The 57,671-nt window shown below is 70.0% G+C and carries 50 protein-coding genes and 1 pseudogene (1 of these 51 running past the window's edge); 43 read left to right on the forward strand and 8 right to left on the reverse strand.

Annotated elements, in window-relative coordinates:
- From GCU67_RS13665 to GCU67_RS13715, 11 genes are all read left to right on the forward strand, one after another.
- The coding region (locus GCU67_RS13665) for an alpha/beta fold hydrolase (protein ID WP_163611775.1) at window positions 1-485 on the forward strand (485 nt) is incomplete at its 5' end.
- A complete protein-coding gene (locus GCU67_RS13670) occupies window positions 485-1,381 on the forward strand; it encodes a DODA-type extradiol aromatic ring-opening family dioxygenase (RefSeq protein WP_163611776.1) in 897 nt (298 codons plus the stop codon). The genes GCU67_RS13665 and GCU67_RS13670, both read left to right, overlap by 1 nt.
- Window positions 1,378-1,647, forward strand: coding sequence for a hypothetical protein (locus GCU67_RS13675; protein WP_163611777.1), 270 nt, complete (start codon window positions 1,378-1,380; stop codon window positions 1,645-1,647). Before GCU67_RS13670 ends, GCU67_RS13675 begins: the two co-directional genes overlap by 4 nt.
- A complete protein-coding gene (locus GCU67_RS13680) occupies window positions 1,647-2,681 on the forward strand; it encodes a fumarylacetoacetate hydrolase family protein (RefSeq protein ID WP_163611778.1) in 1,035 nt (344 codons plus the stop codon). The genes GCU67_RS13675 and GCU67_RS13680 overlap by 1 nt, the downstream gene beginning before the upstream one ends.
- 154 nt (window positions 2,682-2,835) lie before the next feature.
- The gene (locus GCU67_RS13685) at window positions 2,836-3,672 is read left to right on the forward strand and encodes a mycofactocin-coupled SDR family oxidoreductase (protein WP_163611779.1); all 837 of its coding nucleotides are present in this window, start codon (window positions 2,836-2,838) and stop codon (window positions 3,670-3,672) included.
- Window positions 3,673-3,737: 65 nt separating this feature from the next.
- Window positions 3,738-4,700 carry an acetaldehyde dehydrogenase (acetylating) gene (locus tag GCU67_RS13690; RefSeq protein ID WP_338105006.1) on the forward strand — a complete coding sequence of 321 codons (963 nt, stop codon included), beginning with the start codon at window positions 3,738-3,740 and terminating at the stop codon, window positions 4,698-4,700.
- Window positions 4,697-5,749 (forward strand): 4-hydroxy-2-oxovalerate aldolase, encoded by a 1,053-nt coding sequence (gene dmpG, locus GCU67_RS13695; protein WP_163611780.1) that lies wholly within the window; start codon window positions 4,697-4,699, stop codon window positions 5,747-5,749. Before GCU67_RS13690 ends, dmpG begins: the two co-directional genes overlap by 4 nt.
- 508 nt (window positions 5,750-6,257) lie before the next feature.
- Window positions 6,258-7,307, forward strand: a complete 1,050-nt coding sequence (locus GCU67_RS13700; protein ID WP_211661381.1) for a zinc-dependent alcohol dehydrogenase — start codon at window positions 6,258-6,260, stop codon at window positions 7,305-7,307.
- Complete coding sequence (locus GCU67_RS13705) at window positions 7,304-8,008, forward strand: 4-carboxy-4-hydroxy-2-oxoadipate aldolase/oxaloacetate decarboxylase (RefSeq protein WP_163611782.1); 705 nt, start codon at window positions 7,304-7,306, stop codon at window positions 8,006-8,008. Before GCU67_RS13700 ends, GCU67_RS13705 begins: the two co-directional genes overlap by 4 nt.
- Window positions 8,005-9,015 (forward strand): amidohydrolase family protein, encoded by a 1,011-nt coding sequence (locus GCU67_RS13710; RefSeq protein WP_163611783.1) that lies wholly within the window; start codon window positions 8,005-8,007, stop codon window positions 9,013-9,015. The genes GCU67_RS13705 and GCU67_RS13710 overlap by 4 nt, the downstream gene beginning before the upstream one ends.
- A gap of 4 nt (window positions 9,016-9,019) precedes the next feature.
- The gene (locus GCU67_RS13715) at window positions 9,020-10,009 is read left to right on the forward strand and encodes a type 2 periplasmic-binding domain-containing protein (RefSeq protein ID WP_163611784.1); all 990 of its coding nucleotides are present in this window, start codon (window positions 9,020-9,022) and stop codon (window positions 10,007-10,009) included.
- A gap of 338 nt (window positions 10,010-10,347) precedes the next feature.
- On the opposite strand, the gene GCU67_RS13720 is transcribed toward GCU67_RS13715, so the two are convergent.
- Both GCU67_RS13720 and GCU67_RS13725 read right to left on the reverse strand, forming a co-directional pair.
- Window positions 10,348-11,610, reverse strand: a complete 1,263-nt coding sequence (locus GCU67_RS13720; protein WP_163611785.1) for an NAD(P)/FAD-dependent oxidoreductase — start codon at window positions 11,608-11,610, stop codon at window positions 10,348-10,350.
- 191 nt (window positions 11,611-11,801) lie between these two features.
- Window positions 11,802-12,932, reverse strand: coding sequence for an MFS transporter (locus GCU67_RS13725; protein WP_163611786.1), 1,131 nt, complete (start codon window positions 12,930-12,932; stop codon window positions 11,802-11,804).
- Between the two features lie 302 nt (window positions 12,933-13,234).
- Here GCU67_RS13725 and GCU67_RS13730 point away from each other — a divergent pair, with 302 nt between their 5' ends.
- From GCU67_RS13730 to GCU67_RS13740, 3 genes are read left to right on the forward strand one after another with little or no spacing between them, the layout of a single operon-like run.
- Window positions 13,235-14,482 (forward strand): cytochrome P450, encoded by a 1,248-nt coding sequence (locus GCU67_RS13730; RefSeq protein WP_163611787.1) that lies wholly within the window; start codon window positions 13,235-13,237, stop codon window positions 14,480-14,482.
- A 38-nt stretch (window positions 14,483-14,520) separates the two neighbouring features.
- Window positions 14,521-16,032 (forward strand): aldehyde dehydrogenase family protein, encoded by a 1,512-nt coding sequence (locus GCU67_RS13735; protein WP_163611788.1) that lies wholly within the window; start codon window positions 14,521-14,523, stop codon window positions 16,030-16,032.
- A gap of 29 nt (window positions 16,033-16,061) precedes the next feature.
- Complete coding sequence (locus GCU67_RS13740) at window positions 16,062-16,829, forward strand: glucose 1-dehydrogenase (RefSeq protein WP_163611789.1); 768 nt, start codon at window positions 16,062-16,064, stop codon at window positions 16,827-16,829.
- 118 nt (window positions 16,830-16,947) lie between these two features.
- Here the strand turns inward: GCU67_RS13740 and GCU67_RS13745 are convergent, their stop codons facing one another.
- Complete coding sequence (locus GCU67_RS13745; RefSeq protein ID WP_163611790.1) at window positions 16,948-18,852, reverse strand: FAD-binding monooxygenase; 1,905 nt, start codon at window positions 18,850-18,852, stop codon at window positions 16,948-16,950.
- Window positions 18,853-19,465: 613 nt separating this feature from the next.
- Between GCU67_RS13745 and GCU67_RS21400 the strand changes: the two genes are divergently transcribed.
- The 23 genes from GCU67_RS21400 to GCU67_RS21415 all read left to right on the forward strand — a co-directional run bounded on the left by GCU67_RS21400 (window position 19,466) and on the right by GCU67_RS21415 (window position 42,909).
- Entirely contained in the window at window positions 19,466-19,708 is a 243-nt protein-coding gene (locus tag GCU67_RS21400; RefSeq protein ID WP_211661382.1) for a putative antibiotic biosynthesis monooxygenase, read from the forward strand.
- Between the two features lie 212 nt (window positions 19,709-19,920).
- Window positions 19,921-20,976, forward strand: a complete 1,056-nt coding sequence (locus tag GCU67_RS13755) for a tripartite tricarboxylate transporter substrate-binding protein (RefSeq protein WP_211661383.1) — start codon at window positions 19,921-19,923, stop codon at window positions 20,974-20,976.
- A 117-nt stretch (window positions 20,977-21,093) separates the two neighbouring features.
- A complete protein-coding gene (locus GCU67_RS13760; RefSeq protein ID WP_163611793.1) occupies window positions 21,094-21,747 on the forward strand; it encodes a GNAT family N-acetyltransferase in 654 nt (217 codons plus the stop codon).
- Entirely contained in the window at window positions 21,744-23,225 is a 1,482-nt protein-coding gene (locus tag GCU67_RS13765) for a Rieske 2Fe-2S domain-containing protein (RefSeq protein WP_163611794.1), read from the forward strand. Before GCU67_RS13760 ends, GCU67_RS13765 begins: the two co-directional genes overlap by 4 nt.
- 104 nt (window positions 23,226-23,329) lie before the next feature.
- Window positions 23,330-23,854: a 3-phenylpropionate/cinnamic acid dioxygenase subunit beta gene (locus GCU67_RS13770; protein WP_338105007.1), complete on the forward strand. Its 525-nt coding sequence runs from the start codon at window positions 23,330-23,332 to the stop codon at window positions 23,852-23,854.
- Entirely contained in the window at window positions 23,851-24,234 is a 384-nt protein-coding gene (locus tag GCU67_RS13775) for a hypothetical protein (protein WP_211661384.1), read from the forward strand. The genes GCU67_RS13770 and GCU67_RS13775 overlap by 4 nt, the downstream gene beginning before the upstream one ends.
- Window positions 24,231-25,046 (forward strand): 3-(cis-5,6-dihydroxycyclohexa-1,3-dien-1-yl)propanoate dehydrogenase, encoded by an 816-nt coding sequence (hcaB, locus tag GCU67_RS13780; protein ID WP_163611795.1) that lies wholly within the window; start codon window positions 24,231-24,233, stop codon window positions 25,044-25,046. The genes GCU67_RS13775 and hcaB overlap by 4 nt, the downstream gene beginning before the upstream one ends.
- A 19-nt stretch (window positions 25,047-25,065) precedes the next feature.
- On the forward strand, window positions 25,066-25,263 hold the full coding sequence (locus GCU67_RS13785) for a ferredoxin (RefSeq protein WP_163611796.1): 198 nt from the start codon (window positions 25,066-25,068) through the stop codon (window positions 25,261-25,263).
- Window positions 25,260-26,519: an NAD(P)/FAD-dependent oxidoreductase gene (locus GCU67_RS13790; RefSeq protein WP_163611797.1), complete on the forward strand. Its 1,260-nt coding sequence runs from the start codon at window positions 25,260-25,262 to the stop codon at window positions 26,517-26,519. The genes GCU67_RS13785 and GCU67_RS13790 overlap by 4 nt, the downstream gene beginning before the upstream one ends.
- 110 nt (window positions 26,520-26,629) lie before the next feature.
- Window positions 26,630-27,424, forward strand: coding sequence for an IclR family transcriptional regulator (locus GCU67_RS13795; protein ID WP_211661386.1), 795 nt, complete (start codon window positions 26,630-26,632; stop codon window positions 27,422-27,424).
- Window positions 27,425-27,443: 19 nt separating this feature from the next.
- Complete coding sequence (locus GCU67_RS13800) at window positions 27,444-28,343, forward strand: DMT family transporter (protein ID WP_163611798.1); 900 nt, start codon at window positions 27,444-27,446, stop codon at window positions 28,341-28,343.
- 127 nt (window positions 28,344-28,470) lie between these two features.
- Window positions 28,471-29,373: a polysaccharide deacetylase family protein gene (locus tag GCU67_RS13805; protein ID WP_163611799.1), complete on the forward strand. Its 903-nt coding sequence runs from the start codon at window positions 28,471-28,473 to the stop codon at window positions 29,371-29,373.
- Window positions 29,370-30,023: an N-carbamoylsarcosine amidohydrolase gene (locus GCU67_RS13810; RefSeq protein WP_163611800.1), complete on the forward strand. Its 654-nt coding sequence runs from the start codon at window positions 29,370-29,372 to the stop codon at window positions 30,021-30,023. The genes GCU67_RS13805 and GCU67_RS13810 overlap by 4 nt, the downstream gene beginning before the upstream one ends.
- Window positions 30,024-31,364: 1,341 nt before the next feature.
- Window positions 31,365-33,464: a hydantoinase/oxoprolinase family protein gene (locus GCU67_RS13815; protein ID WP_163611801.1), complete on the forward strand. Its 2,100-nt coding sequence runs from the start codon at window positions 31,365-31,367 to the stop codon at window positions 33,462-33,464.
- 28 nt (window positions 33,465-33,492) lie between these two features.
- Complete coding sequence (locus tag GCU67_RS13820) at window positions 33,493-35,466, forward strand: hydantoinase B/oxoprolinase family protein (protein ID WP_211661387.1); 1,974 nt, start codon at window positions 33,493-33,495, stop codon at window positions 35,464-35,466.
- Window positions 35,463-35,759 (forward strand): hypothetical protein, encoded by a 297-nt coding sequence (locus GCU67_RS21405; RefSeq protein ID WP_211661388.1) that lies wholly within the window; start codon window positions 35,463-35,465, stop codon window positions 35,757-35,759. Before GCU67_RS13820 ends, GCU67_RS21405 begins: the two co-directional genes overlap by 4 nt.
- Entirely contained in the window at window positions 35,756-36,514 is a 759-nt protein-coding gene (locus GCU67_RS13825; protein WP_163611802.1) for a glucose 1-dehydrogenase, read from the forward strand. Before GCU67_RS21405 ends, GCU67_RS13825 begins: the two co-directional genes overlap by 4 nt.
- Window positions 36,515-36,599: 85 nt before the next feature.
- Window positions 36,600-38,066, forward strand: coding sequence for an aldehyde dehydrogenase family protein (locus tag GCU67_RS13830; RefSeq protein ID WP_163611803.1), 1,467 nt, complete (start codon window positions 36,600-36,602; stop codon window positions 38,064-38,066).
- Between the two features lie 323 nt (window positions 38,067-38,389).
- Window positions 38,390-39,451 (forward strand): ABC transporter substrate-binding protein, encoded by a 1,062-nt coding sequence (locus tag GCU67_RS13835; RefSeq protein WP_163611804.1) that lies wholly within the window; start codon window positions 38,390-38,392, stop codon window positions 39,449-39,451.
- Between the two features lie 74 nt (window positions 39,452-39,525).
- Window positions 39,526-40,413: an ABC transporter permease subunit gene (locus tag GCU67_RS13840; protein WP_163611805.1), complete on the forward strand. Its 888-nt coding sequence runs from the start codon at window positions 39,526-39,528 to the stop codon at window positions 40,411-40,413.
- On the forward strand, window positions 40,410-41,435 hold the full coding sequence (locus GCU67_RS13845; protein ID WP_163611806.1) for a branched-chain amino acid ABC transporter permease: 1,026 nt from the start codon (window positions 40,410-40,412) through the stop codon (window positions 41,433-41,435). The genes GCU67_RS13840 and GCU67_RS13845 overlap by 4 nt, the downstream gene beginning before the upstream one ends.
- On the forward strand, window positions 41,432-42,211 hold the full coding sequence (locus tag GCU67_RS21410; protein WP_163611807.1) for an ABC transporter ATP-binding protein: 780 nt from the start codon (window positions 41,432-41,434) through the stop codon (window positions 42,209-42,211). Before GCU67_RS13845 ends, GCU67_RS21410 begins: the two co-directional genes overlap by 4 nt.
- Before the next feature lie 62 nt (window positions 42,212-42,273).
- On the forward strand, window positions 42,274-42,909 hold the full coding sequence (locus tag GCU67_RS21415; RefSeq protein ID WP_211661389.1) for an ABC transporter ATP-binding protein: 636 nt from the start codon (window positions 42,274-42,276) through the stop codon (window positions 42,907-42,909).
- A 152-nt stretch (window positions 42,910-43,061) separates the two neighbouring features.
- Here GCU67_RS21415 and GCU67_RS13860 read toward each other — a convergent pair whose 3' ends face one another.
- Both GCU67_RS13860 and GCU67_RS13865 read right to left on the reverse strand, forming a co-directional pair.
- Complete coding sequence (locus GCU67_RS13860) at window positions 43,062-44,180, reverse strand: YeiH family protein (RefSeq protein WP_338105016.1); 1,119 nt, start codon at window positions 44,178-44,180, stop codon at window positions 43,062-43,064.
- Between the two features lie 137 nt (window positions 44,181-44,317).
- Entirely contained in the window at window positions 44,318-44,500 is a 183-nt protein-coding gene (locus GCU67_RS13865; protein ID WP_163611809.1) for a hypothetical protein, read from the reverse strand.
- A gap of 1,189 nt (window positions 44,501-45,689) precedes the next feature.
- Here GCU67_RS13865 and GCU67_RS13870 point away from each other — a divergent pair.
- From GCU67_RS13870 to GCU67_RS13885, 4 genes are all read left to right on the forward strand, one after another.
- Window positions 45,690-47,207 (forward strand): tripartite tricarboxylate transporter permease, encoded by a 1,518-nt coding sequence (locus GCU67_RS13870; RefSeq protein ID WP_163611810.1) that lies wholly within the window; start codon window positions 45,690-45,692, stop codon window positions 47,205-47,207.
- On the forward strand, window positions 47,204-47,953 hold the full coding sequence (locus GCU67_RS13875) for a tripartite tricarboxylate transporter TctB family protein (protein WP_163611811.1): 750 nt from the start codon (window positions 47,204-47,206) through the stop codon (window positions 47,951-47,953). The genes GCU67_RS13870 and GCU67_RS13875 overlap by 4 nt, the downstream gene beginning before the upstream one ends.
- Window positions 47,954-48,320: 367 nt before the next feature.
- Complete coding sequence (locus GCU67_RS13880; protein WP_211661391.1) at window positions 48,321-49,007, forward strand: class II aldolase/adducin family protein; 687 nt, start codon at window positions 48,321-48,323, stop codon at window positions 49,005-49,007.
- Between the two features lie 520 nt (window positions 49,008-49,527).
- Window positions 49,528-50,625, forward strand: coding sequence for a cupin domain-containing protein (locus tag GCU67_RS13885; protein WP_163611813.1), 1,098 nt, complete (start codon window positions 49,528-49,530; stop codon window positions 50,623-50,625).
- A 60-nt stretch (window positions 50,626-50,685) separates the two neighbouring features.
- Here GCU67_RS13885 and GCU67_RS13890 read toward each other — a convergent pair whose 3' ends face one another.
- A complete protein-coding gene (locus GCU67_RS13890; RefSeq protein WP_163611814.1) occupies window positions 50,686-52,764 on the reverse strand; it encodes an AAA family ATPase in 2,079 nt (692 codons plus the stop codon).
- A gap of 701 nt (window positions 52,765-53,465) precedes the next feature.
- Here GCU67_RS13890 and GCU67_RS23065 point away from each other — a divergent pair.
- Window positions 53,466-53,645: pseudogene (locus GCU67_RS23065) on the forward strand (IS3 family transposase); the annotation flags it as partial.
- A 126-nt stretch (window positions 53,646-53,771) separates the two neighbouring features.
- Here the strand turns inward: GCU67_RS23065 and GCU67_RS13900 are convergent.
- Window positions 53,772-54,698 carry a LysR family transcriptional regulator gene (locus GCU67_RS13900; protein WP_163611815.1) on the reverse strand — a complete coding sequence of 309 codons (927 nt, stop codon included), beginning with the start codon at window positions 54,696-54,698 and terminating at the stop codon, window positions 53,772-53,774.
- 566 nt (window positions 54,699-55,264) lie between these two features.
- Window positions 55,265-56,587, reverse strand: a complete 1,323-nt coding sequence (locus tag GCU67_RS13905) for an MFS transporter (RefSeq protein WP_246215120.1) — start codon at window positions 56,585-56,587, stop codon at window positions 55,265-55,267.
- A gap of 576 nt (window positions 56,588-57,163) precedes the next feature.
- Here GCU67_RS13905 and GCU67_RS13910 point away from each other — a divergent pair.
- On the forward strand, window positions 57,164-57,671 hold the 5' portion of the coding sequence (locus tag GCU67_RS13910) for an ATP-binding protein (RefSeq protein WP_338105008.1). 5 nt of this gene lie beyond the right edge of the window; 508 of the gene's 513 nt are visible here — the first part of the coding sequence; the start codon lies at window positions 57,164-57,166; the stop codon falls past the right edge of the window.

The following is a 57,671-nucleotide window of genomic DNA, read 5'->3' on the forward strand; positions in this document are numbered from 1 at the left end:
CCACTATCAAGGCTCTGGACGCCCCGACTCGGGAGAAGGTCCGAACCCGGCTGGAGTGGCTGATGCACGACCCTTCCGTGGTCACCGAAGAGCTGGTGGAAACCCGGTACCGGATCTACACCAGACCTGAGTTCGCCGCCATCGCCGGTGACCTGGTCGCCGGGCTGACTTCCCGAGTCCGGCCGGAGGAGTCGCTGACCGCGGAGCGGTTGGCGACGATCAGCTGCCCGACTCTGGTGCTGTGGACGCGGCAGAACCCGACCATGCCGTGGCAGGTCGGAGAGGCAGCTAGCCGGATCGTCCCGGGTGCAACGTTCTACCTCATGGAGGACGCCGGGCACTGGCCGCAGTTCGAAAAGCCTGCGGAGTTCCATGCAATCGTCGGCGAGTTCTTGCGCTCGGTGACCGCGAGGCACGGGGACGCCCGTCGCGCGGGGGACGGCAACCTTCCGGGCAAGGCCCCCGACGTCGTGCGGGCCGGCTGATGGGCAGCTTGGTGGGCGCGTACGCGACGTCCCACACGGCGATGATCATCCGCAAGTTCCAGCCGGACAACGACGTGCACGTCGCGGTGCATCAGGCGTTCGCCCAGGTGCGTGCGGAGGTGGACCGGCTGTCCCCCGACGTGCTCGTCGTCGTCGGCAGCGAGCACCTCAACTCCTTCGGCTACGACAGCTTTCCGCAGATCTGCGTGGGAATCGGGGAGACGGCCACGGGTTGGGGAGACGGAGGAGTCGCCAGCGCCGAGGTCCCGCTGGCCGGTGCGTTCGCCGCCCAACTCCTCGCCGACGGCGTGGCCGCCGGCTTCGACCTCGCCTTCTCCGCCAACCCCAAGATCGACCATGCGTTCATGGCGCCAATGACCCTCATCCGACCGGAGATGGACATCCCGGTGGTCCCGGTGTTCCAGAACGCCAATACCGAGCCTCTTCCACCGCTGTGGCGCTGCGCGCAGTTGGGGGAACTTCTGCGCGATGTCGTCACGCGGCGGCCCGCCGCCGAACGCGTGGTCATCCTGGGGACCGGCGGGCTCTCCCACTGGGTCGGCACGCCAGAGATGGGCCGGATCAACACTGAATTCGACGAGCGGTTCCTGCGGCATGTGCGCGCAGGCGACCTCGGCGCGATCCTCGCCATGACTACGGCCGACGTCCTCGCCGAGGCCGGCAACGGTGCCCCGGAAATCCGGAACTGGGTCACCGCGATCGCAGCCGCGTCGACTCGTGAGGGAGGCGCAGCGTCGGAGCCGGCGTGGGCGCCCGGACGGGGGGACGAGCGTAGGGCCCGTGTGCCGAAAGGGGCCGTCCTGGCGTACGAATCCGTGCCGGAATGGGCGACCGGGATTGCGCTGGCTCGTCTGTTGCCCGAGCAAGAACCGTGAACCTGGCTCTGGACCAGGTCATCCGCCAGGTCGTCCGGGACCCGGAGTTTCGTTCCTTCGCGGAAGAGGCGGGCCAGCAGGCGGCGGCCCGCGCAGGCGTATCACCGGCCGAACTGGCGGCGGTTCTAGAAGGCGACCTGGTCACCCTCCATCGAGGGGGAGCGCACCCCCTTCTGATCATGCAGCTGGCCGGTGCGCTCGGGATTGATCCGATGCGGCGCTTCGACGCCGAGCCGCGTGCCCATGACGTGACCGAGGAGAGATGATGAAGATCACGGTCGATCACGAGCGGTGCGAGGGCTTCGCCTCGTGCGTCGTGTCCGCCCCCGACCTCTTTGACCTCGACGACGAGCGCAACGTCGCCGTCGTCCTGGAGCCTGTCGCCGCTGACGCCCGCGCCTTGGCACTCGAGGCGGCCGCGAGTTGCCCGGTGCGCGCCATCACCGTCCTCGATCCGCCGGTGGTCGAGGCATCGCTGCCGACGGCGCGGCCGGTGCCCGAGGCAGCATCCCCGGACGCCGTCGCGATCGCCGTCGAGCGAATCCGCCAGGCGGCGGTCACCGGTACACCCTGTGCCCCGGTTCGTGACGTGCTGCCACCGACGCTGGCGGCCGGCTACGCCGTTCAGCAGGTGCTCTCCGCCCGCGCCGTCGCCGACGGTCGGCGGGTCGTCGGACGGAAGGTGGGCCTGACGAACCCCGTGGTGCAACGTCAGCTAGGCGTCGACCAGCCCGACCTGGGCGTGCTGTTCGAGGACATGGCAGTGGCCGACGGCGGGACGGTCGGCGCCGGTCGGCTGATCCAACCGCGGATCGAGGCCGAGGTAGCCCTGATCCTCGGCGCCGACCTGACTGGGCCCGACCTCACCAGCGGACACCTCCGCGCGGCCGTGGCCGAGGTAGTGGCCGCCCTGGAGATCGTGGACAGCCGCATTGCGGGCTGGGACATCAGTCTCGTGGACACGGTTGCCGACAACGCCTCCAGCGGACTGTTCGTGCTTGGCTCGCAGCGCCGGCCGTTGGACGACCTCGACCTCCGCACGGTGCGGATGACGCTGCGCGAGGACGACGACGAGGTGTCCACCGGGACCGGCGCCGACTGCCTGGGGGACCCGATCGCGGCCTTGGCCTGGCTTGCTGCGGCCGCCCGCGACCTCGGCCAGCCGCTACGGGCAGGCGACATCGTCCTCTCCGGAGCGCTCGGACCCATGGTGCCGGTCCGAGGGGGTGCAACGTATACCGCCGAATTGAGCGGACTCGGGCCCGTCGCCGTCACGTTCGGCGCAGGGGAACCGGCGTGACGGAGGGAACAGCCACTCGACGACGACGGCCGTGAGCCGGCCGGCGACCGGGCAAGTAGCACCGATTGTTCGCGGGCCCCAGCGCCCTTGATGGGCTGCCGCGGGCACCCATGACCGCTACCGGCCGAGAGCGCCGGCACACGAAGGAGGAGACATGGCAGGCAGAGTCGAGGGCAAGGTGGCGTTCATCTCGGGGGCGGCGCGAGGTCAGGGTCGCGCGCACGCCGTTCGGCTGGCCGAAGAGGGCGCGGACATCATCGCATTCGACGTTGCGGGCCCGGTGCCCGCTCAGGGTGCGCCGGCGGCAACGCCCGAGGACCTCGCCGAAACGATCCGGCTCGTCGAGAAGCTCGACCGGAGGATCATCGCCACACGGGCCGACGCCCGTGAGCCCGAAGCTGTCACCGCGTTGCTGGCCGACGGTGTGGCCCAGCTCGGCCGACTCGACATCGTCGTCGCCAACGCCGGGATCCAGGGCATTCCGGGCTCGGTCGCCGAAACGTCGGCGTCGGACTGGCAGGCGGTGCTGGACACCAACCTCAGTGGTGTCTACAACACGGTCAAGCCGGCGATCCCGCACCTCATCGCCGGTGGCGGCGGGGGTTCCATCACGATCATCAGTTCGTCGATCGCACTGAAGCTGGTACCAGGCCTGGCGCCGTACGGGGCCGCCAAGAGCGGCCTCATCGGATTGATGAAGACACTCGCTCTCGAGTTGGCCGCGCACTCCATCCGGGTCAACTCGATCCACCCGACGACGGTGCAGACGCCGATGCTGATCAACGACGTCAACTTCCGGTTGTTCCGGCCCGACCTGGACGACCCCACGCTCGAAGACGTCGAGCCGGTCTACCGCTCGCTCAACGCCCTTCCCGTGCCCTGGGTGGAACCGTCCGATATCGCCAACGCCCTACTGTTCCTGGCCTCCGACGAGGCGCGGTACATCACCGGTATCACGCTGCCGGTGGACGCTGGGTACGCGCTGAAATAGCACCGTCTCGGCCGATGTGACCTGCCTGGGTTCGGCTTCCGCCCATTCACCGAAAGGAGCGCGCAGTGACCACGAAGGTGGCCATCATCGGTTCGGGCAACATCGGCACCGACCTGATGATCAAGATCCAGCGGTTTTCGGAGGTACTCGAGGTCGCGGCGATGGTCGGGATCGACCCGGACTCCGACGGTCTGGCCCGCGCGCGGCGGATGGGCGTGCCGACGACCGCCGACGGTGTGGCCGGGCTGATCGCGATGCTGGCCTTCGACGCTATCGAGATCGTCCTGGATGCCACGTCGGCCGGCGCGCACAGGGCCAACGCCAGCGCGCTGGCCCCGTACGGGAAGCGGTTGATCGACCTGACACCGGCCGCGATCGGGCCCTACGTCGTGCCGACAGTCAACCTCGACCAGCACCTGGCCACCGGCAACGTGAACATGGTGACGTGCGGCGGGCAGGCCACCATCCCGATCGTCGCTGCGGTCGCCGCGGTCGCCCCGGTGCACTGGGCGGAGATCGTCGCCTCCATCTCCTCGCGCTCGGCCGGTCCCGGCACCCGGGCGAACATCGACGAGTTCACGGAGACCACCGCGCGGGCGATCGAGGCCGTCGGTGGGGCGACCAGGGGCAAGGCGATCATCGTGCTGAACCCCGCCGATCCGCCGCTGATCATGCGCGACACGGTGCTGTGCATCGTCGACGACTGCGACCGCGACGCGGTCACCGCGTCGGTGGAGCAGATGGTGGCGCGAGTACAGGAATACGTGCCCGGCTACCGGCTCAAGCAGCAGGTCCAGTTCACCCCGCTGCCGGCGTCGGAATCGTTGCGCGTGCTGCTCGGCGACGACGCGGCCGGCATCGACCGGGTGCAGGTGACGGTGTTCCTCGAGGTCGAGGGTGCCGCGCACTACCTCCCCGCCTACGCGGGCAACCTCGACATCATGACCTCGGCGGCCGTGCGGGTGGCCGAGCGGATCGCCGATCGGACGGCCTCCCGTTCCGCCGAGCTCGTGGAGACCCCCCGATGACCGCCGTCTACATCCAAGACGTCACCCTCCGGGACGGCATGCACGCCGTCCGGCATCGCCTGTCCGTTGACCAGGTGCGGGCGATCGCCGCCGCGCTGGATGCCGCCGGCGTCGACGCCATCGAGGTCGCGCATGGTGACGGTCTCGCCGGCGCCAGCCTCACCTACGGACCGGGCAGCAACACCGACGACGAGTGGATCTCCGCCGCCGCCGACGTGGTGAAGAACGCCCGGCTGACCACGCTGCTTCTTCCCGGCATCGGCACGATCGAGAACCTCGAGCGCGCGCACGGCTTGGGCGTCACGTCCGTGCGGGTGGCCACCCACGCGACCGAGGGCGACGTCGCTGCCCAGCACATCGGCAAGGCCCGCGACCTAGGCATGGACGTGTCAGGGTTCCTGATGATGAGCCACATGACGCCGGCGGCGGAGCTGGCCCGGCAGGCGAAGCTGATGGAGTCCTACGGAGCGCACTGCGTCTACGTCACCGACTCCGGCGGCCGGCTCACGATGGACGGGGTCCGCGAGCGCGTACGCGCCTACCGGGATGCCCTCGACGAAGGCACGCAGATCGGCATCCATGCGCACCAGAACCTGTCGCTGGCCGTGGCCAACTCCGTCGTGGCCGTCGAGGAGGGGGCCTACCGGGTCGATGCCTCGCTCGCCGGCATGGGCGCCGGGGCGGGGAACTGTCCCATCGAGCCGTTGATCGCCGTCGCCAACATCCACGGCTGGCAGCACGGCTGCGACCTGTTCCAGCTGCAGGACGCCGCCGACGACCTCGTGCGGCCGCTGCAGGACCGGCCCGTCCAAGTCGACCGGGAGACCCTGACGCTCGGCTATGCCGGGGTCTACTCGAGCTTTCTGCGTCACGCGGAAAAGGCCGCGGAGCAGTACGGGCTGGATACCCGGGACATTCTCGTGGAGGTAGGCCGCCGTCGATTCGTCGGGGGCCAAGAAGACATGATCGTCGACGTGGCCCTCGACCTCCTCACTGCTCGGGCTGTCAACGGTGCCAACCGAGACAGGACTGCCGCCGGAGCCGGCTGATTCCGCACCGCCGCGCTCTTCCTACCTTCGTCGCATGTCCGGGCCGTCTGGGCACTGTCACGTGGGTCGAGAAGTGGGCGTGCCGCCCTACCTATCGGACGGCCTGGGCGATCACCCGTCCGGCTCGGGGCGCCAGGTTCCACAGCGGCCTGCTCCGGCCGGGGCGAGGAGGGCGATCGAGCCGTCGGGCGGGACTCACCCGGTGTCGGTTTCCGTAGGCGGCTGTCACGTTCTGATGGGTCGGAGCCCCGGGCGACCGCCGGCACGTTCGGGTGATCTCCCGGGCGCCAGGAGCCGGGCCCGCCATCAGTGCCCCGCTCGGTGCGCTGGTCCGAGTGGCCGTCCCACACCCCCCGGCCTGTGGCGAGCGCACAGACCATGGTCAGACCAATAGACCTGGGATTAGGGTGGTGGCCGACACATACTGCGGGAGGAATCAGCGATGGCAGAGCAGGTGCTTGCGGCGGTCCGGACGCGGCCGGGGACAACCGAGCTCCGGGAGTTCCCGATGCCGGACATCGGCGACGACGAGGCGTTGCTGAAGATCGAGGTCGCAGGGATCTGCGGCACGGACGTGAAGCTGTACCGCAAGCCCACCATCGACGCCCCGGTGATCATGGGCCACGAGAACGTCGGCATCGTGGCGAAGGCCGGCGCGAAGTGGCAGAAGATCCACGGCCTGGCCGAGGGCGACCGGATCTTCGTCGAGCACTACGTCGGCTGCATGCACTGCGAGTGGTGCCGGGCCGGGGAGTACCGGCACTGCGAGCTCACCGACTGGCGCACCAATCCCGACGGCCGCCGCTACGGCTACACGTCCTCGGACAACCCCGGCCGGCTGTGGGGCGGGTTTAGCCAGTACATGTACCTGCCGTGGAACGCCGTCACCCACAGGGTGCCCGACGGCGTCAGCGCCGAGCTCGCCGGCCTGGTGACGCCGCTGTCGAACGGCATCGAGTGGGCGCTGAACGCAGGTGGAGTCGGCTACGCGAAGACCGTCCTCATCCAGGGGCCGGGCCAGCAGGGTCTGTCACAGGTGGTGGCCTCCAGGCAGGCCGGCGCGTCCCTGATCGTGGTCACCGGCACCACCCGTGACGCCACCCGCCTGCAGCTGGCGAAGGACCTCGGGGCGGACGCCGTCGTCGACGTCCTCCAGGAGGACCCGCTCGCGAAGGTCATGGAGCTCACCGGAGGAAAGGGCGTCGACGTCGTCCTCGACTGCACCTCCGGTGCCGGCACCGCTCCGGTGCTCCTCGGCATCGATGCGCTGAAGCGGCGCGAGGGCACCATGGTCACCCAGGGCGAGGAGGGCGCGTTCCCGGACTTCCCGCTGAAGAAGATGACCGAGAAGTGCATCACGCTCGCCAGTGCCCGGGGGCACAGCTACCGCTCGGTCGAGCTCGCGCTCGAGCAGCTGGCGTCTCACCGGTTCCCGCTGGAGCGGCTGGCCACGCACAGCTTCGGCCTGGCCGACGTCGACCATGCGATCCGCGCGCTGGCCGGCGAGACGGGCGAGGACGCCCTCCACATCTCCCTCAAGCCGTGGGGGGATGCATGAGCGCGGTGCGCGGCAACGTCGTCGTCACGGGGATCGCCCGGGCCGACCGCGCGGTCGTGGACGGGCTCGGTTCCTGCGGCGTCGCGACCGTCCACGAGGCCGAGGGCCGGACGCACCTGCTCGACCCGGCCCTCCGCCCGGTCTACCCGGGGGCGCGGATCGCGGGCACCGCCGTCACGGTGAGCCTGCCGCCGGGGGACAACTGGATGGTCCACGTCGCCGTCGAGCAGTGCGTCGAGGGTGACGTGCTGGTCATCGCGCCGACGTCGCCGTCCCAGGCCGCCTACATCGGCGATCTGCTCGCCACCACGCTGGCCACCCGCGGGGTGCGGGGAGTGGTCGTGGACGCAGGTGTCCGGGACGTCGCCGAGCTGACCGCGATGCCGTTCCCCGCCTGGTCCCGGCACATCTCCGCCTTCGGCTGCATCAAGGCGACCATCGGCAGCGTCAACGTCGGGGTCGTTTGCGCCGGCCAGTGGATCGAGCCGGGGGACGTGGTCGTCGCCGATGACGACGGCGTGGTCGTCGTCCCGCGAGGGCGCGCGGCCGACGTGCTGGCAGCGGCCCGTGCCCGCGAAGAGCGCGAAGCCGGCATCCGCGAGCGGTACCAGGCCGGGCAGCTGGGCCTGGACATGAACGGTATGCGCGAGCCGCTGGCTGCCAGGGGACTGAGCTACGTCGAGCAGGAGCCCCCGCGTTGATCATCGACATCCATGGTCACTACACGACCGAGCCGGCGCAGCTGAAGCGCTTCCGCGAGGCGCAGCTGGCCGCCCTCGACAACGGCGGCGCCGCGCCGCAGCTCGGCGCCATCAGCGACGACGAGGTGCGGGAGAGCGTCGAGGCCAATCAGCTGCGCGTGCTCCGCGAGCGCGGCGGTGACTACATGGTCTTCTCGCCGCGTGCCTCGGGCATGGGGCATCACGTGCCGGACCCGGCCACCGCGGTGGCCTGGGCACGGGTCAGCAACGACCTGGTGGCCCGGGTCGCCGACCTCTACCCGCAGCACTTCGCGCCGGTCTGCCAGCTCCCGCAGACCCCCGGCGGCTCGCTGGACGACGTCGTCGCCGAGCTGCGCCGTTGCGTCGAGGAGCGTGGCTTCGTCGGCGCCAACCTCAACCCGGACCCCTCCGGCGGCAACTGGACCTCCCCGCCGCTCACCGACCCGTACTGGTACCCGGTGTACGAGGCGCTCGTGGAGCTCGATGTGCCCGCGATGGTGCACGTGTCGAGCTCCTGCAACCCGAACTTCCACGCCCTCGGCGCCCACTACCTCAACGCCGACACCTCCGCCTTCATGCAGTTCCTCGAGGGCGACCTGTTCGAGCGCTTCCCGACGCTCCGGCTGGTCATCCCGCACGGCGGCGGCGCCGTTCCGTACCACTGGGGCCGCTACCGCGGGCTGGCCATGCGCATGGGCTGGAAGGACCCGGCGGAACTGCTGCGCAACGTCTACTTTGACACCTGCGTCTACCACCAGCCGGGGATCGACCTCCTGACCCGGGTGATCCCGGCGGAGAACATCCTGTTCGCCTCCGAGATGCTCGGTGCGGTCCGCGGTGCCGACCCGGAGACCGGTGTCGAGTGGGACGACACCAAGCGCTACCTGGACTCGGCAGGGCTGGGCGAGGCCCAGCGGAAGGTGATCTTCGAGGACAACGCCCGCCGGGTCTACCCCCGGCTCGACGCCCGCCTGAGAGGAAGCTGATCGCGTGTCCCGGCTCAACCTGACGTTCGCCTGCGGCGACTACGACCGCACCCGTGCCCTCGAGGAGGGCACCGTGCGCCCCGAGGGCATCGACCTGACCTACCTGCGCCTACCGGTCGAGGAGACGTTCTTCCGGATGATGCGGTACCGGGAGTTCGAGGTCGCCGAGATGTCGCTGTCCTCCTACGTGAAGTCGCTCGACCTCGACGAGCCGCCGTTCGTCGCGCTGCCGGTCTACACCTCGCGGCAGTTCCGCCACGCCGGCATCTTCGTCAACACCGAGTCCGGCATCGAGAAGCCGGAGGACCTGCGGGGCAAGGTCGTGGGCACCCCTGAGTGGCAGCTCACCGCGAACGTCTGGATCCGCGGTTTCCTGGACGACCAGTACGGGGTGCCGGTGGACTCGGTCGAGTACCGCACCGGCGGGCAAGAGACGCCGGGCCGGATCGAGAAGGCCGCCGTCGACCTCGGCGACCGCATTCGGATCTCGCCGGTCGGCCCCGGCCAGACGCTGTCCCGGATGCTGGCCGACGGTGAGATCGACGCCTTCCAGGGCCCCCGGGTGCCGTCGTCCTTCGTCCCGGGCGGCAACGTCCGCCGACTGTTCGCCGACCCGGTGGCCGCGGAGAAGCAGTACTTCGCCGGGACCGGCATCTTCCCGATCATGCACGTCGTCGTGGTCCGCCGGGACGTCTACGAGCGGCACCCGTGGGTGGCGCAGACCCTGACCAAGGCGCTGCACCTGGCCAAGAGCAAGGCGGCGGCGGAGCTGTACGACGCCTCTGCGCTGCGCTTCATGCTTCCCTGGCTGATCCCCGGGCTGGAGGAGGCGCGGACCCTGCTGGGTGAGGACTACTGGTCCTACGGGCTGCAGGGCAACGAGCACGTGCTGGCCACCTTCCTCCGGTACCACCACGAGCAGGGGCTGTCCCGGCGGCAGTACGAGCCGGGGGACCTGTTCGCCCCCGAGTCCACAGAGAGGTTCGTCATCTGACGGGCGCCGAAGGAGAGATCCGCACGGTCGGCGGCGCGGCCACGCAGGGCAGCTTTACCTTCGGGATGCCGTACGGGCGCGCGGTGCTGTACCTGGGGGCGGTTACGGGATGCAACCAGGTGCTCGCCGACTCGGGGCTGTGGACCGTCCGCGCTGGCCGGCGATGGCCTCCTGGACTGCGCGCTGGGCCTGGCCGAGGACGCGGTGGTTGACGTACCAGTGGTGCGGGCACGGCAGACGCTGGTGACCGAGCCGACCCGCGAGGACCTCGCGGACCCGCGGTAGTCCCGCCTCCCGGTGGGTGCCCTGGCGCGCAGGTCGCCCACCGGGGCGCCGGATCAGGCAGCGGGCGTGGCGAGGAGCGTCTTCAGCGGCGTGCCGGCGTCGGCGACCAGTTCGGCCGGCAGCGGGATGTCATGGGTCAACGCCTTGCGCACGGCGAGATAGTCGGCGGGGGCGTTGACCGCGTCGACGGCCAGTAGCGCGCCCCTCCGGTAGTAGAGCACCGAGAAGCTCTCCGTGTCGGGGTTGCCCCGGACGACGTGCTCGTCGAAGCCGGTAGAGAGCCCCGCGATCTGCAGCTTCAGATCGCCCTGGTTCGACCAGAACCACGGGACGCTGCGTGCGTGGGCCTCTCTGCCGGCCAGTGTTGCGGCGGCCAGCGTGGCCTGAGCCACGGCGCTGGGCACCGACTCCAGGCGCACCCGGCCTTCCCCGGTCAGCGGGTGGGGGAGGACGGTGCAGTCGCCGGCGGCGACCACCGACGGCGCGCTCGTGCGGGCGTGCGCGTCCACGACGATGCCGCCGTCGCACTCGAGCCCGAGCTGCTCGGCCAGCTCCGTGCGCGGGACGACGCCGATGCCCACCATCACCAGGTCGGCGGGCAGGCTGCGACCGTCGGCGAGCTCGACCTCCTCGACGTGGCCGTCGGCGCCCCGGAACCCGACGACGCCGGTGGACAGCAGCACGGTGCTGCCGCGGCGCTCGTGGGCCTCGCGGAGGAAGTCCGAGACGACCGGCGCCACGGCCCGCCCCACCAGCCGGTCGGCCGCCTCGACCACGACGACGTCCTTGCCCTTGGCTCGCGCGGCGGCCACGGCCTCGAGGCCGATGAACCCACCGCCCACGACGACCACGCGCGAAGCCTCGGTCAGCCGGTCGCGCAGCGCGATCGCGTCGTCCAGGTCGCGGAGATAGAGGATGCCATCGAGGTCGGCTCCGGGGACGTCCAGGCGGCGGGGCCGTGCCCCGACGGTGAGCGCCAGCCGGGCGAAGGGCAGCTCCCGGCCGCTCGAGGTACGGGCGACGCCGGGGCGCTCGCCGGCGGGGAGGGCGACGTCGACGACGCGCTCGCCGCAGACCAGGTCGATGTCGTGGTCGGCGTAGAACGAGGGGGTGCGGAACGCCAGCCCGTCCTGCGTCGTCGTCCCGGCCAGGAACTCCTTCGACAGCGGCGGACGCTGGTAGGGCGGGTGGGCCTCCGCGCCGACCAGCGTGATGGGCGCCGTGTCACCGAGCTGGCGCAGGGACGCGACCAGTTGGACGCCGGCCTGGCTGGCGCCGACGACGAGCGTGCCGGCCTCTCGCTGCGCGTGCGTCATGGAAGAGCCCCCGGGGATCGGCGCGGAAAGGTAAGACCATTCTGGCAGACTGTGCGGAGGAGGACCAGAGATGACCGAGGACCTGCGCGCGACTGTCCCACTGGGATGCCGCCCGCTGGGTGCCGCGGAGCAGGAAGACCCAGGGCGTCCAGGGGAACCTCGTGCGGCGGCTGGACCGGAGCTGAGCCGGATCAGCCGGCGGGACGGCGCCGGCGCAGCATCATGGCCGGGAGGGTCATGCCGACGCCGACCACTGCCATCGCCGGGGTCAGCGGCACCGCCACGACCAGGCCGGCGACGGCGAGCGGCGCGGCGAACAGGGCGGCGGCCCGGAACGTGCCGCTCACCGCGATCGCCTCGCCCCGCTCCTCCGGGTGCACCGCCTCCGCGGCGATCGACGGGCCGAGCACCTGGATGGCGCCAGCGGCGACCCCGCTCACCACGAGCACGGACGCGGAGAGCGCGATGCTTTCCGCCACGGCCGCCATCAGGGCCGTGGCCACGCCGGTGAGCAGGATCCCGGTGCCCAGTACCCGCGTCGTCCAGCGACCGGGGGGGACGCGGCCGGCCACGGCCGTGCCCACGAGGGAGGCGCCGTTGGCCGCCGCGACGAGGACCCCGATCGTGGTCGCCGACTGGCGGGCCTGGTCGAGCGCCAACGGCACATACGACGTGAGCAGCGCCCGCCATGCGCCCGTCGTCATCCCCGCCCAGCAGGCCACGTCCACCCCCGGACGCCGCCACAGCCGGCCCGGCGGCCGGTCCGCCGGGGGCACGAACGGCGGCAGCCGGTCCAGCAGGGCGTTGGGTACCAGACCCAGTAAGGCGACGACTGCTGCCACGATGAGTGCCAGCGCCGCACTGTCCTCGGACAGGACGCCGGCGACGAGTGGGCCGACCAGCAGGCCGACCGCGGAGGCGAGGTTCACCGTGGCCAATGCGCCCGCGGCGCGGCCAGCCCCGCGGACCACGTGGGTCTGACTCCCGGTCCAGAACAACGCCCGCGACGCCCCCTGCAGTAGCTGGGCGAGGACGAACGGGAGCAGGGCAGCGGACACGGCAACGACCAGGCAGCTGGCGGCGAGCAGGACCCCCGCAGTGGCGATCAGGGTCCAGTCGGGCCAGCGCCGCATGGCCCAGCCGAGACCGAGCCGGACCAGCATCTGGGAGAGGGCGGAGACAGCCGTGAGGGCGCCGACTCCGAACGCCGAGTAGCCCACCTCGATCGCGAGCAGCGGCAGGGCGATGCTGGCGATGCTGAGCGACAGCGAGTAGATCCCCGCACCGATCGCCGAGGCCATCGGGTCGCGTCGACTTCTCACCGGGTCCTGCTCAGTGTCGGGAGGCACACGGCCGCGGGTCTGCCCTCGCCCACCTGCCACCTCCGCACCCTGGCCTCGTCTGCGCAAACGTAGCAGTGCGGCCCCTCAAAGGGCTGACCAACAGTCCATTCGCGCGGCTCGAGCCCAGAGCTGGAACCCCTGGGTCGCCGACTCGAGCTGGTCACGTCGGTACGGCCGTTCACCGATGGGCTGCGGTCATCAACCCGGAGAAAGCTCTCAGGGGGATCTGGACGGCTCCACCGGGCGCCAGTAGCCTCTGCAATACGGAAGTTGCTTCTTCCATGCTCCGCCCGGTCCCTCAGGACGGCGGATGTCGCCGTGTTTCTCAGGAGGTCAAGCTGTCTGTCATCTCCATCCCGGAGTGCGATGTCGACCTCTTCAGCGACGACGTACTCCGCGACCCGTATCCGGCATACGCGACGTTGCGAGACCTCGGGCCTGTCGTCCGGCTGACCAGGCACGGATTCCTGGCCGTCTCCCGCTACGGCGACGTCCGTGCGGTCCTCAATGACCCGGAGCACTTCGTCTCGGGCAAAGGCGTCGGATTCAACGACGAGTTCAACCACGTCCGCGCGAGCAGCATCATCGCCTCGGACGAGCCACGCCATGGCGTGCTTCGGGACGTCCTCGGTGAGCGGCTCGGTCCTCGCGCGCTCAGGGGCGTCGACGAACTCATCCGCAGTCGCGCGGCCGAGCTGGTGGCCGATGTCGCGCAGCGAGAGTCCTTCGATGCCGTCAAGGAGTTCGCCGAGATCTTCCCGGTGCAGGTGGTCGGGGAGCTCATCGGGCTTCCGGCCGACAAGCGCAGTCACCTCCTGAGGTGGGCGAACGGCGCGTTCAACGCGTTCGGACCTCCCGGTGAGCGAACGTCTGCAGGGCTGGCCGACATCGCCGAGCAGTTCGAGTACATCCGTACCGTCGCCACCCGTGAGGGGCTCGCGCCCGGCAGCATGGGCGCGGCCGTCTACGATGCCGCCGACCGGGGAGACATCCCCGAGGAGTGGTCCCTTCCGCTGCTGTCCGCCTACCTCACCGCGGGAATGGACACCACGGTCAACGCCCTGGCCTCAATGATCCTTCTGCTGGGCACCCACCAGGACTCGTGGCGGGAGCTGCGCGAGCATCCCGAACTCGCGCCGTCGGTGGTCAACGAGGTGCTGCGCATCGAGTCGCCGGCCCAGCTGTTCGCCCGGGTGGCAGTGGAGGGCGCGCAGGTCGCCGGTATCCCGATCGCCGAAGGCGAGCGCGTTGCCGCCATCTACGCCAGCGCCAACCGCGACGAGAACCAGTACCCCGACCCGGACCGCTTCGACATCCGCCGCAACCCTGCCGGCCACCTTGCGTTCGGGTCCGGGCTGCACGTCTGTGCCGGGCAGCACCTGGCCAAGATAGAGCTGCGGGCCATGCTCGAGGCCATGCTGGACCAGGTCGAGGTGATCACGGTGGGCGAACCCACGCGCAAGATCAACAACGTGTTGCGCGGTCTCACCGGTCTCCCGGCCGCCTTCGCGGCGCGTCAGCCGGCGTAAGTGAGCATCAGCGCGATGAAGGGACACCGTCCATGGGGATGACGCAGATGGACCGGGTGGACGCCGCACCCGGCCACCGTGACTACACGTCTTTCATCGACGGTGCCTACGTCGCCGTCGAGCCGGGTGGGGAGACCATCTCGCTCGTGGACCCGGCCACGCTGGTCGTGCTGGGCACGGTGCATGGGGCGTCGGCCGACGTGGTCGACTCGGCCGTGCGCAGCGGTGCGGCGGCGCAGCGCACGTGGATTGCCCTCGCGCCCGGTGAGCGGACGAGGCGGCTGACCCGATGGGCGGCGCTACTCCGCCAGCACGCCGACGAGATCGCCGCACTGGACGTCGCGACGGTGGGCAGGCTCCGCCGGGAGGCGGTCGACGACGTGGTGAAGTCCACCGGGCAGATCGAGTTCTGGGCCCACGAGGGGCCCCAGTTGCTCCGGAGGTCGGAGCGTAGCCACGTCCCCGACCATCTCTTCCTGACCTGTCCGGAGCCGGTCGGGGTCTGCGGGCTGCTGCTCCCCGGTAACGTGCCGAGCCGGATGTTGCTGGTCCACTCCGCCGTAGCGCTGGGCGCTGGCAACGCGGTGGTCGTCAAGCCCTCCGACCTCTCGCCGACCTCGGCCTCGAGGATCGCTGAACTGGCGATCGAGGCCGGGTTGCCGCCGGGTTTGTTCAACGTGGTGACCGGTTCAGCGGCAACCGGTACCGCCCTCGTCGCACATGAGGGGGTCGGCGGCCTGTCCTTCACCGGCAGTACCGCGACCGGGCGCGTGGTCGCGGCGGCGGCGGCCTCGCGCTTTGCCAAGGTGGCCCTCGAGCTGGGGGGCAAGGCCCCGCAGATCGTCTTCGACGACGCGCCGATCGAGGCGGCTTGCGAGGCGATCGTCTGGTCGGTCTGCTCGAACGCCGGCCAGATCTGTACGGCCGGAACCCGCGCCCTGGTGCACGAGGACGTCTACGAGCAGGTGCTGCAACGGCTGCTCGAGATGGTGCGCCTCGTGCGCGTCGGGGACCCGCACGACGACGCGACCGACGTCGGCCCGCTGTCGTCGCGGCGCGGGCTGGACAAGGTGGCGGAGCTGGTCGACAGCGGCCGGGCAGAGGCCCGACTGGTCCACGGCGGTCGCCCGGTCGAGGGCCTGCCCGGATACTTCTTCGAGCCGACGATCTTCGCCGATGTTCCACCGGACGCCCGGATCTTCCAGGAGGAGGTGTTCGGGCCGGTCCTGTGCGTCACCCCGTTTCGGGACGAGGAACACGCCCTCGAGTTGGCGAACGACGCGTCCTACGCGCTGGCCTCCAACGTGTGGACGGCGGACCTGCGTCGCGCGCTCCGGGTTGCCGACCGGATCGAGACAGGCACGGTGTGGTGCGGCACCAGCCGCTTGGGTGACCCGCACATGCCCCTGCGCGCCGGGCGGAAGAGCGGCGGTTCCCACGCCCGTGGGCTCGTCGACGTGTTCACCCAGGAGAAGCTCGTCATCGCGTCGCTGCGCTCGGATGCTGTCGGGCCGCACTGGTCGCTGGGGTCGAGAGGAGCCGGATCGTGAGTACAGCAGGCGACGGAAGTGGAGATGCGGTGAGCGGCCTGAACCTGACCGGGCGGACCGGGGTGGTCACCGGCGGCGGACGGGGTATCGGGCGGGCGCTGTGCGACTTCCTCGCGGACGCCGGGGCGCACGTTATCGTGGCCGACATCGACGCCGACACGGCGCGGGAGACCGCCGACCTGATCGGGCAGAGGGGGGGAGCCGCGTCCAGCGTCCGGGCCGACGTCGGCTCGGCCAGTGGTCTCGACGCCCTCGTGGGGCATGTCGAGGAGCTCGGCGGTCGGCTCGATTTCCTGGTGAACAATGCCGCCGTGTATGCCGGGTTGGTGTACCAGCCGATGGAGGAGATCGACGAGGAGGAGTGGGACAAGGTTCAGCAGGTCAACGTCGCCGGCATCTGGCGCTGCACGAGGCGACTGCTGCCGGCGCTGGCCGGCGAGAGTGGCGGGCGAGTGGTGAACATCGCCTCCTCCATCGCCTTCCGGGGCACACCCCTGCTGCTGCACTACGTCACCTCGAAGGCTGCCGTAATCGGCATGACCAGAGCCATGGCGCGGGAACTGGGAAATCGGAACGTCACCGTCAACGCGGTGGCTCCCGGGTTCACCTGGACGGATGCGAGCCTGGACCAGGTCAAGGATGAGGCCCAGCTGGCCGAGCAGGTGGCGAGGCGATCGATCAAGCGACCCCAGCAGCCGGAGGACGTGGCGGGGGCGGTGGCCTTCTTCTGCTCCGACCTCGCCGGCTACATCACCGGTCAGACGCTGATCGTCGACGGCGGATCACACATGCACTGAGGGCCCACCCGGGCCGCCGGCCGTCACTCCTCCTTCAGGGCCTCGGGTCGAGGGTCGTTCCTTCCCAGGGGTACCGCTCGGTCGGTAGACCGGCGGCTCCCCTGCGAGGGCCGGAGGGCTACCGCGACTCGAGCAGGACGCCGCCCAGGAAGTCGGCCAGGGCCTGGTGGGCGTCCAGTGGGAGCACGTGCGCGACGTACTGGTCCGGCCGAACCAGCACCATGCATCCCGTGGCCCTGTCGATCCCCCGAAGGTCGAAGATGTCGCTCCCGCGGTCCGCGCAGAAGACCTTCTCGTAGTCCACCAGGCGGAATCGACCCTTCCTGGGCTGAAGGATCGCCGGCACCTCGTCGGTGGACAGATCCCGGTGCCCCTGCTGCAGCACCGCCCGGACGTCGATGACGGAGTCGCACTCCGCGCCGGAGGGCGTGTGCCGGGCCACGGGCGACTCGTCCGACTCCAGGAAGTCGCACAGCTCTCGAAGCCGTGAGCTAGGGCTGGCCGGGTGCTCCCGGTCGGCGAAGGCGTACAGACGCCAGGCGCCGTCCGCGCGCGCGACGTGCCCGAGATGAAGGTGCTTGGCGTCGGCCAGTCGGACGACCGGGGCGGAGTGGAACCGCATTCCGACCGGCAATCCGGCGGCGAGGTGCTGGAAGTCGCAGTCCGCAGTGATCATCGACGGTGCGTACGTGGTGGCGACGCCCGCAGTGAAGCGACCCTGCTGCACGAAGTACCGCTGGAACTCCTCCGGGTCGGCGCCCTCGTTGCTCGGGTCTGCGCTGAACCTGCGGGAGAACTCGCGATCGAAAGCGATGAGTTCGGCGGCGACCTCCTGGCGCTCCGTGGAGTAGGTGTGCAGCAGGTCAGGTCGTGCCGTACCGCGCAGCACGGCACCCAGTTTCCAACCGAGGTTCCAGGCGTCGGCCATGGAGACGTTCATGCCCTGGCCGGCCTTGGCGCTGTGCGTGTGGCAGGCATCGCCGGCGATGAAGACGCGCGGGTGACGGGTGGCAGTCTCCCCGGCGGGCACGTCGTCGAACTTGTCGCTCAGCCTCTGACCGATCTCGTACACCGACCACCAGCCGACGTCCTTCACCTCGACGGTGTACGGGTGCAGGATCCGGTTCGCGACCGCGGCCAGCTTCGCGGGAGTGACGCTGCGGTTCTCCAGCATGTCCCGATCCCGGACAGCATCGAGTTCGATGTAGAGACGTACCAGGTACCCGCCCTCGCGCGGGATGACGAGGATGCTGCCCTCGCTCGCCGAGATCGCCGCCTTGAGACGGATGTCGGGGAAGTCGGTCACGCACAGGACATCCATGACGCCCCAGGACTGGTTCGTCAGGTCCCCGACCAGCTCACGGCCGATGGCTGACCGGACGTTGCTGCGCGCGCCGTCGCAACCGACGACGTATCTGGCCCGAACCGTCGATGTTCGCCCGGTGGTCCGGGAGTCGTCCAGGTGCTCCAGCGTGACCGTCACCGGATGCTCCGAGCCTCCGCTGGGATCCACGGTGAGGTCGCTCGCGTGCAGACCGTAGGACGGAGCCAGCCTGCTGGCCGACCGCTCCATGTGCTCCCGGAGGTAGGTCAGCATCCGCGCCTGGTTCACGATCACGTGTGGGAACTCCGACAGCCCCACTTCGGTGTCGAGCACCCGGCCCGTCCGGGCAATGCTGCTCGGATCCTCGGGATCGGGCCGCCAGAAGGTGACCTCGTTGACCCAGTACGCCTCGTCGAGCAGCCGGCCGGCCAACCCGAACGCCTCGAACATCTCCACCGTGCGCACCGCGACCCCGTCGGCCTGCCCGACCTCAAGGGGCCCGTTCCTGCGGTCGACGATCATGGTGCTGATCTCCGGGAAGGCGGCGAGTTGTGCCGCCAGTACCAGCCCGGCCGGGCCGCAGCCGACGATCAGCACGTCGACCTGCTCGGGGAGCCCTTCCGGCCGCCCGGTCACGGAGGGGTGTGGTTCCTGGACCAGAGGGTCCCCCGGCCGGTAACCGTCGAGATAGAACTGCATCGTCGCAACGTAGGCAGTCGCAGCGGAGTGAGCAACGGGACGACCTGCGCCTGCGGCGCGGGGAAACGTCCGCATCCCGTGCCAGCCCACCCGCACTGCACCCCGCCGTTCCGCCTGAGGGAGCCGCCGGTAGGCCCGTCCGGGCGGCCGAGCAGCTCGGGTGGCCATCGTGTCCGTCTCCCGCCGGGTGAACGGTGCCCCTGCCCGGCCGCCTCGCTGCCGTCGCCGGACGCTCCGCAGAGGTCGGGGCCGGGTTGGGAGGACTGCGCCCTGATGGCGGCATCGGGCGCAGGCCGGGGTTGTGCCGCCGACCGGGACCGTTGCAGCATCGGGCATGTCTCCTCGACGACTTCCCGTGATGGTGGCGGCCACGCGGCGGGCGCTGCCCCATCACGGCGCCGAGCTCGCGAGGTGGGCCTCGGAACTCTGCCGCACTGCCAGCGGCTTTCCCGGACACCTGAGCAACGACGTCACGCGTCGGCACGTGCGGGGCTCGGTGCAGCTCACCGTGGCAGTCACCTTCGACAGTGCGTCGTCGGCGTCGGCCTGGGAGAACAGTCCGGAGCGAGCGGCGCTCGTGGCCGCGGGCGACGCCCTGACGGAGGGGGAACCGATGGCCACGGCGCTCGTGCTGCCCGGCCCGGGACAGAGCCGGCTGCGGACTGCGACCGTGGTCTGGGCAGGCTTGTTCCCGTTCGCGCTGGTCCTCAACGTGCTCGCCGCAGCCCCACTGGCCGGGCTGCACGTGGTGCCCCGGACGCTGGTGACCACTGTGGTGCTCGTCCCGCTCGCCGTCTACGTCGGTATCCCGGCGGTCCAGGGAGTCCTGCGATGGGCGGCCACCCGCGGCCGGTGAGCCGGGCGAGGCCCCGGCCCGTTTCCGGGGTGCCCGGGCCTGGCAGGGCCGATCAGCGAGATCACGCCTGGGTCACAATCTCTGGAGCGCAGAGACTTGGGCTGGCTGCCGGAAAGACTGCGCGGTAGCTTCGCGTCCGGCGTGACGGCGGCCACAATGGCCGGGTGCCCGGCCGCCTGAGACAACCGGGTTCGGCAGAGAGGTGCAGCGACGTGATCAGGTCTGGACGGAAGATTGGAACGATGGCGGGGCGCGCGGGTATCAGCGCGGTCCTGCTCGCCACCGTCGTCGCCTGCGGCGACTCCGAGGGGGGCGGTGAGACGACGGCCGGCAACGATGAGGCCGGGAACCCCTTCGAGGGCGAGAGCATCGACTTCGTGGTCCCCTACGACCCGGGCGGCGGTTACGACACCTACGCCCGCTTGATCGCTCCGTACCTCGGTGACTGCCTGGGCGCCCGCGTCACGGTCCTGAACGAGCCGGGAGCCGGCGGCATCCTGGCGACCAACCAGACGGCTTCCAGTCCTGCGGACGGAACGCGGATCCAGATCCTCGACATGATCGGTGTGTCGGCGGCGCAGATCGCCGGTTCCGAAGGTGTGAACTTCGACTTGGGCGAGTTCTCCTGGATCGGCCGGATAGCCGCCCCTCCGCTCGTCGTGCTCACCGACGGAGACGGCGACATGACGAGCTTCCAGGGTCTGGCCGATGCATCGGAAGCCCAGTTCGTCGCCACCGGGCTGGGTGGCTCCGAGTACATCGCCGCGGCCGTCCTGTCCCAGGCGTACGAGATCCCCAGCACGATCGCCACCGGCTTCCCCGGCTCGCCGGACGCGACGAACACCGTCATCGCGGGGGACGCCGACGCCCATGTCATGCCCTACGACAGCGTCCTCAGGTTCTTCGAGAGCGGCGACGGCGCTCCGGCGGCCGTCCTCTCCGACGAATTGCCCCAGTACATGCCGGAGGCCCCGCTGATCGGCGAGTTCGAGCCGCAGAGCGAGAACGGTCAGGAACTTGTCGACCAGCTGATCACGCTCGCCGACACCGGCCGAGCCGTGGGGGCGCCTCCGGGTGTCCCCGAGGACCGGCTGGCCGCCCTGCGGGACGGCTTCGCCTGTGCCATGGAGAACGAGGAGCTGGTGGCGGAGTTCGATACCCAGGAGCGACCCGTCGACTTCCTGGGCGGCGAGGAGTACGCCCAGCTGGTCGACGAGGTGCTGGACCCCACGGCAGAATTCCGGACGGTCGTCGAGGAGTCCTTCTAGGTCCTTCGCACCGGGGGATCCGTCGGTTTCCATGACGGGTCCCCCGGGGCGGGCGGCACGATCGCCGGAGTGGTCCAAGGGCCATCGGGCGCGCTGGTCGGGAGAGGTCGCCGTGTCATGAGTCATCGCGAGGAGGCCCGCACGCAGCAGGACGCCGTCGAAGAGGACGCCGTGACGCAGGACGGGCGCCTCCATGAGGACGCCGTGCTCCTCACCCCCCGCCTGGTGATGCGGCCACTCCTGCGCCACTACGTCGCGGATCTCGTCGACCTCTATGGCGATCCGGCCGTGACCCGGTTCCTGAAGCCGCTGGACCACGCCGGTCATCTGCGGCGGTGCGAGGAGGCGGAGGAGATGTGGGCGTCGCGCGGGTTCGGACGCGTGGCCGTGCACGACAGGGTGGATGACCGCTTCCTCGGGCGCAGTGGGTTGCAGTACTGGTCCCACCTCGGCGAGGTCGAGCTGACCTGGGCGTTGCGTCGCGACGCCTGGGGGAACGGGTACGCCACCGAGGCCGCGGCGGCCTGGCTCGCCTGGGCGCTGCGGACGCGCGGCCTGCCGTACGTGACCGCGATGATCGATCCACAGAACACCGCGTCCCGCGCGGTGGCCGAGCGGGTGGGGATGACCGTCCTGCGCACTGATGAGCAGCACGGCCGCCCCGTGATCGTCTACGCAGCCGGCGTTGGTGGGGTAGACTTGCCAGCAGAGGACCGTTCTGCACAGCAGACAAACGGACCAGAGAACCGGGGACGCGGAGGGACGACATGAGCGATCAGTCCAGTGTGCTGGCCGACGTGCGTCGGGGGATGATCCCGGCGCACTTGTACAACGACCGCGAGCTATTCGAGCTCGAACGCGAGCGTGTGTTCGGCCGGGCGTGGGTCTTCGTCGGCCACGAGTCCGAGATCCCGAACAGCGGTGATTACGTCGTCCGCCGAGTCCTGGAGGATTCGTTCATCGTCACTCGCGACGAACAGGGAGTCGTGCGGGCGCACTTCAACATGTGCCTGCACCGCGGCATGCAGGTCTGCCGCGCCGAGATGGGCAACGCCTCGCACTTCCGCTGCCCGTACCACGGCTGGTCCTATCGGAACGACGGGCGGATCGTGGGCCTGCCTTTCCACAAGGACGCCTACGGCGGCGAGGCGGGGTTCAAGCGCAAGGGGCAGCGGTTGCTGCCTGCGCCCAGCCTGGGGATCTACAACGGGCTGATCTTCGTCTCAATGGATCCCGACGCCCCGCCGCTGGAGGACTACCTCGGAGACTTCCGCTTCTACCTCGACTACTACACCAAGCAGAGCTCCAGCGGCATCGAGCTCCGCGGGCCGCAGCGCTGGCGGGTCAAGGCGAACTGGAAGATCGGCGCGGAGAACTTCGCCGGGGACATGTACCACACGCCGCAGACGCACACGTCCGTCGTGGAGATCGGGCTGTTCCGTGAGCCCAAGGCAGAAAAGCGCAAGGACGGCTGCACGTACTGGGCGGGCAATGGCGGCGGCACCACGTACAAGCTGCCGTCGGGAGACCTGGACGAGCGACTGCGCTACGTCGGCTACCCGCAGGAGATGGTCGACCGGATGAAGGAGACGCTCTCCCAGGACCAGCTCAGGGTGATCGGGGAGGACGGGTTCATGATCAGTGCCGCCTCGATCTACCCCAACATGTCGTTTGTGCACAACTGGCCGAAGGTCGCGGACAACACCGACCAGGTCCTGCCGTTCATCTCGATCCGCCAGTGGCAGCCGATCAGTGAGGACGAGACGGAGGTTCTGTCCTGGTTCGCCGTCGACGCCGAGGCCCCCGAGGAGTTCAAGGCCCTCTCCTACAAGGCCTACCTGATGTGCTTCGGGTCGACCGGGATGTTCGAGCAGGACGACGTCGAGAACTGGGTGTCGCTGACGAACACCGCGGCCGGTTCGATGGCTCGCCGATTGCTCCTCAACAGCCGCATGGGGCTACTGGAGGACGGCACTGAGGTGGTCCCCGCGCTCACGCCCGATGAGTTCCACGGCCCCGGGGTGGCCCACACCGGCTACGGGGAGTACAACCAGCGCGAGCTGCTCAACCGGTGGGCCGATGACCTGGAGCAGCCGGTCAAGGCCGCGGTGACCATGGAGGTCGGCTACGCCGAGCAGGTCTCCTCCGCGCAGGAGAACAGCGGACCTCTTCGCCCGGTGGACGACGTCGCGGAGCGTGCGGTCGAGGTCGCTGCACCCACGGGCGAGCAGACGGGAGCCGGAGAGTGAGCCACCCCATCCCGACGCCGGTGAGCAGCCCGGCTGCCCCGGCCGTCACACCGGTCGACCTGCACTCGGCGCGGTCAGTCCTGGGTCGTAGCGCCTCTCGCGTCGTGCGCACCGGCCGGACCCTCCCCTTCTCCGACCCGCGGCACCTCGAGGCGTCGCGCTGGCTGGTCGACGAGGCATGGTTGCTCGACGCGCAGGCATACGAAGAGTGGTTGGACCTTCTCGCCGACGACATCCACTACCTGATGCCGGTCCGGGTCACCACCGCCCTCGGTGCCGGCTATGACACGTCCCCGGGAATGGCCCACTTCGATGAGGACAAGTACTCGTTGTCGCGCCGGGTCGCGCGGTTCCTGACCGAGCACGCCTGGACGGAAGATCCACCCTCCCGGCTGCGGCACCACCTGAGCAACGTCCGGACCTTCGCTACGGCCGAGGAGGACCACCTGATCGTCGATTCGGCCGTGCTGCTCTTCCGGAACCGCGGGGACGTCCATGAGGGGTCGTTCATCTCCGCAGGGCGGGAGGACCTCCTCCGCAACACCGCCGACGGCTGGAAGCTCGCCCGGCGCACGATCATGGTCGATGACTCGGTCATGCGGATGCAGAACCTGGCGATCTTCCTGTGACGCTCAAGTGGGAAGGTGAGGATGAGGACGCGCGGTCGGCCCGGCGTGCGGCCGAGGAGCGTGCCGCGCTCCTCAAGCACACGGTGGGGGAGCCGATCACCGTGGCCAACGAGTTCGCCGAGGTGCGCGCGGTCCGGGTCGAGACCCGGAACGGGTCCCGGCTGCTGGTGGAGTCGCCCAAGTCGGGTCAGTGGATCGCGCTCGATCCGCTGGAGCTGGAAGCACTGACGTGGCAAAGCACCGCCACCTTCTCGGCTATGATCGGCAATCCCTTCGGCCCCCTCATCCCCGAGGCGACCGGCGGCCTGGTTCCGGGTGGGGCGCTCACCGACGGAGGGAGCGGAGCCCGGGGGCAGCTGCCGGAGAGCGGCGCGCGGTGAGTGCTCCATCGGGCGGATGGCTGGCAGGGCGACGTGCTCTCGTCGTGGGCGCCGGTTCCGGTATCGGTCGAGCCGTCGTCGACTCCTTCCTGGCCGAGGGTGCGCGGGTCGCGGTCCTCGAGCGGGATGCCGACAAGAGCCGGGCACTGGCCCAGGCGCTGCCGCAGGTTCCGGTCACGGTGGGGGACGCGACGACCCGCGGCGCCAACGACGCCGCGGTGGCCGCGGCCGTCGACGCCTTCGGCGGGCTCGACCTGCTGGTCAGCTGCGTGGGGATCTTCGACTACTACCGGAGCATCGTCGACCTGGACGCCGACCTGCTGGACACCGCCTTCGACCAGATGTTCCACCCCAACGTCAAGTCGATGCTGCATTCGGTGAAGGCCGCGCTGCCCGCACTGCACGAGTCGGGCAACGCGTCGATCGTGCTCACCGAGTCGACGTCGGCCTACTACCCGGGCCGGGGCGGCGTCCTCTATGTGGCGTCGAAGTTCGCCGTCCGTGGGCTGGTCACCGCCCTCGCCCACGATCTCGCGCCGGAGATCCGGGTGAACGGCGTGGCGCCCGGCGGGACCTTGAACACCGACCTGCGAGGCCTGCCCAGCCTCGGGCTCGGCGAGCGCAGCCTGGGCGATGCTCCGGGGCGAGCGGCCGAGATGGCTGCGCGGGTGCCGTTGCAGGTGGCGCTGTCGGGCGAGGATCACGCATGGAGCTACGTGTTCCTGGCCTCCCACCGGGCCCGCGGCATCACCGGGACGACCGTCCACACCGACGGTGGCATGGGCGTCGTCGCCCCCAAGAAACGATCGTGAAACGAGAGGAGCAGCCGACATGCCGGTTCTGAAGGCCGATTTCGGCGCCTGCCAGGGCTACGCCAACTGCGTGGATGCCGCGCCCGACGTGTACGACATCGATGACGACGGTGTCGTGGTGCTGCTGCGCACGGAGATCTCAGAGGAGGAACGGCCGCGCATCGAAGAGGCAGCCCGCAGCTGCCCGGTCAACGCCCTGACCATCGAGGACGCATGACTGGCACGGTCCTCGTCGTCGGGGCCTCCATCGGTGGGGTCCGCACCGCGCAGGCGCTGCGCAGCGAGGGCTTCGACGGTCGGATCGTGCTCGTCGGGGCGGAGCCACACGCGCCCTACGACAAGCCGCCGCTGTCCAAGCAGTTCCTGTCCGGGGCCTGGGAGCTGGAGAAGGTACTGCTCCTGACCGCGGAGCAGGCCGCGGCCGACGGCATCGAGCTACGGCTCGGCTCGCCGGCCACTCGTCTGGACGTCGCCGGAAGCCGGCTGTTGCTGGCAGACGGCGAGGCGCTCGACTACGACAAGCTCGTGGTGGCCACGGGCGCCTCTGCCCGCCCCTCGCCATGGCGTCCCGAGTCGGGCGTCCACGTAGTGCGCACCCTCGACGACAGTCGGCACCTCGCGGATGCCCTGCGTCAGGACGGGCCGGTGGTCGTCGTCGGCGGCGGGTTCATCGGGGCCGAGGTCGCCGCGACCGCGCGCGGTCTCGGCCACGACGTGACCGTGGTGGACCCCATGCCGACGCCGATCGGCCGGGTCGTCGGCCCGGAGATCGGGTCGATATTCGCCGAGCTGCACCACCGCCACGACGTGGCCACCCGGTTCGGCCTGGGCGTCGAGGGAGTCGAAGGCGTTGCCGGGAACCTGCGGGTCCGGCTCACCGACGGCAGCACGCTCAACGCGGCGACGGTGGTCGTGGGAATCGGCGCCGTCCCGAACGACGGCTGGCTGGCCGACTCAGGCCTTGCGGTCGAGAACGGCGTGCTGTGCGACGAGTACTCGCGCGCGGTGGACGCCCCCGACGTCTTCGCCGTGGGGGACGTCGCGCGGTGGTTCCACCCGGGCTACCGCGAGCACGTCCGCGTGGAGCACTGGACCAACGCGGTGGAGCAGGCAGTGATCGCGGCCCACAACATTGCCCACCCGGACGACCTGCGGCCGCACAGCCCGGTGGAGTACGTCTGGAGCGACCAGTACGACTGGAAGGCACAGATCGTCGGCCGTCCGGTGCTCGGCGTCCGGCACGAGATCATCGGGACGCTCGAGGGCGAGCGCCCGCGCGGCGCGGTCCTGTACCAGGACGACGCCGACCGGCTCTGCGGAGCGGTCACCGTGAACTGGCCCCGGGCACTGGTGCAGTGCCGGCGGCTGGTGACCGGTCACGCCGGATACGACGAGGCGCTGGATCGGATCCGCGCGCTCGTGTCGGCGGGGCCGGCCATGGCCGCTGTGCCTGCAACGAGCGCAGATGGCTGAGGGGTCGCGAAGGACACGAGGGGCCCCGCCGGTGCCCACCCACTCGCCGCCGGCTCGGCGGCCCGGTGGTAGCCGCTCTCTGCAAAGCAGACGGAACGTACGCTTGCACCGTGTCGTCCGCCGAAATGCTGCCCCGCGCTCCCTCATACGGCAGTACACCGCAGTACCCGATCGAGTCCGTCGACAACGCGCTTCAGGTGTTGTTGCTCCTCGGAGAATCGCCGAGCCTCCGGCTCACCGACGTCAGCCGTTACCTGGGCGTCGCCTCGTCCACGGCGCACCGGCTGCTGGCGATGTTGCAGTACCGCGGCTTCGTCCGGCAGGACGCCGCGACGCGCGGTTACGTGCCAGGCCCCACGCTGGACGGGCTTGCCTTCGGCGTGCTGCGCAGGCTGGACGTCCGAAACCGCGCCCGTCCCGTGCTGGAACGCCTGAACGCGGACCTGGAGGAGACCGTGCACCTCGGACGGCTCGAGGGCAACGAGGTCCACTTCATCGACTCCCTGGAGAGCGGCCGCGCACTACGCGTGGTTGGGCGGCTCGGCAGGTCCATGCCCGCGCACTGCACGTCCACCGGAAAGGCGCTGCTCTCCGAACTTCCGGAGGACCAGGTGCTGCGGCTCTTTCCGGAGGAGGAACTGCCCCGGCTCACCGCCAACTCCATCGGCACGCGCACGGCGCTGCTGAGGGAGCTGGCCCAGATTCGTCGGCGGGGCTACGCCCGCAGCCTGGAGGAGGCCGAGGAAGGGGTCAGTTCCGTGGCCGTCCCGCTGCACTCCACGCAGTCGCCCCGGCTGGCCATCAACGTATCGGTCCCGGCCAGCCGGATGACCGACATGATGCAGGATGCCGTCATCGGCCGTCTGCAGAAGTCGGCAGAAGAACTGGATCATCTCCTGCTCTGACCGCGGCACCCGGGCCGGCATGACCGGCGTCGGCGAACTGCTGGCCCTGGTCTCCCTGCTGCTGTTCAGCGCGAACGCTCTGCTGATCGGGCCGGCGGTCCGGCGGTTGCCCCAGGACCTCGGTTTCCTGCTCGGGCTGACCAGCAATGTGGTCGTCGCCGCTCTGCTCGTCCTGGGGCAGTACGCCCTCGGGGGGCCGGGGTCGCCACCCGAGTGGGACGCCATCGCGCTGTTCGCGCTCGGCGGCCTGCTGACCTCCTACCTGGGGCGCTGGTTCTGGACCAAGTCGATCGCCACGATCGGTCCCACCCGCGCCAGCGCCATCCAGGTCAGCAACCCCTTCTTCGCTGCGGTGGCGGGGTGGTTCCTGCTCGATGACCGGCTCCCCCTGGTCGCGGTGGTCTACGGGCTCGCCGTGTTCGTCGGACTGAACCTCGCGTCCCGCCGTCGGAGCGGGGATCCCGGGGAGCCGGGCAGCGGATCGGTCTCGCTCAAGCACCTCGGGATCGGCCTGCTCGGTGCGCTCGCTTACGGCCTGGGCAACGTCGCGCGTGGCGCGGGTGTGCGCGACTGGGAGGCGCCGATCGTCGGCAGCCTGATCGGCGCGGCCGTAGGTCTGCTCGTCTACGGACTGGTCAACACCGATCTCCGCAAGCTCCCGAGTGCCGTACGCGGTGCCGATCCGGTCGGTCGACGGATGTGGCTGCTCAGTGGCGTGCTGACGATCGGCGCACAAACTTGTCAAATCGCGGCTACGCAGTACATACCCGTGGCCATCGCCGTGGTGATCTCCGTATCGGTCCCGGTGATCGTCTTGCCTGTCAGCGTCATCTTCCTCCGCCGGGAGGCGATCGGAGTGCCCACGGCCGCCGGTGTCCTGCTCATCCTCGGGGGTGTCATAGGCCTCGTCGTCAGCTGAGCCCCCGGGTGCCACGCACCGGGTGATTGACTCCAGGACGAGGCCTGCAGTAGAACTCTGCGCTACAGAGCAGTGTTCTGGGCGGGCGCCCTGTCCCCCCACCATGTCGAGCGGAGTCGCTGAACCGATGGACAACGACCTCTTCCCCTACAGCCCGATCGTCGACCGGCCTGCCATCCGGTGGCCAGGGGGTGCGCGGGTCGCCTTCTACCTGGGCCTCAATGTCGAGCATTACCCGATCGACAGGCCGTCCACGAACATCTTCGGTGGCACCGCCGGGCTCACACCCGACGCGCTGAACTACGGCTGGCGGGACTACGGGCCGCGCGTGGGCATCTGGCGGCTGATCGAGAGCCTGGACCGGCACGGCGTGCCGGCCAGTGTGCTGCTCAACTCCGACGTCTGCGCGCGATACCCGCAGATCATGCAGGCCGGAATCGACCGGGAATGGGCCTGGGTGGCGCATGGTAGGGACAATTCGACCTACCAGGCGGGCATGGACCGGGAGACGGAGCGCGCGTATCTCACCGAGGTCGTCGACACCATCGAGGCCGCCATCGGCCGGCGTCCGCAGGGCTGGCTCGGCCCGGCATTGACCGAGACGTTCGACACCCCGTCCTTGCTCGCTGAGCTGGGGTTGGGTTACACGCTGGACTGGACGAACGACGATCAGCCCTACGAGCTCGCCGTGCCCGGCATGCTGAGCGTGCCGTACTCGATCGAGATGAACGACGTCACGCTGTTCGTGAGCAAGAGCTACACTGGCCCGGAGTTCCTGGAGGCGGTCAAGGATCAGCTTGACCAGCTCTACGCGGACTCGGCGGACTCCGGCCGCGTCATGGCGCTGTGCATCCACCCTTTCAGCGTCAATCAGCCCTTCCGGCACAAGTACCTGGACCAGGCGCTGGAGTACATCGCCGGGCACGAGGGCGTCTGGCTGACCACCAGTGACCGGATCGCCGAGGTATACCGGGAGCAGCGCGGACCGGGTCGGCCCGGTTCCACTGTTGCGGAGGAGATCGCCCGATGAGCGACGTCGTTGCCGAGTACCAGCGACTGCGTCAGGAGTTCCGGGACAAGGGCTTCGGTAGCCGAGTCGGCTTCGGACAGCGGCCGGCCCTGCTCGCCGTCGACTTCATCACCGGTTTCACAGATCTGCGGTCGCCACTGGCGGGGGACCTGGACAGCCAGCTGGCAGCGACCAACCGGCTGCTGGAACCGGCCCGGGCAGCCGGTATCCCGATCATCTTCTCCACTGTGTCCTACGATGCCGAGCTGCAGGAAGCCGGCGTCTGGGTGCGGAAGATCCCGGCCAACAAGTGGCTCGTGGAAGGCAGCGAGTGGGTCGAGGTGGACAAGCGCCTTGATCAGCGTCCCAACGAGACGACGCTGATCAAGAAGTACGCCTCATGCTTCTTCGGGACCGATCTGGCGGCGCGGCTCGTGTCCCGGCACGTGGACACGCTGATCATCACGGGCTGCACGACGAGTGGCTGTGTCCGCGCCACCGCCGTCGACGCCTGCTCGTTCGGGTTCCACACCATCGTGGTCGAGGAGGCGGTGGGGGATCGTGCGGCACTGCCGCACGCCGCGAGCCTGTTCGACATCGACGCCAAGTACGGCGACGTGGTGAGTCTCGACGAGACGCTGGCGTACCTCTCCACCGGCGTCGCCTCCTGACCGGATCGTGACGCGAGGTGCCCGTGCCTCGGGGGCGGGCGCTGTCGTCCCCGCAGCGCAGGTCGGGGACGGCCGTCGTCTGCGCTGCCGGACACGGATGCGCACCGCGGTGACCGCGTCCAAGCCAGTTCGCGCTCATCGTCACGTCGATGAGGTGGCCCCCGAACTTCTTGCCGTCGGGGTCGTCCCAGCGAAGCATCAGCACGTCACCCAGCCGGCCGTCCTGACCGACACGGGGCGGCCCGCTCCGCGTGGTCGCCGGTGGCCCACCTCGACGCGACGGTGTCCGTGTCCGGGCCGCACGTCCAGGCAAGCCCGGGGAGGCAGGTCGGACGCCAGCGGACTCGTTCGCCCACCCTGCAACCGCGGCGCTGCGGGTGACGGCCGGTCCGGAGGCGGTCGTCACCGGCACCAGGCGAAGCAGTCGCCAGGGCAGCTGCCAGTTGACGCGTGCGGCCGTGCTGCCATCCGGCGGGCCTTGACCGGTCGCCACGCACCGAGCCGGAATTGCCCGCGCATCCGCAGGTTGACCGACCGCACCAGTGCGTACCGGTCGCGATGGTGCGGGTCAGCCAGCGACGGGCAGCGGCGCGACCATGTCATCGCTTGACTGTCCAGCCGGCTGGGTGATCGACGCCAGAGAGACCCAGTCAGCGCGGGTGACGCGTGCCCCACCGGCGACCGGACAACCCGCGGCGCGTCCTCCCCACGCCAGAACCTCGGCCGGTGTGGGCCCAGGTGTGGAGGACGGTCGCCAGCAGCGAGGCGTTGGTGGGGCGTACCGGCCCACGCGTCGCTCCTGGGGCGACGATTCGCCCCTGACCCGAGCGAGGAGGGCCGGCAGTAAGCCCACCCCATCGGTAAGGGAGCCGACGGCGAGCAGGCCGCCGGTGGTCAGTAGGGAGGACACCGGCCACAAGTCACAGCTCACCTCCCTGACCGCTGATCGATTCCTCAGCTGGGCACATCGGCCGAACGCAGGCCTTCGGTGCGCTGAGCAGGTGCAGAAGACGGTGCGGCGCGGCCACCACGACGACTATCCAGGTGCGAACGCTCTCACGCCCGTTCCTCCGGTTACTCCCGCGACGGTCGCGCCGGCGAGTGGCCTCGTCGACGGGCCTGCCTGGGAGGCGGCGCCCCGAGGCGCTCCGGGACTCCGATTGCCAGCGGGAGCTGATGGGTTCCTCCGGGTCGGAAAAGCCATGCTTCGCTCCCTGCGCCAGACCGGCCATCTCCGCAGGACGGAAGGCGGCACTGGACAGCAGACACCCCGAATGATCTAGTGGGGTGGCGGCGCTCACACAAGCGGCGGGACGCGATGGTGGGTTTACAGGAGGTGTCATGGCCTACGTGATCGGGATCGACATCGGTGGAACGTTCACCGATGCGTTCGCGGCGGACGAGCACGGCAAGGTGGCGGGGGTAAAGACGCCGTCCACGCCACCGGACTTCTCGCAGGGTTTCCTTACCGTGCTCGACGAACTCGCCGGGTCCCTCGGAACGACAACCGAGGACCTGCTCGCCGACACTCACTACATTGTGCACGGAACGACGTCAACCCTGAACGCGCTGGTCACCGGAGACGTCGCTACGGTCGGTTTCCTTACCACGCGCGGCCACGCCGACTCGATCGCGATCATGAACCTGGAGGGCCGATACGCCGGCCTGGGTGCCGACCAGGTCCAAGACATGGTTCGGACCGCCAAGCCTGCTCCTCTGGTTCCCCCACGACTGGTGCGCGAGATCAACGAGCGGATCGACCACAAGGGCTCCGTGGTCGTCGAGCTCGACGAGGACGGCACCCGGACGGCGATCCGCGAGCTGGTCGCAGCAGGCGCCCAGGCGATCGCGGTCAGTCTTCTGTGGAGCTTCCGGAACCCTGCGCACGAGAAGCGGATCGGCGAGCTGGTGGCCGAGGAGGCGCCCGACGCCTACGTGGCGCTCTCCTGTGAGGTGAGCCCACGGATCCGGGAATACTCCCGTAGCGCGACCACGATCATGAACACCCAGGTCGGACCCCGGCTGCGGGACTACCTCCGGCCGCTGGAGGCGGAGCTGCGCTCTCGTGGCTTCGAGGGGTCACTGCTGGTCATGCAGGGGTCCGGCGGCTGCGTCGACTCGGCGGATGCGCCGTCCCGGGCGATCACGACCATCGGCTCGGTGCTCACCGGCGGCGTCGTCGGGTGTACCCGGCTGGCCAGTGAGCTGGGCCACCGCAACGTGATCTCTACCGACATGGGCGGGACCACCTTCCTCGCCGGGCTGGTGGTCGACGGCGAGCCGGTCTCCACGACCAGCACCGTCCTGAATCAGCACCAGCTCAACGTGCCGATGGTCGACGTGCACACGATCGGTGCTGGCGGCGGTGCGATCGCCTGGGTCGACAGCGGTGGCAATCTGCACGTCGGCCCGCGTAGCGCCGGCGCCCGGCCGGGCCCGGCATGCTACGGCGAGGGCGGCACCGAGCCGACCGTCACTGACGTCGACCTGCTGCTGGGCATCGTCAACCCGGACAACTTCCTGGGCGGACGCAAGCAGCTCTCGAAGGAATTGGCCGCCGAGTCCGTGCGAAAGCACATCGCCGAGCCACTCGGGCTTTCCGTCGATGACGCGTGCGCGGCGGTCTACGCCATCCAGAACGCGCAGACCGCCGACCTGGTCCGCAAGGTCGTGGTCACCTCCGGACACGACCCGCGCGACTTCGTCCTGTACGCCTTCGGTGGCGCTGGCCCGATGCACTGCGCCAGCTACGCCGCAGACCTCGACGTCAGTGAGGTCGTGGTCCCGCTCGGGCCGACGGCCGCGGTCTTCTCCGCCTACGGTCTCGCGGCCTCGGACATCGTTCTCACCGCTGAACTATCGGCGCCCAGCAATTTCCCGGTGGAGCCGGAGGTGTTCAACGGCGCCTTCGCCGGGCTGCGCAGGGAGCTGGAGAGCCGCCTGTCGGCCCAGGCGCTGCGCTTCTCCGAGGTGGCGTACCGGAATGAGGTCGATATGCGATACACCATGCAGCTGGCGGAAGTGGCCACCCCGGTGCCCACCGGCGAGCTGGACGCGGCCGATCTGGACGCCGTCGGGGCGTCCTTCGGGCAGCGCTACGAGCAGCTGTACGGGAGGGGCTCGGGGTTCGCCGAAGCCGGTCTGCAGTTGATCACCTACCGCACACAAGCGGTTGGCGTCCTCCCCATCCGGCCAACGCTTGGTGCCGTAGAGCAAAGCTCGGGAGATGCCCAGCCGACCAGCCAGCGGCGGGTGTTCCTCGATGCGCGGCGGGGCTGGCAGGACGCTGACATCTATGACTACGGCGTGCTCGCCGAGGGGCACGAGCTGAAGGGGCCCGCCGTCGTCGAGGCGCCCACCACGACCGTCGCCCTGCCCGAAGGCTGTGTCGGCCGGGTCGACCGACTCGGCAACCTCGTCATCCGTTACACGCAGGCCTGAGAGGAATCCGTAGATGCCCGTAATTCCCGTGGCCGGTGCCGAGAGGTTCGCCAACCTGCCGGCTTCGCCAGAAGAGACCCGTCGCATCGTCGGCGACTCGCTGCGACTGCACGACGTCGACCAGGCGACCGTCGACGCCCTTGACCCACTCACGTACGAGGTCATCCGGCACCGCCTCACCTCGATCACTGAGGAGATGGGTGAGGCGCTGAAGCGGATGTCCGGGTCCGTTGTGGTCACCGACTGCAACGACTTCGACGCTGCGATCATGGACGAGGTCGGCGACGTGGTGCAGGTCGGCCTGTACAACACCGAACTGGCGGCTTCGCTGGACATGGCCGCCAACTGGACGCTCCGGGAACGCTGCGCTCGCCCAGGGATCGGTCCGGGCGACATGTTCCTGTGCAATGACCCCTGGGTTGGTGGCGGTCTGCACCAGAATGACGTCAGTCTCTTCGCTCCGCTGTTCGTTGACGGCGAGCTGTTCTGCTGGACTGGCGCGGTCGCGCACCAGGTCGACCTGGGGGGGGTCTCACCAGGAAGCTGGTCGGTGGGGGGCAGCGACGTCTTCTGGGAGTCGCTGCCTACCCCACCGGTCAAGATTGTCGAGGGTGGAGAGATCCGGACCGACATCGAGGACGTCTGGCTACGTCGTTCCCGCGTTCCCAAGCTCGTCGCGCTGGACTTGCGAGCCAAGATCGGCGCCAACAACGTCGCGCACGAGCGGTTGCGCGCGCTGTGCGAGAAGTACGGCGCGGGCACCGTGAAGGCCGTCATGCGCCGAACAATGGACGATGCTGAGTCGCGGCTGCGAGCGAAGCTGCGAGAGCTGCCTGATGGGTCCTGGACGTCGGTGGCCCATCAGGACTCGGCTCGGTCTGGCGACCGGGGGATCTACAAGATCGTCCTCAAGTTGACGAAGGACGGCGACAGACTGGTCTTCGACTTCACCGGCACTGATGCGCAGGTGGACGGTCTGATCAACTGCACGTTCGCTGGGTTGCGCGGCGGCATCATGCCGGTCGTGTTGACCATGCTCTGTGGCGACATCCCCTGGGCGTGCGGGGGGATCTACCGCTGCATCGAGATCATCAGCGAGTCGGGGACGATCAACAATGCGACCTTCCCGGCCGGAGTCGGGAAGGCGTCGGTGGCTTCTGCGTGGGCGACCATGAATGTCACAACCGAGTGCCTGGCCGGGATGCTGGACACCCACCCGGAGCACCGCAAGCGGCTGATGAGCGTCTGCTGCGGCACCTGGGACTTCGCCCTGCTCGCCGGGGTCGACCAGCGCGGTTTGGGTTTCGTCACGATGCTCTGCGACTCGATGGCCGGGGGACTGGGTGCCCGGTCGGACTCCGATGGCGTGGACACCGGTGGGCTGGCACCCATCCCGATGGGACGGGTGGCCGACGTGGAGATGAATGAGTTTGCCTTCCCGATGCTCTACTTGTGGCGCCGGGAGGAGGCCGACTCCGGCGGCCCCGGCCGCTTCCGAGGTGGGGTGGGGGCATCAAGCTGTTTTCTCCCGTACGACAGCCCTCTCGGGGGCGTGCACCTGGTGGTCTCGGCGCCCGGTAAGGCGCTCCCGCTGGCCAACGGCCTGTCCGGCGGGCTGCCCGCAGGTACCCAGCATGACGTGCTCCTGCGGGGTACCGACATCGCCGCGCAGTTCGCAGCCGGTCGCATCCCCGGATCGCTGGCCGAGCTCTCGGGCAGCACCGACCTGCTGCCCGCCCACCACGAGACCGATCTAGGTCCCGATGACGTCTATTACACCCACTGGCAGGGCGGCGGCGGCTACGGCGACCCACTGCTCCGCGACCCCGTGGCCGTCGCTGCCGACGTGGTGGCCCACAAGGTTTCGCCCCGAGGGGCGGAGGAGGTGTACGGCGTCGTGCTGGACGCCGACTACGCGACCGACCTGGACGCGACCACTACCCTGCGCGCGGCACTTCGCCGCAGCCGCGCAGGGGTCGACGACAAGGAGATTCCCGCATGAGCGTGTTCATCGACGAGAACCTTGAGCAGGACGATGCAGGCCTGGTCAGCTGCCGGCACTGCTCGGCGCGGGTGGGCGTGGCCGCCGACCCATTGCGGGATGCGCGTGTCCGGGAGAGCGCACCCAGGACGGCTGGGCCGTCGGTGCGCGCAGAGGCCAGCAACTTCACCGACCGCGAGGTGGTGTTCCGGCAGGCCTTCTGTCCGGAGTGCCTGACCCTGCTGCAGGCCGAGATCGTGCCGGCCGATGAGCCGTCGTTCCGCATCCGTTCGCTGAAGCTGGTGGGCGCGTGACTCGGCTGGAAGGGCGGGTGGTGGTCGTCACCGGCGGAGGTCAGGGACTCGGGCGGGCCTACGCCCAGCGGATCGTCGAGGACGGCGGCACGGTCGTGATCGCCGACCTAAACGAGGAGAAGGGTTCCGCGGTGGCTGCGGAGCTCGGCGCCGACGGGGCGACCGCTCGGTTCCATCACCTCGACGTCGGCGACCCGGCTTCAGTCTCCGCGCTCGCCGATGCCGTCACCGCCGAGTTCGGTGCGGTGCACGGGCTGGTCAACAACGCTGCGATCTTCTCCACGATCGCCATGAAGCCGTTCTGGGACATCCCGATCGACGAGTGGGACCGGCTTATGTTGGTCAATCTCCGCGGGCCCTGGTTGTTGACGAGCGCGCTGCTGCCAGCGCTGCGGGCGGCCGGTGGAGCCAGCATCGTCAACGTCGGCTCCGATGCCGTCTGGCTGGGCCGCCCCGGGTACCTGCATTACATCGCCAGCAAGGGCGGGGTGACCGCGATGACCCACGCGATGGCTCATGAGCTCGGCGGAGACCTGATCCGGGTGAACTCCATCTCACCCGGCGCGACCTACACGGAGGTGCCACGCGGCACCGTCTCGGCTGAGCAGAAGGCGGCGATGCAAGCCGCTCAGGCCTTGCACCGTGACGCAGAACCCGCCGACATGGTCGGCGTCCTGGCTTTCCTCCTCTCTGAGGACAGCCGCTGGGTCACCGGTCAGACCCTGAGCGTCAATGGTGGCCTGCTGCACCGCTGACCCTGGACGTCGGGCCCGATCAGATATCCGCCCGACGCGCAGCGTCCCAACCCACCGATCCCCTACAACGGAGGACCAGGACAAAATGACCTTGCTGGGCAGTGTTCACACCGTGCTCGACCGATCGTTCGAGGTGCAGCTGGGTGGGCGTGCGATGCCCACTGCGGCGCGTTATGAGGTGGAGGATCCGACCACCGGGCGCCGGTTGGCTGATGCGCCGGATTGTTCGGCCGAGGAGGTGGACCGGGTGGTCCGCGCGGCTGCGCAGGCGCAGCGGGCGTGGGGGCGGTTGCCGGTGAGGTCGCGGGCGGCGAAGGTGCGCGAGTTCGCCGGGGTGCTGCGGGCGCACGCCGAGGAGTTGGCGACCCTGGATGCGCTGGATGCGGGGTTCCCTCTAGAGGTGATGCTTGCCGACGTGGAGGCCGCGGCCACGTTGCTGGAGATCATGGCCGATCTGGGCATGTCCCTAGGCGGGGCGACCTATCCGCTTTCGGGGAACCTGCACTACTCGATGCAGGAGCCGTACGGGGTCGTGGCGCGGATCGTGCCGTTCAATCATCCGATCCTGTTCGCGGGGGGCAAGGTCGCCGCCCCGCTGGTGGCCGGTAACGCCGTGGTGCTCAAGGCACCGGATCAGACGCCGCTGTCGGCCTTGCGGATGGCGGAGTTGGCCGCTGAGGTCTTCGGGCCCGACCTGTGCGCGGTGATTACCGGTCGCGGCGCGATCAGCGGGCAGGCGCTCACGACGCATCCGTTGATCCGGCGGATCGGCTTCATCGGTGCACCGGACACCGGCCGGTTGATCCAGCGTCAGGCCGCGGAGAGCGGCGTGAAGTACGTGAGCCTGGAACTGGGTGGGAAGAACGCGCTGATCGTGATGCCCGACGCCGACCTAGCCAGAGCGGCCGACAGCGCCGTCTTCGGAATGAACTACACGCTGACCGCCGGACAGTCGTGCGGTTCAACCAGCCGGCTCCTGCTGCACGAGTCGATCGCCGATGAGGTGCTCGCCTCGGTGGTCGAGCAGGTGAGGGCCATCCGGGTGGGCCACCCGCTGGCCGAGGGGACCCAGATGGGCCCCGTGATCGATCGCAAGCAGTACGAGAAGTCCATCAAGGCGATCGAGGCGGCGACGGCGGCGGGGGCTCCGGTGCAGGTCGGTGGCGGCCGGCCGGACACCGTGGGGGAAGAGGGCTGGTACGTGGCCCCGACCGTGCTGGGCCCGATGACGCCAGACAATCCGGCTGCGGTGGAGGAGATCTTCGGCCCGGTCCTCTCGGTGATTACTTTCCGCGACGAGGAGGAGGCCATCCGGATCGCCAACTCAAGCGAGTACGGGCTCACCGCCGGAGTCTGGACCAACGATGTCACCCGGGCACACCGGATGGCCGCGGCGCTGCAGGCCGGCTACGTCTGGATCAATGGGAGCGCGCGGCACTACTGGGGTCTGCCCTTCGGCGGGATGAAGTCCTCCGGGGTCGACCGCGAGGAGTCCGTCGAGGAGCTCCTGTCTTACACCGAGACCAAGGCGGTCACCGTCGTCCTCGAATGACAAGTCTGCGCGGCGGCACGCCTGGGCGTGCCGCCGCACCCAGCCCTGGGCCGCCGCGGTGGCCGGCACGTCCCCCGCCGCAAAGGCATTGAGCCAAACACGTCCAGTTGCCAGGCCAACCGGTCTGTCCGGCGCCCGGTGAGCATCTCCGGGTGCCAGGCGCCTCCTCGTGATGGAAAGGTTCGACAGTGAAGGTCGTCGGTGCAGGAAAGAGGGCCCGGGCAGCGGGACTCGCCACGTCTACGGTGGCAGTTCTGGTGCTTGCCGCCTGCGGGGGCTCCAGTCTAAGCGACACCGGGGGTGGGAGTGGGGACACGGAGTCCGTGGACATCGGACTGCTAGTACCACAGTCCGGCGTCTACGCGCCCATCGGGGAGGACATGGAGCAGGGCTTCCGCCTCTGCCTCGACCAAGCAGAGGGTCAGCTCGGCGGGCGTGACGTCAACGTCGTCGTCGCCGACGAGGGGGAGAGCCCCGACACCGGTGTGCCCGCGGCGCAGGGCCTCTTGGAGGACGGCGTCAGCGCCGTCGTCGGTGTGGTGAGCAGCGCCGTCGCCCTGGGCGTCCAGGACGCTTTCACCGAGGCACAGGTCCCGCTGGTGGTCGCGAACGCCGGGGCCAACGCGATCACCGGTCCCGACGTCTCGGACTTCGTCTGGCGGTCCTCCCACCGGATCGAGGACGTGTCCGGCTCCATCGGCGCCTACGTTGCCGAGCAGGTGGGTGAGGGGAGCGTCTTCGTGATTGCCCCCGACTACGCCGCCGGACGCGAGCACGCTGCAGCGTTCCGCAAGACCTTTGAGGGGGCCGGCGGCACCGTGGCCGGCGAGGTGTTCACTCCGTTCGGCCAGACGGAGAACTTCCAGCCGTTCCTGTCCCAGATCGAGCAGTCGGGCGCATCGGCCGTCTATGCCTTCTTCGGTGGCTCGGAGGCGGTCAGCTTCGCCCGGCAGTACAACAGCTTCGGTCTGAGCCAGAATCTGCCGCTTTTCGCGGCCGGGTTCGTGACCGAGGGCGGGGAGCTGGAGGCTCTCGGCCAGGACGCCGAGGGCATTCAGAACGTCCTGCACTACTCGCCCCAGCTGGACACCCCGGAGAACCAGAAGTTCGTCGAGGCGTACACCGCCGCCTACGAGGAGCCGCCGACGGTCTACTCCGTGCAGGCCTATGACGCGTGCCAGTCCTTGGACCAGGCGCTCGAGGTGGGCACCAGCGGCCCGGAGATCGTCGAGGGCCTCGAGGGCATCGATACGATCCCCAGCCCGGCTGGCGAGTGGAGCTACACCGACACCCACCAGGCCTCCTACACCTACTACCTCCGCGAGGTGCAGATGCAGGACGGCCAGCCCGTCAACGCCATCATCCGCCCGCTCACCGAGCAGTAGTCACGAGGGCGGTGTCGTAGGTAGCACCTGACCTACGACACCGCTCCCCTCACCGAGGAGCAGGAGTCCCGCCGGTGTTCGGCTTCTTCAGCAGCAACCTCATCACGGTGGTCGACGGCATCGCGTTCGGCGTCCTGCTGTTCACCATCGCCCTGGGTCTGTCCCTGGTCTTCGGGGTCATGGATGTGCTCAGCCTGGCTCACGGATCGCTCTACCTGATCGGCTCGTACATCGCCGTGTCGGTCAGCACCGCCTTCACTCCCACGTTGGGCTTCTTCGTGCTCGCGTTGGTCCTTGCGGTCGCCCTCGGCAGCCTCGCCGGCGCCGGGCTGTCGTTCCTGACCCGTCCGCTAGCCTCCCGGGGGCACCTCGACCAGGCTCTGCTGACCTTGGGCGTCGCGTTCGTGGTGGGCGACCTGCTCGCCCAGCAGTACGGCCGGGAGGTGCGAACCGTGGCGCCGCCGAGCCCGTTCGACGGCAGCGTGAGCGTCTTCGGCAGTACCTACCCCACGTACCGGTTGGTCATCATCGCCGTCGGCCTGGCCCTGGCGATCGCCGCCTATTTGGTCATCGAGCGCACGAAGATGGGTGCGCTCGTGCAGGCCACTGTGGCCGACGCGCAGATGGTCCGTGCCCTGGGCGTCAACACCGGGCGGCTGATGACCGGGGTGTTCGCCGTCGGCGCGGCGCTGGCCGCGTTCGGTGGGGTACTGGGCGCACCCATCCTGAACGCAGCGCCGGGCCTGGACAACCGGGTGCTCATCCTCGGCTTGGTGGTGGTCGTGATCGGTGGTCTGGGCTCGGTCGCCGGCGCCTTCGTGGGCGCGCTGGTCATCGGTCAGGTGCAGACCCTCGGTGTCTCGCTGGCGCCCAGCTACGCCGCGTTCCTCACCTTCGGTGCCATGGCCCTCGTGCTGCTGCTGCGGCCCGCGGGCATCCTCGGGAAGGGACGGCTGGCATGACCTCGGACCTGGGGACGTCCTCGCGTACTGACCAGGCCGCGCGCCCCGACACCGGTCCGGCCCGCGGTCGGGCGGGGCGGGCGCCGCGGCTGGTGCTGGCGGCCGCACTCCTGCTTGCGCTGGTGGCGGTCCCGTTCGTCGTACCCAGCGACGCAGCCAACCTGCTCAGCCGGATCCTCGCCTTCGCCCTGCTCGCCGTGAGCCTCGATCTGCTCGTCGGGGTGGGGGGCATGCCGTCGCTGGGACACGCAGCGCCCTTCGGCGTCGGCGCGTACGTCGCCGGCATCACGGCCAAGGAGCTCACCGCCCTCGCACCCGTCCAACTGGTGGCCGCCGCCGTAGCCGGGGCGGTGTTCTCCGCCCTGGTCGGGTGGCTGATCGTGCGGGTCCGGGGCACCTACTTCCTCATGCTGACCCTCGCGGTGGCCGAACTGGCCCGCACAGCGGCCGACCAGTGGGACCAGGTCACCGGCGGCAGCAACGGGCTGGTCGGCATCCCTGCGATCCAGGTGGTCCCCGGCGGGGGGCCGCTCCTGCTCGCCGGCTTCCGCTACTGGTACGTCCTCGCCGTGGCCGCCCTCGGGTTCGGGTTGATCGTCGCGATCTCCCGCAGCGCCTTCGGTCGGTCGCTGCGGGGCATCCGCGACAACGAGGACCGGATGGCCTCGCTAGGCTACTCGACCTTCCGGGTCAAGTTCACCGCGTTCGTCCTCGCGGGGGCGTTCGCCGGTGCCGCCGGTTCGCTGTGGACGGTGCAGTCGAGGTTCGTCTCGCCCGCCGACCTCGGGTTCAACGTCTCGGCCATGGCACTGCTGGCCGTGGTGATCGGTGGCCGCGGCCGGCTGTGGGGCGCGATCCTCGGCGCAGCGCTGGTGATCTTCATCCGCGACGAGGTCGGCGCCCAGCTGGGCGGGCGCGGACCCCTACTGCTGGGCATCACGTTCATCGCCGTCGTTTACCTGTTGCCGCGTGGCTTCGCCGGTCTGCGCTTGCACCGGCCCGGGAGGAAGGACCCAGCATGACCGCCGTACTGTCGTGCACGAACGTGACCAAGCAGTTCGGGTCGCTCAAAGCGGTCGAGGACGTCACCCTCAGCATCGAGAAGGGGGCACGGCACGCGCTCATCGGACCGAACGGTGCTGGCAAGTCCACACTGTTCAACCTGGTCGCCGGCACGCTGCGGCCGACGTCCGGGGCCATCATGCTCGATGGTGTCGACGTCACCCGGCGGTCCGCCGCCTGGCGGTCCCGCGCCGGGCTTGCCAAGACGTTTCAGCACTCAAGCCTCTTCCTGTCCCTGCCGGTGGCGGACAACGTCGCCATGGCCGCCCAGCGCACGTCCGGCCAGGGGATGAGTCTCCGGCGGCCGGCCCACCGGCTCCCCGGGGTGGACGACGTGGTCGCCGAGTGCCTGGCTGCCACTGGGCTGAGCGGCCGCGCCTCCCGACCCGTCAGCGACCTGTCCCACGGCGAACGTCGACAACTGGAGGTGGCGGTGGCCCTCGCGACACGACCGCAGTTGCTCCTACTCGATGAGCCCACGGCAGGGATGTCGGCCGCCGAAAGTGGGCGCTTCGCCGAACTGATCGAGTCCCTGCCCGGGGACGTGACCGTGCTGATCATCGAGCACGACCTCGAGGTGGTGTTCCGGCTAGCTGAGCGGATCAGCGTTTTGCACCTGGGCCGGCTGCTCGCCGATGACGACCGGGAGAGCATCCGACAGAACGAACAGGTCCAGCGGGCCTATCTGGGCGATGCCCGGCCGGAGGACCTTTTCCACCCGGCGGCCGGCTTGTGAGCGCGGATCTCGTCGTAACCAACCTGCGCGCCGGGTACGGCGTGAGCACGGTGCTTGACGGGGTGAACCTGACCGTCGGCGCTGGTGAGGTCGTGGGCCTGCTCGGGCGCAATGGCGTCGGCAAGACGACGCTGATGTCCACACTGATGGGCTGGCTGTCGCCGAGCGCCGGATCCGTTCGGCTAGGCGACCGGGAAATCGCCGGGCTGCCGACGCACCAGATCGCCCGTGCCGGCGTCGCCATCGTCCCCCAGGGGCGGCGGGTGTTCGCGCCGCTGACCGTGGAAAACAACCTGCGGATCGCGCACAAGGGCTCGCAACGCTGGACCATCGAGCGCATTTTTGAGATCATGCCGCGGCTGGCCGAGCGCCGGCGCAACCGCGGCGACCAGCTTTCGGGTGGTGAGCAGCAGATGCTGGCCATCGCCCGTGCCCTGTTGCTCGACCCAGCGTTGCTCCTGCTGGACGAGCCGTCCGATGGTCTGGCGCCCTCGGTGGTCACCCAGGTGATGGAAATCCTCGCCAGCCTCCGGGGAGAGGGGCTGTCGGTGCTGCTCGTGGAGCAGGACCTGCATGTGGCGTTCAGCGTCGCTGACCGGATCCTGGTAATGCAGAAAGGCCGGATCGTCCATGACTCGACGACCGAGGAGTTCCGCAGCGACGGGGAACGGGGACGGCGCCTGCTGGGCATCGCCTGAGCAAGCTGTGAGGGTGAGGTCAAGTCCTGTCTTCGGCGGCGCGCGGCCCCACACGGTACGCACGCAGCGATGACGGTCGGGTGCCGCTAGGGCTCAATGTGCCCACATCGGACGGGGGAGCGGCGGGGCGCCAGGGGCGAACTCCTGCCCAATCAGAAACCGTCGGCCCTGGGTCGGCCTTCCCACGAGAGGGGGCCCGCTGGTGAGGGGGTGGCCGCACCAGCGGCCCGCGCGGACCGGTCAGCCCGCGGCCGGCCGGTCCGGCAGCTTCCCCTGCTGACGCGCCTTCTCCTCGTGGTAGTGCCAGACCTTGCGGGCGATGGATGGCTGCCAGTTCGTCGTCCGGGTGCGTTCCAGATTCTCGCCGCCGTCAGTGCCAGTGGACCCGCGACGAGAGGGAGGGCAATCATCGCGACGGTGCCGTAGATGGTGACGAGAGCGATGGCCAGTGCGACGTCCTCCTCGTCGGCCTCGGTGGAGGCGTGGACGGCCGCGACGGCGGCGGCTCCACAGATGGAGAAGCCGCTAGCCACCAGGACCGTCAGATCCCTGCCCACGTGGAGTAGCCGGCCGAGCAACAGGGTCCCGAGGAACGTCAGCACGACGGTGAGGACGACGACCCCGATACCGGACGCTCCCAGACCCAGGATGTCGCCGACCGCCAGCTGCAGCCCGAGGAGAACGATGCCCACCCGTAGCACTCGCCGCTGGGTGAAGGCCAGGCCCGGCCGCATCGCGGGGCGCAGCAGACCGGCGTTGGCCCCAACGGCTCCGAGGGCGACGGCGACGAGCAGTGAGCTCACGGTGGGGAGAAGGGTCGTGGCAAGGAACGCGACGACGACGGCGCCCGCAGTGACCAGGAGGCCCGGGACCAGCCGCAGTTGGGTCGTCAGGTACTCACCCAACCTGGTGTCGGGAGGCACGGTCACACAGGCAGTGTGGTGCCACCGGCGCACATGGCCATCACCGTGCTCGGGCGGCCAGAAGGAAAACTTATGGCCGGCCGGCCGTGCATGGGCACGGTGCGGGCGATCGGTCCCGGCTCCGCCGCCCGGGGTCGGGACGGCGCGGGCCGCCGCGGGGGCGAGCTCCTCCGGGTGCGCGTGGTCGACGTAGAGCCGCGCGCCGTTGGTGAGGATGACGTTGGCCATCCCGGCGTCCTCGTCGAGGTCGTTGTGGTCCAGCGCGCTGGCCGGCGACAGGTCGAACCCGCGGGCGTCGCGCAGCGGCGACAGCGGCCGCGAAAGCCGCCTCGACCCGGTGGTCGGCAGCGACGTCCTGCGGTTCGACCCCGGGGAGCACGCTCGATGGCGGGCTGACTACGTGTTCACCCGCGCGGAGAGCGGCGTCGTGACCGGGTGGACGGGGTCGCCGACGCCGCCGAGGAGCGTGCTCCTCTCCGCCGAGGTCAGCCCTGGAGGCGGGTGGAGAACTGCTTCAGGGCGCGGCGCCGAACGGCGGCCGTCGCGGTGTTGTCGATGTCGAACGACCGGCCGGCGCGGAAGGACTCGCCGATCAGCGAGCTGCTGCGACGGATCCGCGACTTCGCGGCGGTCGAGCGGCGAGGACGGGGGGTGTTGGGGACGGTCATCGTGCAACTCCTTCGTGCGTCCCCGCCGGCCTGCGCGACAGCCGTATCGCGCCCGGGTGCTCGCGGCGGGGCATGTGTCATGTAACTCCCGAGCGGCACGCAACCATGCCTTGACCAGCCGTGATGCTGCTCACCGGCCCCCATGGGGTGAGAGCCGACAGTCCTCGGGCGGCTGTGCGTCTGACCACGACCGCTGTCGCCCACGTGCAGCGCGTCCCTGCCTCCAGCGAGCCGTTGGCGGACGTCGCGACCGGGCGGGCAGTCGGCGCCCGGTCGCCCGCGGGTGACCCGACAGCGGCTCGCCGGCCACGGAAGCCGGGGACTCTCGGTTACCTGCACCGGTCCTCGCCCGTCGTTCCGGGCCAGATCAGGCGCCAGGCCAACCGAGCTGATCAGCATGTCGCGGCCGGCTCCGGCGAGGAGCGGTAGGACCTATGGACCATCGGCGGATTCCATGCTTGAGTGACCCCCTTGCATGACGCCGGTCACACCGGTCCGCACACCGACCGAGGAGTCCGCTGGGTGGCTGACAAGCACTGCGGGTACGACGTCGTCCCCGGCAAGCGGCGGATCGGGTCCTCGCACGAGTCGGGCCATCCGCTCCGGCGACGCCCGGGGCGGCCGGAGCTCGGCCGCTCGCGGCGGCCGCTGGTGCCGGTGCGATACACGGCGAGGCGGTCGCCGGCCGACACCTGCTCGGCGGGGGTGGCTGTGCAGGCGCGTGCCGAAGACGAGGACCCCCCGGCCGGCTACGGGATGACCGAGCCGCTGGCGTCGGTCGCGGTCCGGCCAGCGTTGGTCAGGGGCCAGGTGGCGGCTGCTTCGGGAGGCCGCTGGTGACCGTGCGGCATCGGCCTGACCCCGAAGGTCAGCCGATCGCCGGCGAGACAGCCGGCAGGTCGTCCGGACGAGCGCCGTCGAGGCCTGCTCGAGTCGTCTGCCGGTCAGCGGGTTCGAGAAAGAGGCGTTCGAGCGCGGCACGCTCGCGTAGGAGGCCCAGCCGTTCGACACGCGCCTCGGGTGACTGTCCGTCCGGCGCCTCGAGGAGGTTGCGCGGTCGCTTCGCCGTTACCAGAACTGCCCATCAGGAGGTCGCTCGCGACTAGCGTGCGCATCCCACTGGTCGTCCCCCACTCTCCCGTGCTCCCACCCCTGTCGAACCCTCCGGAACGGACAGAGACTCCCTCCCATGCTCGAGACCTTTTTCAGCAGCCTGGTCGGCATCTTCGAGCCGGTCACGTTCCTCACCATGCTGGTGGGTATCGCGATCGGCTTCGTTGTCGGCATCCTTCCCGGGCTAGGCGGATCGGTCAGCCTCGCGCTGATGTTGCCCTTCACGTTCTACATGGAGCCCGTGCAGGCCTTCGCCTTCCTGCTGGGGATGTACGTCGTCACGGCGACCACCGGTGACATCACCTCGGTGCTCTTCGGTGTGCCCGGCGAGGCGACGTCCGCCGCGACCGTGCTCGATGGTTATCCGCTGACGAGGCAGGGTCAGGCCGGCCGGGCGCTCGGGGGCGCGCTCGTGAGCTCGGCCATGGGCGCCATCCTGGGCGCCTTCGTACTGGCCCTCTCTGTGCCGATCATGCGCCCGCTGGTGCTCGCACTCGGCCCGCCCGAGTTCTTCATGCTGACGATCCTGGGGCTGAGCTTCGTGATCGCGCTGTCCGGCCGCGACATCGTCAAGGGCCTAGTCATGGCCGCCCTCGGCTTCCTCGTCTCGATGGTCGGCCTCGACCCGCAGGCCGGCGTGCCCCGGTACGCGTTCGACTCGCTGTACCTCTGGGACGGTATCAACATCGTGGCGCTGGTTGTCGGCCTCTTCGGCGGCGCGGAACTGCTGCAGCTGATGCTCTCCAAGACCAGCATCTCCCAGCGGATGAGCGCCGACCCGTACGCGGGCCTCGGTCAGGGCGTCAGGGAGGTCTTCAAGCACTGGACCGTCGTCGTCCGTTCGAGCCTGATCGGGATCGGGATCGGGATCATCCCGGGCATGGGCGGGTCGGTGTCGCAGTTCATCGCCTATGGCTCGGCCCAGCAGGCGTCGAAAGAGCCCGAGAAGTTCGGCAAGGGGTCGATGGAGGGCGTGGTCGCCGCCGGGGCCAACAACAACGCCAAGGACTCGGGCTCGCTGATCCCGACGATCGCCTTCGGCATCCCGGGCAGCGTGTCGATGGCGGTCCTCCTCGGCGCCTTCATCATCTCCGGCCTGAACCCCGGCCCGGAGATGCTGAACGAGAACCTGGACGTCACGTTCTCGATGGTGTGGATCATGGTGATCGCGAACTTGATCGCCGTCGTCGTCTCGCTGCTCCTGCTCAGGCAGCTGGTGAAGCTGTCCTTCCTCAAGGGCACCTGGCTGGTGCCCTTCCTGTTGATCCTGCTGTCGATCGGCGCGTTCACCGCCAACTACGCCTGGCAGGACGTCGTCGTCATGCTGGTCGCGGCCGCCCTCGGCGTCGTGTGCATCCACTGGGACTGGCCGCGGGTGCCGTTCCTGCTCGCGGTCGTCCTCGGGGCGACCGCGGAGCGCTACCTCTTCCTGTCCTACTCGCTCGACGGCTGGACCTGGCTGCGCGAGCCAGTGGTGCTCATTCTGGCTGTCCTGATCGTCCTGGTGATCGCGCTGCCCTACGTGCGACGGTCGCGCGACCGTCGCCGTGACGAGGCGGCGCGTGTCGCGGAGAACACGGAGGTGTCCCGATGACCAGGATGACCAAGAAGTCCGACGCGCCCGCCGCGGCAGGCGCCACCGCGCCCACGGGGAGAACGGCCATGGCACCTACGACCGACACCACCGTGCGTCGGCCGCGGGCCGGTGACTGGGTCTTCGCCGTCGTGGTGCTCGCTGTCTTCGTGGCAGGATTCTTCCTGAGCCAAGACTGGCCATTCCGGGCCGCGTTGTTCCCGATGATGGTCACCGTCGCCGGGGCAGTTCTCTCGCTGTTCAAAATCATCGGTCTGGCGCTGCAGGCGGTGCGGGGGCGCCGGTCGGTCGGCGGGGTCGCCGTCGTCCCGTCGCAGTGGGCGGCCGAACTGCCGGCGCAGCCGGTCGATTCCTCGCCGGAGGGCGCCAACGTGCGGACGGCGGCCGTCGCCGCCGAGGGCAAGCGAGCCGAGGGCACCGCCCAGGTCACCCCTGACGACGTCCAGATCGTCGACGACGAGCAGGAGGAGGACGCGAGCATGGAGTACGTGTTCGCCTCCGCCGGCGGACGCTCATGGGCGGAGGCCATGGCCTGGGTCACCGCCTTCTTCGTCTCCTTCTTCGTGCTGGGCGCATACATCACTGTGCCGGTGTACGCATTTGCGTACCTACTGGTGGCGGGCAAGGCGAAGTGGTGGGCGGCGCTGATCTACGCCGTCGTCACCGGGCTGATCATCTTCGTTGTCTTCCGTGAGGTCGTGTTCATCCCGCTGCCGGAGAGCCCCTTCCCGGGACTGGGCTTCTAGCCGCGGGCGCCCTGGAGCGGCCCCGCTCCAGGGCGCTGGCGGCAGCGCGGTCCTTCTGTTTCACGGGTGGTCGAGCAGGCCGATCCGGTACCAGGGCACGAGATCGTCCGGCACCGCCGACCGTCGAGGACGGCGAGATGGTCCGGCTGCACGAGGGGGTTGTGACCGGGAACGTCTGTGGCCGGTGACGTGAGGACACCGTCGCGCGTCGGCCGCGACGCCGAAGGCCCGCAACCCTTTCAGAATCAGGATCTGTGTTGCAGAGTGTGCGGTGTCGTCGCCCGCGTCGCCGCACGTCCGTGATCGGCGAGCGCTCGGGCCCGAGCGGAGAGGGAGCCCCTTGTCACAAGGACGGACCACGGAGGGTGTGCGGGACCAGCGCGCCGAACTGGCCGAGGCCAACCACGTACTCGTTGACCAGGGCATCCTCGACGGCTTCGGTCACGTCAGCGTGCGCTCGGCGGAGGACCCCGACACCTTCCTCTTGGCGCGCAATCTCGCGCCCGGGCTGGTGCAGCCCGAGGACGTGCAGGTGTTCACCCTGCAGGGCGAGACGGACGACCCACGCAAGCCCTATCTCGAGCGCTACATCCACTCCGAGATCTACCGGGCCCGGCCCGACGTCCGAGCGGTGGTGCACAGCCATTCGCCGGCCGTGATCCCGTTCGGGGTCTCCACGGTGCCGCTGCGGCCGATCCTGCACATGGCCGGCTTCCTGGCCCCGCGGGTGCCGGTGTTCGAGGCCCGGGACACGCTGGGCTCAGGGTCGGACCTGCTCGTCGGCACGGCCGCCTCCGGCGCCGCGCTCGCCGAAGTCCTGGGTGATGCCGCCGTCGTCCTCATGCGCGGACATGGGTTCACCTCGGTGGCTACCTCCATCCCCGAGGTCGTGTACCGGGCGGTGTACACAGGCGTGAACGCGCGAGTGCAGGCCGAGGCGCTGCGGCTGGGCGAGTGCACGTACCTGAGCGATGAGGAGGCTGCGGCCACGGTGGCCACCAACACTCCGCAGATCGGGCGGGCCTGGCAGTACTGGCGGGACCGGACCGCCTGAGTAGTGCATGCATGACAGGCAGCGGGTTGGTCGCTCGGGGCCCGCAACGGGCTCGGTCTGCATGTCGCCCATGCCCAGTGGAAGTCGTTGAACGCGTCGGCCACGGTGTAGCTGTGTACGACCTCGGCCACCGGGGGAGCAGGCCAACTACGTTGCCCCCACGGGCCTGGACCTCCCTCGATCCGGGGGAGCGCCGGGTGCGCGGCTCCTTCGGTGGGTTGTCATGCCTCGATCTGGTCGGCACGCTCGGGCGGATGCAGGGAGGGTCGGGCGGGTCGCCCCCGGCCGGTGACCTGACGAAGTGGGCGGCGGTCAGCGGCGTCGGCAGGTCCCCGTCGGCTGGGGCTCGGGGACCAGGTCGTCGTCGTCCGACGTTCCGCATCGTGTCCAGCTGGCTGAGGCGCGAGAGGGGCCGCCGGTCACGTCCGCTGGCGTCGGGGTGTGACGCCTAGCGCGTCCCCGGGTCGAGGCCATAGCGTTCAGCAAATGGTCTTACCACCGGCCGCCGAGGAGGCACCGCATGGAGCAGGAACGGACGAAGTCCCAGAGTCGCGAGCAGACCGCGCAGAACGTGCACGTCTACGACGACCACTACAAGCAGGCCCGGATCTACGTGCGGGAACTGGCCAGCAACCGGTACACCTTGACCGGGGAGCGGCGGGAACGCGTCACGACGGTTCCCCGCGTCTGGACCCCGACGCTGGGGGAGGGGCTGAGCCTCAAGGAGAACTGGAACATCATCGATCCCGGTGACGAGCAGTTCCGCACGCAGAGCCTGCACCTGCACTTCGTCGTGATCCAGCCCAACGGGCGCAACGACGGGCACGGGCACCAGAACGAGGCGCTGTTCTACGTGCTCGAGGGAAACGGCTACGAGACGCACGACGGCAAGGACTACCCGTGGCACACCGGTGACGCGGTCGCGGTCCACAACGACTGCGTCCACTGGCACAACAACCCGGACCCGGAGAAGCGCGCGGTCTGCCTGGTCATGAAGCCCAAGCCGCTGTCGCTGTTCCTCGGGCTCACCTTCCAGGGAAAGATCGGCACCAAGCCGGCCGACGAGGACCAGTGGGAGCCGCGCACCGAGTGGCTGACCGCCCGCCCCGAAGGTGACGAGTTCGTCCCCAAGGTGCTCACGCCGGCGGACACCGAGTGGCAGTGGACGGAGTTCGGCCACGTCCGCCAGATCGCCGGCAAGGGCGCGCCCCTGCGGATCAAGGGCACCGACGCCTACCTCCACGAGATCCCGGCCGGCAGTCGCTCCGGCAAGCGGTGGCAGATGGCCGACGAGGCCGTGCACGTCCTCGACGGCGAGGGCTACGACCTGCACTGGGACGTCGAGGCCGAGATCGCCGACCAGTTCTACGCGCGGGTGGCGAAGAAGCCCACCCGGTGGGACTGGAAGAAGGGCGACATGATCTGGGTGCCGCACAACACGATCGTGCAGCGCTTCAGCACCGGAACCGGCTCCGCGAAGCTCATCGGGGCGTCCAACAGCATCTACGCCGAGCTCGGCTACTCCCGCATCGTCCACTTCGAGAACGCGCCGGAGTTCGACGACGCGTCGCTGCGCGCCGCCGCGGGTGAGGGCTTCACGGCGCCGCCGACCGCCTGAACCGACACGACCGCGACCGCGCCGGGGCACTTCCGGCGCGGTCGCGGTCGCGTTCCGGGATCAGGCCGTCCGCGCCGTCTCGGCGAGGACCGCGTCGAAAGTCGCGATGTCGAGCCGCGGGTCGGGGGAGGCCTGGTCGAGGTCGAGGGCGGCCAGCTTCGCGTTCTGCACCAGGAAGGCGAGGTCGGCGCCGGTCAGACCCGTCGTCCGCGGGACCAGGTGGGCGATGACCTCGTCGAGGGTCAGCCCGTCCCCGAGCGCCGCGCCGGCCAGGTGGATGCGCAGGATCTCCGACCGGCCCGCCTCCTCGGGCGGGCCGACGTGCAGGTGGACGCCGAACCTGCCGGGACGGAGCGCGGCCGGGTCCACCATGGACATGCGGTTGGTGGCCCCGATGACGATCACCTGGCTGCGAGACTCCATCCCGTCGAGCTCGGCGAGCAGCTGGTTCACGACCCGCTGCGGCGCCCGGGTGCCCTCGTGCTCCAGATCGCTGCGCTGGGGGACGACCGCGTCCAGCTGGTCGAAGAAGACGATGCAGGGGGCCGCGCGCCGGGCGACGTCGAAGATGTGGCGGACGCTCTCCTCGGACTCACCGAGCCACTGGGAGAACAGCTCCGGGCCCTGGATGGGTAGGAAGTTGACACCGGACTCGCGGGCGATGGCCTGTGCCAGCAGCGTCTTGCCCGTCCCCGGCGGTCCGTACAGCAGGACGCCGAGGTTGCTGGACAGCCCGATCCGCTCGAACACCTCAGGATGCCGCAGCGGCTTCTCCACCAGGTCCTGCAGGCGGCTCTTGACGTGCTCGAGCCCGCCGATGTCGGCCCACGTCACCCTGGGGTAGGTGATGAGCGACTCGCGCATCGCCGCCGGCTGCACCGTGCGCAGCGCCGACTCGAAGTCGGCCCCGGTGACCACGAGGTCCTCCGCCGCCGGGTAGGACGCCATGGACGGTGCGTCCACGAACCGCGTCGAGGCCCGCCGCAGCGCGTTCAGGCCCGCCTCACGGCTGAGCTCCATGATGTCGGCCCCGACGAAGCCGTACGCACGGTCGGCGATCGCCGGCAGCGCCGCCAGCGCGTCCTCGGCCAGCGGCATCTCACGGGTCTGCACGCGCAGGATCTGCTCGCGCGCCTCCACCCCCGGGGTGGGGAAGTGGATCTCCCGGTCGAATCGCCCGGCCCGGCGCAGAGCCGGGTCGATCGCCTCCACCCGGTTCGTCGTGCCGATGACCAGGACCCCCTCCGCCCGCCTGAGCCCGTCGAGGAGGGCCAGCAGCTGGGTGACCGTCCGTGCCTCGGTCGTGCTGGTGGCCATGCGCCGGGCCGGGGCGATGGCGTCCAGCTCGTCGATGAAGATGATCGACGGCGGGTTGAGGCTGGCCTCGGCGAAGACCTTGCGGAGGTTCGCCTCCGTCTCACCGGAGAAGGTGCCGACGACCTCGGGGCCGTTGATGTAGAAGAGCTCGGCGTTGATCTCGTTGGCCACGCTGCGGGCGAGCAGGGTCTTCCCCGTGCCCGGGGCGCCGTGGAAGATCACGCCCCGCGGAGGATTGATGCCCAGCTGGCGGTACACCTGCGGGAAGATCAGCGGCAGCTCAACGAACTCCCGTACCTCGCGGATCTGCGGGGTCAGGCCGCCGACGTCCTCGAAGGTCGTGTCGAGCACCGTCTCCGAGACCTTGTCGTGGTCGTGCTCGTGGTCGCCGGGCCCGTGGTGGTGGTCGTCCTGGACCAGCCAGATCGTCGTCTCGCCGGTCACGACGCCCTCGTGCCCACCCGCGCCGTCCTCGGCGGGCGCGACGAAGTGCACCTCGTAGGTCACCCCGGCGAGACCGTCGGGGAGGCGGACGTACAGCAGCATCCCCGGCCGGACGGCGACGCGCTGCTCGGCCAGGACGCGCCGTAGCGTCGGCACCAGCTGCGGATCGAAGCGCTGGCTCATGTCCAGCCCGGGCACCAGGGCGACCTCCCGGGCGGGCGCCGGTTCCACCCGCTCCAGGGTCACCTGCTCGTGCGGATAGGCCTTGAGGGCCTGCCGGGTGAACCGGTCGACGCGCACGGCACCGGCTCGCGGCTCGTCCACCGGGCCCGCGACCCGGCACAGCGCGCTGCGCCCGCGCTCCGTGGAGATCCGCACGACATCTCCTTCGCCTGCTCCGACCGCCGCTCGGACGTCGGGGGCCAGGACGACCGTGCACAGGTGGGCGACCCGGTAGTCGATCGGGCGGGAATCGACGACGGCAGGCGATGGCATGAGACTCCGTTCGACGGGGGGTCTGCCGCCGATGGTTGTCCTACGGGTCCGCCGGTGGCCAGGCCATTCTGCCGAGTAGCCGAATGCTCGGCGTGCCCCCGGGGTCCGTATCGCGGCGTTCGTCCCGTTGTGGGTTCTCGCCCCGGGTCTGATGGAGGCTCTCGATCCGCTGAGGACGAGAGTCATGGCGGCACCGGGAAGTACCCCGACGAGCTCCGGGAGCGAGCGGTCCGGCTGGTGCCCGACGCACGACGGGATCCAGCGACCGCACCGGGGCGTGCGGCGGATCGGTGACCAACGGGGGATCAACCCCGAGACGCTGCCCAACTGGATGGCCCATCCAGGGATCGACGAAGGCCACCGGCCCGGCACCGCCACCGATGACGCGACGCGGTTGGCGGAGCTGGAGCGGAAGAACCGGGAGCCCTGCCGGGCCAGTGCGATCTTGAAGTGCATCGGATCTCTTCGCGGCGGAGCTCCACCGCCCACAGCGGTGATCGTCGAGTCCATCGACGTCCACCGGGATGAGCACGGGGTCCAGCCGATCGGCGCGCAGCTGGAGATCGCGCCGGGCCTGCTACGCCATGAAGACTCGCGAGCCGTCAGCGCGGTCGGTGACCGATGCGGCGGCCACGGCGGTGATCGAGCGGGTGCATGCGGAGAACTTCGGCATCTACGGCGCCCGCACGGTGCACACGCATCTGCGCCGGCAGGGCCACGCCGTGGGCCGGTGCACGGTCGAGCGGCTGATGCGCAGCGTCGGGCTACGCGGCATCACCTGGGCGAGGGGCCCGTGGGCCACGATCCCCGGAACCGTCCGGACACCCGCCCGGACCTGGTCGAACGGGCGTTCACCGCGACCGGCCCGGACCAACTGTGGGTCGCCGGCATCACCTCTGCTCGCAGAGGTCGGCGTCCGGTGGGCGGCCCTCGGCGAGCAGGTCGAGCAGCCTCCGGGCCGGTGCGGTCAGCGGTCGCCCGCGGCGCCAGATCGCCCGCAAGGGCCGGCGCAGGTCGACCCCGGACAGGGGGACCTCGACCAGGGAGCCCCTGGCCAGTTCCGCCTCAACGGCCAGGGCAGAGAGCACGGCCGGCGCGAGGCCGGACAGCACGGCGCCCTTGACCGCCGTGGTGGAGGAGGCTTCCAGCGCCGCCGGTGCCAGCGGCCCCGCCGTCTCGAGCACCAGCGCCAGTGTCTCCCGGGTGCCCGAGCCGCTCTCCCGCATCACCAGGCTGGTCCGCGCCAGCTCTGCGGGTGACAGCGGCTCGTCCAGCCGGCTCCAGGGATGGTCCGGAGGAACGACCAGCGCCAGCCGGTCGGACGCCACGGTCCGCCAGGACAGCTCGCCGGGGAGAGCGCCGAGGGTCTCGACGAAGCCGAGGTCCGCCTCGTCGCGGCGGACCGCCTGCACGGTCGCCGCGGAGTTGCCCATCGCGAGGCCGATACCGAGGGCGGGGTAGCTGCGGCGCAGCTCCACCAGCCACCGCGGCAGGAGGAACTCAGCCGTCGTCAGACTGGCGGCCAACCGCAGGGGCGCGGAGTTCCCCTGTCGGAGTGCCTCGGCGCCGGAGGTCAGGCGGTCGCGCGCGATCAGCACCGATCGTGCCCATTCCACGACGAGGGCACCGTGGGCGGTCAGCTCCGAACCGGTTCGGTGCCGGTCCAGCAGGGCCAGGCCCAGTGCCGACTCCAGCGCCCGCAGGCGTTGGCTCGCGGCCGGTTGGCTGATGCCCAGGTGCCGTGCAGCCAATCCGAGGCTGCCGGTCTCGGCGACCGCGACCAGCAGTTCCAGCTCACCCAGGGTGGCGCCTGTCATGACCACGGCCTGTAGGTCAGTCGCTGAGGCTGGGTGGACGGGCGATCCGGCCACTCGTCGCAGACTGCCTGCGTGACCGAACGCCCCGTTGCCGACAACGGCGGGCGCTCGTCGGTGGGTCCGCTCCTGCCCGGCCTGGCCGTGGTCGCCCGGGCCCGCATCGTCGCCATGTCGATCACGACCCTCTGCTCGCGGCAAGTACCCAGCGTCGGCTCCTACGGTTCAGCATCGTGCTCCTCGGGCTGCAGCTGGCGGTCGGGGACATCATCGATCTGGTGACTCGGGGCTCGAAACCGTAATGATCACCGTGGTGTCCACCCTGGGCGGCAGCTTCCCCCGGGGCCGGGTGCTAAAGGCTGGCGGAAGCTCTCGTTCGCTCTCGGCACCGGCGTGCGTTCGCCGTCCTGCTCGGGATCGGCCGGCGCGCGTCGCTGCTGGGGGCCGGACGGACGCTGCCGGCCGGAGTGCGAGCCCCGGCTCCCCGGGTGGGGCCGGGGCTCGTGCGCGTGTGCGACGGCATGGATTTCCGGGGTTGGGCGCGTCGCGCAACTCCCGTCCGGGGTCGCTCAGGTGGGTGTCGCGCGCTCCGCGGGATCGACGACCGGCGTGGGCCGCGCCGCGCTCCCGGCCCGGCGGCGCAGCCGGCGGAGCGTGGGTAGCAGAGCGACGGCCGCGACAGCAGGGGCCAGGCCGCTGAGCAACAGCCCGGCGCGTGCGCCGAACTCCTCGCAGACCCAGCCGAGCAGCGGCGCACCGATCGGCGTGCTGCCCAGGAACACCGTCGCGTGCAGGGCGATGACCCGCCCCTGCATCGAGGCGTCGACGCTCAGCTGCAGGAGCACCCGAGCGAGGGTGTTGAAGCTGATGTTGGTGATCCCGAGCCCCACCAGCAGCGCGAGCGCGGCGAGGAGCCCCGGCGCACCGGCCAGGAGCATGCTGACGAGGGAGAACGCGCTCGCCCACAGCAGGAGTGACCAGGAGCTGATCCTCTCCCGGCCGGCAATGGCGAGGGCGCCGATCACCGCTCCGGCGCCCATCGCCGACGTGAGCCATCCGTACGTCGCCGCGCCGCCGTCGAGGACGTCCCGGGCGAAGAGCGGCAGGACGACCCGGAAGTTCTGGCCGAAGAGCGCGACGACGGCCACCAGCAGCATGCACGCCCGCAGGTCGGGCCGGTCCCACACGTAGCGCAGGCTCTCCCTCGCCTGGCCCGGCCGACGGGGAACGGGCTTCGCGCGGTGGAGGAGGGAGGCGTCGATGCGCCAAAGGCTGGCCAGCACTCCGATGAAAGAGGCGGCATTGACGGCGAAGGCCATCCCGCTGCCGGCCAAGGCGATCAGCAGTCCGGCCATGGCTGGACCCAGCAGTCGCCCCAGGTTGTGGATCGTGGAGTTGAGCGACTGTGCGTTGACGTAGTCCTCCGGCCCCACCATCTCGGTGATGAACGCCTGGCGCGCGGGCACGTCGAGGACGGTGACGAGGCCCAGGCCCAGGGCCAGGGCGAAGACCATCCACAGCTCAACGGTGCCGGTGAGGGTGAGAGTGGCGAGGACGGTGGCCAGGACCGCGCTGACGGCCTGTGTCCACATGATCGTCCGGCGCCGGTCCAGTCGGTCGACGAGGACCCCGCCCCAGACGCCCAGGAACAGGGTGGGGAGCGCCTGCAGGGCGGTGGCAATCCCGACGGCGAAGGCGGAGTCGGACAGTTCGAGCACCAGCCAGTCCTGCGCCACCCGCTGCATCCAGGTGCCGGTCACGCTGACGGCATGGCCGGTGAAGAAGGTGCGGTAGTTCGGCACCCGGAGGGATCGGAAGGCACGTTGGCGCCAGGGTGGCGGGCGCTCACCGATGGGCGTGCCCGGCCGCCGGAAGGACGGGAGCCATCGCATGCGGCGCACCCCCCTTCGACCGCCGGTCCGGAGGTATTACCTTAAAGCCAACGCGATGACGGCCACACGGCTACTCCATCTGAACGAGAACCCACAGTGCCTGACTCGCAGCTGTCGCCGTCGTCGCTCTGGGGGCATGGGCGCCCCGGTCGTGCGGTATCTGCTCGACGCGGGGATCGGCGTGCGGGTCCACGACTTCGATGACGCCAGACTTCGATGACGCCACGATGAACGCGCGGTAGCCAGGGGGCCCGGTCGATCCCCTCGCTGCCGGGCGTTGCCCGACGCGCGGATCTGCTGGTTGTCGTCGTCCCTATCGACCAGGACGTGGAGTCTCTGCCCCGGGCTCGCCGGCCTGCTCGCCGGCTGCGAGGAGGAGGCGGTGGTGCTGCTCTACGGCTCCTGGCTCAACCGGAAGGTTGCCGAACTCGGGCCCGAGCTGGGCGCAGCTCGCGCTCTCCTGCTCCGTCTTTCCCGGTTCGGTTGGCGCACATGCCGTGCGCCGCGCCGGGACATCACCGTCCCCGCCGTTCGGCGGATGTAGAACGGCGGGGCACCCGATGCGCCGTCCGGTCGGTGCGTATCCGGCGAGGTCGCCTCACAGTCAGTGGAGCGGGCTGTCCAGCGCGCGCTGGCGGGAGGCCTCGATCTCGGCCTCGATCTCGGCCTCGGCCCGGCCGACCCCCTGGCACCGCCGCCGCCGAAGCCGGCCACCGAGTCCGCTACGTCACCACCGCCGCCCTGGTCAACGAGCTCGTCGAGGCCGCCGATGACAAGCAGCTCTCCCGCGTCGTCGGCCGCTACGCCCGCATCGACCTCCTCTGCCTCGACGAAATCGGCTACGTCCACCTCGACCCCCGCGGCGCCGAGCTGCTCTTCCGGATCATCACCGAACGAGAGGAGAAGGCCTCCATCGCCTGCGCCTTCAACGCCCCGTTCTCCGAGTGGAGCCAGACCTTCACCGACCCCCGGCTCGCGGCCGCGATCGTGGACCGGCTCACCTTCCGCGGCCACGTCATCGCCACCGGCACCGACTCGTACCGGCTACGCGCCACCCGCGCCGCGAAGACGGGAGTCGCCACCA

It is taken from the genome of Modestobacter muralis (assembly GCF_010682105.1).
In the GTDB taxonomy this organism is placed as follows: Bacteria; Actinomycetota; Actinomycetes; order Mycobacteriales; family Geodermatophilaceae; genus Modestobacter; species Modestobacter muralis.

Coding starts and splice junctions, on each gene's coding strand:
- GCU67_RS13745 (WP_163611790.1), bottom strand. CDS start 18,852: ATGCAGTTCTATCTCGACGGTTACCGGCCGGGGGACCCTCTGGTCCAG.
- GCU67_RS13865 (WP_163611809.1), bottom strand. CDS start 44,500: ATGACCGTCCCCAACACCCCCCGTCCTCGCCGCTCGACCGCCGCGAAG.
- GCU67_RS13785 (WP_163611796.1), top strand. CDS start 25,066: ATGCCGGTTCTGAAGGCCGATTTCGGCGCCTGCCAGGGCTACGCCAAC.
- GCU67_RS21410 (WP_163611807.1), top strand. CDS start 41,432: ATGACCGCCGTACTGTCGTGCACGAACGTGACCAAGCAGTTCGGGTCG.
- GCU67_RS13680 (WP_163611778.1), top strand. CDS start 1,647: ATGAAGATCACGGTCGATCACGAGCGGTGCGAGGGCTTCGCCTCGTGC.
- GCU67_RS13870 (WP_163611810.1), top strand. CDS start 45,690: ATGCTCGAGACCTTTTTCAGCAGCCTGGTCGGCATCTTCGAGCCGGTC.
- GCU67_RS13735 (WP_163611788.1), top strand. CDS start 14,521: ATGACGCAGATGGACCGGGTGGACGCCGCACCCGGCCACCGTGACTAC.
- GCU67_RS13720 (WP_163611785.1), bottom strand. CDS start 11,610: ATGACGCACGCGCAGCGAGAGGCCGGCACGCTCGTCGTCGGCGCCAGC.
- GCU67_RS13705 (WP_163611782.1), top strand. CDS start 7,304: ATGAGCGCGGTGCGCGGCAACGTCGTCGTCACGGGGATCGCCCGGGCC.
- GCU67_RS21405 (WP_211661388.1), top strand. CDS start 35,463: ATGAGCGTGTTCATCGACGAGAACCTTGAGCAGGACGATGCAGGCCTG.
- GCU67_RS13670 (WP_163611776.1), top strand. CDS start 485: ATGGGCAGCTTGGTGGGCGCGTACGCGACGTCCCACACGGCGATGATC.
- GCU67_RS13905 (WP_246215120.1), bottom strand. CDS start 56,587: ATGCGATGGCTCCCGTCCTTCCGGCGGCCGGGCACGCCCATCGGTGAG.
- GCU67_RS13800 (WP_163611798.1), top strand. CDS start 27,444: ATGACCGGCGTCGGCGAACTGCTGGCCCTGGTCTCCCTGCTGCTGTTC.
- GCU67_RS13700 (WP_211661381.1), top strand. CDS start 6,258: ATGCCGGACATCGGCGACGACGAGGCGTTGCTGAAGATCGAGGTCGCA.
- GCU67_RS13815 (WP_163611801.1), top strand. CDS start 31,365: ATGGCCTACGTGATCGGGATCGACATCGGTGGAACGTTCACCGATGCG.
- GCU67_RS21400 (WP_211661382.1), top strand. CDS start 19,466: ATGGCCACGGCGCTCGTGCTGCCCGGCCCGGGACAGAGCCGGCTGCGG.
- GCU67_RS13730 (WP_163611787.1), top strand. CDS start 13,235: ATGCTCCGCCCGGTCCCTCAGGACGGCGGATGTCGCCGTGTTTCTCAG.
- GCU67_RS13885 (WP_163611813.1), top strand. CDS start 49,528: ATGGAGCAGGAACGGACGAAGTCCCAGAGTCGCGAGCAGACCGCGCAG.
- GCU67_RS13765 (WP_163611794.1), top strand. CDS start 21,744: ATGAGCGATCAGTCCAGTGTGCTGGCCGACGTGCGTCGGGGGATGATC.
- GCU67_RS13845 (WP_163611806.1), top strand. CDS start 40,410: ATGACCTCGGACCTGGGGACGTCCTCGCGTACTGACCAGGCCGCGCGC.
- GCU67_RS13830 (WP_163611803.1), top strand. CDS start 36,600: ATGACCTTGCTGGGCAGTGTTCACACCGTGCTCGACCGATCGTTCGAG.
- GCU67_RS13900 (WP_163611815.1), bottom strand. CDS start 54,698: ATGACAGGCGCCACCCTGGGTGAGCTGGAACTGCTGGTCGCGGTCGCC.
- GCU67_RS13810 (WP_163611800.1), top strand. CDS start 29,370: ATGAGCGACGTCGTTGCCGAGTACCAGCGACTGCGTCAGGAGTTCCGG.
- GCU67_RS13760 (WP_163611793.1), top strand. CDS start 21,094: ATGAGTCATCGCGAGGAGGCCCGCACGCAGCAGGACGCCGTCGAAGAG.
- dmpG (WP_163611780.1), top strand. CDS start 4,697: ATGACCGCCGTCTACATCCAAGACGTCACCCTCCGGGACGGCATGCAC.
- GCU67_RS13875 (WP_163611811.1), top strand. CDS start 47,204: ATGACCAGGATGACCAAGAAGTCCGACGCGCCCGCCGCGGCAGGCGCC.
- GCU67_RS13805 (WP_163611799.1), top strand. CDS start 28,471: ATGGACAACGACCTCTTCCCCTACAGCCCGATCGTCGACCGGCCTGCC.
- GCU67_RS13790 (WP_163611797.1), top strand. CDS start 25,260: ATGACTGGCACGGTCCTCGTCGTCGGGGCCTCCATCGGTGGGGTCCGC.
- GCU67_RS13685 (WP_163611779.1), top strand. CDS start 2,836: ATGGCAGGCAGAGTCGAGGGCAAGGTGGCGTTCATCTCGGGGGCGGCG.